The sequence below is a fragment of the Pseudomonas sp. NPDC090233 genome (assembly GCF_044772285.1).
Classification (GTDB): Bacteria; Pseudomonadota; Gammaproteobacteria; order Pseudomonadales; family Pseudomonadaceae; genus Aquipseudomonas.
In genome coordinates this window covers 209669-267339 of the sequence record NZ_JBIVYQ010000001.1, presented here as the reverse complement: position 1 = coordinate 267339, position 57671 = coordinate 209669, and the positions used below count along the sequence as shown (strand labels likewise).

Below are 57671 nucleotides of genomic sequence, written 5' to 3'. Positions count from 1 at the left end.
CCTATCAGGCCATGGCACGTTGCAATAAATGTAGGAGCGGCTTCAGCCGCGATGCGCCGCGCGGGCGGCGCTCGATCTCATAGGCGCTGAAGTCTTTGCGGCGAGCCTCTAAATAGCCTACAACTGCCGATACACCCGAGCAGTATCCTCCTCAAAATGCTTCAACTCCTCCTGCCGCCGTGCCTCCGACCACCCCATCACCGCCGCCGCCCGATATGACAACTGCTCCACCCGCTCGCGCCCCAGGTCCGGGTCCAACCCCCACGGCAAGCGCCGGCGCACCAGGTCCACCAGCCGCACCACATGCTCCCGCGCGATGATCCGGGCAATGTCATCACCCTCGATAGCTTCGCGCTCGATCATGCCTTTCGGCCCTTGGCCACGCTTGCCCAGCCGCGCTTCCACGCCACGGGCGATCACCCGCGCCGCGTGACGGTGCAGCATGATGGTCGAGCCCGTCAGGGTCAGCAGGCCCGGCTTGCCGGCTGCCTCGCTCAACCGCACTGGCAGGTGGCTGTTGCGCCCGTCCAGGGTCGAGGTCGGGCGTACGCCGCACCAACAGTGCTGCACATCGGCACGGGTCAGGCGCAGGTCGGGGAACAGCTGGTTGGCCTCGGCAAGGATATAGTCGATCTCGCCATCCTCCACTCGCACGGTGTCCGGATCGTCAGTGAAGTGCGACTCGGTCGGGCCGATGAAGTGGAATTCGCGCCAGGGGAAGACGTAGTACGGCTCACCCTTGCTGGAAAACGCCTCCAGGCCTTGACCACGGTAGGCTTCGGGCAGGCGCACCATCACGTTGACGCCCTTGATGCCGAGTACTCGCGGCCCGCTGTCGCCAGCACCGGAAATACGATCGACCCACGGCCCAGCCGCATTGATCACCACCTTCGCCGTGACCTGTGCCTGGCCCTGCGCCTCGGGCGCCTGTTCGTCGAGGGTCAGCTGCCACTGGTCTTGCGCGCGCTGCAACTGGCTGACCCGGGTATAGGTACGCAGCGTGGCGCCGCGCCATTGCGCATCCAGCGCCGTATCGACGCAAATGCGTTCGGGCCAGGCGTACATGTACTCCTCGAACACACCTACCCCACGCAGCGGGCCGCCGAGCCCCGCCGCCAGGGCGCTGTCGCCCGCTGCCTGCTGCGCCGACTGGCGCCGATAGGCCAGCGGCACCTTCCAGCCACCCAGCGCCTCGACTAGGCGAAAGCCCATGTCCACCAGCCATGGCGGGTAGCGGTCAGCTTTGCGGAACGGGTAGTGGAAGCGGTGTTTGCTCAGATGGCCGGGCATCTCCTTGACCAGTTCGGCACGGCAACGCATCACCTCGCGGGTGTAGCGCAGGCGCTGCCACATGTCGAACGGGCGCAAGGGGATCTGCCACAACGGGTAGCGCGCCGCCAGGTAGCCCAACCCCGAATAGAGCATGCGGCTGGAGCGTGACGATGTACCGGCACCGATGTCGCCACGGTCCACCAGCAAAGTCCGGAAGTTGCGGGCGGCCAATTGCCGGGCGGCGGCGCAACCGACCGCGCCAGCGCCGATGACCACCACGTCGTAGTGATCGCCGTCGAGGGTTTCCAGGGAGGGGCGGAGCATGCGAAAGGTTCCTTTGTTGTGATTGTTCTGCAGATGGTCGCGCCGCTTCGCTGCCCCGCTCTAGAACGCCCATGACAACTTGCATAAGCCTTCGGCACAGGCGGCCATGGCATCCCATGACCCGTCCCAACCGTTATATGGAGCGGCTCCAGAGCAGTGCAATAGTGCCGCAGCGCCCGTGCGCCAGATAACAACAAGAGGTAAGCCGAATGACCGCTGCAAAACGCTCTGTCGAAGATGCACCGCTAAACGCCTTCCACCGCAAGCTCACCGTTTACTCCGCCGGCGGCCCGTTCCTCGACGGCTACGTGCTGAGCATCATCGGCGTGGCGATGCTGCAAATTACCAACGCCCTGCAACTGTCGGCCTTCTGGGAAGGCCTGATCGCCGCCTCCGCCCTGATCGGCGTGTTCCTGGGTGGTTTTCTCGGTGGCTGGTTCACCGACAAGTACGGGCGCAAGGTGCTTTACCTGGTCGACCTGATCGCCATCGTCGGTTTTTCGGTCGCGCAATTCTGGGTCGAATCGGCCTGGGCACTGTTTGCCTGGCGCTTGCTGATCGGTATCGCGGTGGGCGCCGATTACCCGATCGCCACCTCGCTGCTGGCCGAGTTCCTGCCGCGCAAACAGCGTGGGCCACTGCTCGCCGCAATGGTATTGATGTGGTTCGCCGGTGCCGCCGTGGCTTACCTGGTCGGTGAGCTGTTGCTGCGCGTGGGTGGCGAAGAAGGCTGGCGCTGGGTGCTGGCCAGCGCACTGGTGCCGGGAGCGCTGTTCCTGATTGCCCGCAGCGGCACACCGGAATCGCCGCGCTGGCTGCTGAGCAAGGGCCGGACAGCTGAAGCGGACGCTGTGATCAAGAAGGTCTACGGCCCGGACTACTCCATCGCCGACCTGCCGGAGCCCGCCAATCAGAAACCGGTGTCGGTGTGGTCGCTGTTCCACTCCGGCTACGGCAAGCGCATGGCCTTCGTCACGCTGTTCTGGACCTGCGCCATCGTGCCGCTGTTCGCTATCTATGCATTCGCCCCAAAAGTGCTGCAGGCGCTGAAACTGACCGGCGACTGGGCGGCCTACGGCTCGATCGCCATCACCTTCCTGTTCACCCTCGGCTGCCTGCTGGCGACCAAGCTGATCAACCGCCTGGGCCGGCGCAAAATGCTGATCCACAGCTTCCTCTGGTCGGGCCTGTCGCTGGTGCTGCTCGGCGTGTTCCCCGACGCCTCCCCCACCACTGTGCTGGTGCTGTTCGGCGCCTATGCGGTGCTGATCGGCGGCGCTCAGGTGCTTGAATATGTCTACCCCAACGAGCTGTTCCCAACCGAAATCCGCGCCACGGCCGTCGGCCTGGCCACCTCGCTGTCGCGCATCGGCGCTGCGGTGGGCACCTACCTGGTGCCTATCTCGCTGGCCGCCTATGGCGTTGCCAACACCATGTTCGCCGCTGCGATCATCTCGCTGTTCGGCGCGTTGATTTCCTGGTGGCTGGCGCCGGAAACCAGCCAGCTCGATCTGCAGCAGGCGGCTGCCTTGGGCAACAAGACGCCGGCGCCGTCTACCGAATACAAACCTGTTACCCGCAAAGCCTGAAGGAGCTGATTCATGAGCCAAGTACTGACCGTCGTCCGCAACGCCGCCGCCTCGCCACTGGGTGAGCCGGCCCCCGCTCGCCTGCCGATTGGCGAACCGGTCGCCCTGGCCGCCACTGCCCAGGACCAGACCGATGAGGCCGTGGGCGCCAGCATCGGCGTGTGGGAAAGCAGCCCCGGCACGTTCCGCCGTCACCTGAAGAACCGCGAGTTCAGCCACATCGTCAGCGGCAACTGCACCTTCACCCCCGACGGCGGCGAGCCGGTGGAACTGCGTGCCGGCGATGCGGTGCTGTTCCCGGAAAACTGCGAAGGCGTGTGGGAAATCCGCGAGACCCTGCGCAAGACTTACGTGCTGTTTTGAGGACTGAGCCGATGATCGAACGAATCAACCCCGGCCCACGGGCCAGCCAGATGGTACTGGTGGATGGGCGCATCGAAACTTCGGGGATCGTTGCCCTGGAACCTGGTGATATCGCTTCACAGACCCGCTGCGTGTTAGCTCAACTGGAGCAGTGGCTGGCGCAGATCGGTGCGGGTAAGGGCAACCTCACCCGGATGCAGATCTGGCTGGCCGACATGGGCGAATTTGCGGCGATGAACGCGGTATATGACGCTTGGGTGGGTGACCAGCCACCAGTGCGGGCGTGTGTGGGGGCTGCATTGGCCGCAGCGGAATATCGCATCGAGATTCAGGCGTTCGGGCAACTAGGCTGATGGGTAGTAAATAAGTACCTCGCATTCACGACACGCGCCACTAGCATCCTCACCTCCCTTATGGCCATTCACTGGAGTTGGCGATGACGTTGGCTTATAAAATTGGCAAGTGCACTGTCTTGTACGAAAAAAAACCGGGCAGTCACGATGTCGTGTTTCATGAAGACTTTCTGGGTTTGGGCCTCGCCGCCTTTGAAACCCATGGCACGTCATCCGGCCAACTGATGAACAGCAAAGGTCAGTACAAGAGCGCGATGGAGGTCGCGCTCCACGACATCGCGCCTCGCCTGAAGCTTGCGAACTATCCACCTGGCATGGAATTCATCCTCCTCGCTTGCGAGGGTGGCTCATCAGGCGCAGCGCAGAAGGTGGCAAAGGCCCTCAACCGTCCCGTCGAGGGATTTGACAAAGTCATTTCCGTGCAGCACCCAAGCTTGATGCAGTTGACCAAGTTCAGCCAACTCCATGAAGACACCAACATACCCACGCACAAGATTGGCCTCTGGGAGAGGATGAAAGGTGTCAAAGGGCCGTTCAGCGACAGTAAAAAAATAGATTACGCCACCTCCAGGACCTATTTCCCTTAGCGAATTCCTTAGGATCCCGCTGTACGGGTTACCCAGCGTCACTACAAGTCCGGGTCAAGGCCCACTTTGTCCCCATGCCAGTCAAAGCGCTCCACCTCATGCCGCCGCTTCCTGAAGTTGTAGGGCGTCTCGCCATACTGCTTGCGGAACCACAAGATGAAGTGCGACGCGTCGGAAAATCCGCACGCCAGGGCAATGGTGGTGATGTTCTGGCTGGTGTTCACCAATAGCCTGCGCGCATGGTCCAGGCGCAGCTTGCGCCAGTAGTTGGCTGGAGGCTCCTGGGTATTGGCGACGAACTCACGGTGCAGCTGGCGTGGGTGAGTGCCCACCGCCTCGGCCACTGCCTTGAGGGTCATGGAGGCGTCGAGGTTGGCGCGCATGAAGGCGATCGCCCGCTGCACCCGGTCGTTCTGGTACACGCTGTCGCTGGCGGCCTGCTGGCCCTCGGCTTCGGCGCGTTCTTCCACCAGCAGGTACTCCAGGCCTTTCTGCGCCCGCACCGCGCCGCAGTGGCGGCGGATCAGGTTGGCGGCCAGGTCGATGGCCGTGCCGCCCGGGCAGGTGATGATGCCGCGGTCATCCACGTAGCTCTTGTCGATGACCATGGTCGACTGCGGGAAGCGCTCGCGAAACTCGTCGCGCAAGGTGAAGTGCACCGCACAGCGCCGGCCGTCGAGCAGGCCGGCCTTGCCGAGCACGAACGAGCCTGAACACAAGGCGATGATCGGGATGTTGGCGGCATGCACATCCCGCAGCGCATCGAGCAGCCAGTCCGGCGGGTTGCGGGTTTCGCCCAACAGGCCGCCCGCCAGCACGATGTAGTCGTATTGAGCGAACAGGTTGAGCGGTGTGGTCGGCGAAATCGGCATGCCGCAGCTGGCGCTGATCGGTTGGTCGTCGAGGGTCATCCAGTCCCACTGGCAGTAGACCTGCTGGCTGCGGAACGACTTGTCGGCGGCAAAGCGCAGCGAGTCGACCAGCCCGGCCACCGGCACCAGGGTGAACTGGTTCATCAGCACGAAGCCGACACGCAGTTCGGGCTTGACCTGGGGCGGTAACTGGCGCGCTTGCGGCTGTTGTAATTGTTGTTGGGCAACCATGGACGTCGGCCTCATGACCTGCTGAATAGCGCCATTGTAGGGGGTGCCCGGCGTCCGGCATATCATATGCGGCACGACAAATAGTAAATCCATGACAAAAGGCGTGGCCGTTCTATCAATTGTCATGACTGTAATATCGGCCCCCAGCCAGCGCTGAGCATCATGTAGACACAAAACAACATGCTCAGAGGCACCCCTCATGTACCGTGGATTCTGGTATGCCCAGGCGCTGGACCTGGACAGCGACCTGGCCCCTGCCCTGCAGGACTCGATTCAAGCCGACGTGTGCATCGTCGGCGGTGGCTTCCTTGGCCTGTGGTCGGCCATCCGCCTGAAACAGGCGCACCCGGAAATGACCATCGTCATCGTCGAGCGTGACCGCTGTGGCTCCGGGGCCAGCGGCCGCAACGGCGGCGTGGCCACCAACTGGTGGGGCAAGTACTTGTCGGTGCGCACCATCTGTGGTGACGTTGAGGCGCGGCGCATCTGCGAGGCCGCCGAGTCGGCCATCGATGAGATCGGCAGCTTCTGCCAGGAGCACGGCATCGATGCGCAATACCGCAAGGATGGCTGGCTATGGACGGCCACCAACCAGCGGCAGATGAACTCTTGGCGCGTGCTCACCGACGGGCTGCAGAAGCTCGACGTCAACCCGTTTCAGGAACTGGACCGCCAGACCATCCGCGGTCGCGTCGGCTCGCCACTGGTGTTGGGCGGTATTTTCGACCCTAACGCCGCCACGGTGCAGCCAGCCATGCTGGCCCGCGGCCTTCGTCGAGTGGCGCTGAAACTGGGCGTGCAGATTTTCGAAAAGTCGCCCTTTACCCACTTGGAGCGCGGCAAGCATCCGGTGGTGCACACCGCCAAAGGCCACGTGAAGGCCAACCATGTGGTGCTGGCGCTGAACGCTTGGGGCGCTCAGTTCCCCGAGTTGCGCCGGATGATCGCCATCATGTCCAGCGACATGGTCGCCACAGCGCCGGTCAAAGCCAAGCTCGACGCCATCGGCTTCAGCGGCGGCGAATGCATGACCGACTCGCGCACCGTGCTCAACTACTGGCGCAACACCCCGGATGGCCGGGTGGTGTTCGGCAAGCCGCTGGGGCAGTTCGCCTACGCCGGGCGCATCGGCAACCTGTATGAAAAACCCTCGCCGGCTGCCGACAAAGTCGCCGCCGAGCTGCGCCGCCTGTACCCGCAGCTGCAGGACGTGCCGGTGGTTAGCAGCTGGACGGGGCCGATCGACCGGGCCATGAAAGGTTTGCCGAACTTTGGCTACCTCGACCAGCATCAGACGGTCAGCTACGGCATCGGCTTCTCGGGCAATGGCGTGGCCACCACGGTATTCGCCAGCCGCATCATCAAGTCCCTGGCCACCCATGCCAACGACGAGTGGGCCAACTGCGGCCTGGTCAACCAGAAGATGAAACTGCTGCCCCCTGAGCCGTTCCGCTTCTTCGGGGCGCACCTGGTGCGCGATGCCCTGGTGCGCAAGGAATCGCTCGAAGACCACGACCAGAACGCCGGTTTCATCACCCGCCAGCTGGTCGGCATGGCGCCCGCCGGTTACGTCCCGGCCCAGAAAAAATAAGGACGACAGCGTGAGCGAACAGATCGTATTCCTCGACGACGAAGGCCTCGCCCCTTCCACCCGGCTCAAACGCCCTGACTGCCAACACAGCTGGCAGCAGTTCGCCTATACCCACCCCGACCAGGTGCTGGAACACCTGAAGGACGCCACCGTGGCGTTGACCTGCAGCGTGCCGCTGCGCGAAGAGCACCTGCGCCAGTTGCCGCGCCTGAAGATGATCTCGCTGGCCTTGACCGGCCGCGACATCGTCGACGTCGACTACTGCGACGCGCACGGCATCGAAGTCGCCAGCGTGCCGGGCTATGCCGCCAACACCGTGGCCGAGCACAGCCTGGCGATGATCCTCGAACTGTTCCGCCGCCCGGCCGCCTTCACCCGGCTGATGCGCCAGGTGCATGCCGGCCAGGCCGAGTACAAGAACATCTACTTCGACCACCGCATCCGCGACGTGCGCGGCAAGCAACTGGCGATCATCGGCAGCGGCCCGATTGCCCTGCGCCTGGCGGAACTCGCGCGCGCCTTCGGCATGCAGGTGTGGTTCGAAGACCGCGGCGGCAAGCGCCGCGGCGCCGACTGCAGGCCGCTGAGCGAGTTGCTGCGCAGCTGCGACGTGCTGTCGATCAACTGCCCGCTGACGCCGCACACCCACAACCTGATCGACGCCGCGCAACTGGCGCTGATGAAGCCCGACGCGCTGGTGATCAACACCGGCCGTGGCGGCATCGTCAATGAAGCAGCGCTGATCGACGCCCTGAGCAACGGCCGCCTCGGCGGTGTGGCGCTGGATGTGGTCGAACACGAGCCGCTGCACCCGAGCAACCCTTTGTTCCAGCTGATCGATCGCGACGACTTCCTGCTCAACCCACACATCGCCTGGAGCAGCGAGGACGCGATGCAACAGCTGATGGACAGCGCCGTGGACAACATCACCGATTTCGTCGCCCGCCAGGGTGCCCAGCAAAGGATTCGTAGCGCATGACCCTCGTGACCAAAAACAGTTACGTCGACGGTGCATTCGTCGCCCTGAACAACAGCAGCGATGTACTGGAAAACCGTAACCCGTCCAACCCGGCACAGGTGGTCGAGCGCTTCGAGCGCGCCGACCAGGCCCTGACCGAACGCGCCATTGCCGCCGCTCGCCGGGCGCAGCCGGCGTGGGCGCGCAGCAACCCGCAGCAGCGTGCAGACGCCCTGGACTTCATCGGCAGCGAAATCCTCGCCCGCCGCCAGGAACTGGCCACCCTGCTGGCCCGCGAAGAAGGCAAGATCGTTCGCGAAGCCTTGGGGGAAGTGGACCGCGCTGGTCGCTCGTTCAAGTTCTATGCCCAGGAAGCGCTGCGTGCGGAGGGCGAAAAGTACCAGTCGGTGCGCCAGGACGTCGGCATCGACGTGTTCACCCAGCCACTGGGCGTGGTCGGCATCATCGCGCCGTGGAACTTCCCAATCGCCATCCCGGCATGGAAGATCGCTCCGGCGCTGTGCTTCGGCAACTGCGTGGTGTTCAAACCAGCCGAACTGGTGCCCTCCTCGGCCTGGGCGCTGGCCGAGATCATCTCGCGCGCCGGTTTGCCTGCCGGCGTGTTCAACCTGCTGATCGGGCCGGGGCGCAGTGTCGGCGATACCCTCATCCGCTCGCCGCTGGTCGATGGCATCAGCTTCACCGGCTCGGAAAACACTGGCCGGCAGATTGCCAGGCTGGCGGCTGAAGGCATGAAGAAAGTGCAGCTGGAGATGGGCGGCAAGAATCCGCTCATCGTCCTCGACGACGCCGACCTGGAACAGGCGGTGGACGTGGCACTCAATGGCTCGTTCTTCAGCACCGGCCAACGCTGCACGGCCAGTTCGCGGGTGATCGTCACCGAAGGCATCCACGACGCCTTCGTCGCGCGCCTGGCTGAACGCACCCGCGCGTTGAAGGTAGGCGATGCCTTGCAGGCCAGCACCGACATCGGCCCGGTGGTCGACAGCCGGCAGCTGGATCAGAACCTGTCGTACGTGGCCAGTGGGCGTGAACAGGGGGCAACACTGGTGTGTGGAGGCGAGCGCATCGAAGATGAACTGGGTGGGTACTTCTTCACCCCAGCGCTGTTCACTGAGGTGACCCCCGACATGCGCATCTACCGCGAAGAGATCTTCGGGCCGGTGCTCAGTGTGCTCAAGGTGCGCGACTACGAGCAGGCCTTCGCCGCCGCCGAGGACACCGCGTTCGGCCTGTCTGCCGGCATCGTCACCACCTCGCTGCGCCACGCCGAGCACTTCAAGCGCAACAGCTCGGCGGGGATGGTGATGGTCAACCTGCCGACCGCCGGGGTGGACTATCACGTGCCGTTTGGCGGCAATGGCGCGTCGAGCCTCGGCTCGCGTGAGCAAGGCACGCATGCGCGGCAGTTCTTCACCCGGGTGAAGACCACGTACCAGTTGGCTTGATCACTCCCAAGGGAACTACCACCCCGCGGGCACCCTCTTAAACACTGAGTGGTAATTCCCTTGGGCTTCACGCTACTGGAGATCACGATATGCGCCACCTATTCCTCGCCCCTGCGCTGCTGCTCCTGCTGCCTGCCGGTGCTGCCCTGGCCCGCGTCGATGCGGGCGACGTCGCCACCTCGGCGGGTGTCTCCGCCTCGCTGTATTCGACCTTCAAGGATGACAAACGGATCATCCCCGCCCGTGACGAGCTATCAGCGTTCGTCGCCAGCGGCGGTGCGATTCGTGGCGCCTATGTGGAGTCGGCGCTGGAACAGGCTCGTAAGGACAACCCTGGCCTGCAGGCCAGTGATGAAGAGCTGGCCCGGGCGATACTGTCCCAGGATGACCCAGTGGCCCACCATTGATGCCCGTTGTGGCCCTTGGCGCGGGCCTGCCTACGCCAAGGGCTGCACTGAAACTGCAGGGTTACGTCTGAAGGACTAGGCTCAACGGTTCACCCCTACAAGGAAGAACCAATGCCTTTGCCCCGCCCTCCCCACGCCATTGCCCTGGCGCTATTGATCGCCTGTACCCACGCAACCGCCGCCGAACCCTCTCCTCAGGACCTGCTCAAACAGGCCCAGGGCGAACAAACGGCGTACCTTGAAACCCTCAAGACCTTGGTGTCCGTCGATACCGGCACCGGAACCGAACCTGGCCTGACCCAGGTCAGCGCCGAGCTGGTCAAACGCCTGAAGGCGCTGGGTGCCGAGGTCCAGACCCATCCCGCCAAACCGTCCGTGGGCGACAACATCGTAGGCACGTTCAAGGGTACCGGCAGCAAGGATTTCCTGCTGATGGTGCACTACGACACGGTGTTCGTGCCCGGCATCGTGGCCAAGCGCCCATTCCGTGTCGATGGCCCGCGCGCCTATGGTCCGGGCGTGGCCGATGCCAAGGGTGGCGTGGCGATGATCCTGCATGCGCTCAAGCTGCTGCAGGAACAGGAGTTCAAGGGGTACCGGACGCTCACCGTACTGTTCAACCCGGACGAGGAAATGGGATCGGCTGGCTCGAAGCAGATCATCGCCGAACTGGCCCGCCAGCATGACTACGTGTTCTCCTACGAACCACCGGATAAGGACGCCGTGACGGTCGCCACCAACGGCATCAACCGCCTGAAGCTGGAGGTCAAGGGCCGTGCCTCGCACGCGGGTTCTGCGCCAGAGCAAGGGCGCAATGCACTGACCGAACTGGCCCATCAGTTGCTCCAGCTCAACGAACTGGGCGATGCCAGCAAGGGCACCACGGTGAACTGGACCCTGGCCAAGGCGGGTGAGAAAGCCAATATCATCCCGGCCCTGGCCACGGCCGAAGCGGACATGCGTTATTCAGACTTGGGCGAGACCGACCGGGTGCAGGCCGATGCCCTGCGCATCGTGAAGAAGCAGTTGGTGGCCGATACCCAAGCCACTGTCACGCTCGAAAAAGGCCGGCCACCACTGGCACGCAACGAGGCTTCGGCGAACTTGGCGCAGACCGCGCAGCAGCTGTATGGCGAGGTTGGCCAAAAGATCGAACCGATTGCCATGCGGTTTGGTACAGATGCCGGCTATGCCTATGTGCCAGGGAGCGAAAAGCCGGCGGTGCTGGAGACCTTGGGGGTGGTTGGGGCTGGTTTGCATGGGGATGATGAATACATCGAGCTGAGCAGTGTGGCGCCTCGACTGTATCTGACCGTCGCGATGATCAGGCATCTGGCTAAGTGATATAGCTCCGGTACGAGCAACCCCATAACAACAAAAATTGCCGTTGAGTGAGCCTGATGAACATTCTCTATGACGAACGGGTCGATGGCGCGCTGCCTGCGGTGGACCAGCGCGCCCTGCTGCAGGCCTTGCGCGACGCACTGCCCGACCTCGAAATCCTGCACCGCGCCGAAGACCTCAAACCCTACGAATGTGACGGCCTCTCGGCCTACCGCACAGTGCCGCTACTGGTGGTACTGCCCGAGCGTCTGGAGCAGGTGCAGACACTCCTCACCCTCTGCCATCAACGTGGCGTGCCGGTGGTGGCGCGCGGTGCAGGCACCGGGCTGTCGGGCGGCGCACTGCCGTTGGCCAAGGGCATCCTGCTGGTGATGGCGCGGTTCAACCGCATTCTCGAAGTCAATCCGCAAAGCCGCTTCGCTCGGGTCCAGCCCGGAGTGCGCAACCTAGCCATTTCCCAGGCCGCTGCGCCTCATGGCCTGTACTACGCCCCCGACCCATCCTCGCAAATCGCCTGCTCCATCGGCGGCAATGTCGCCGAAAATGCCGGGGGCGTGCACTGCCTGAAATACGGGCTGACCGTGCACAACCTGCTCAAGGTCGAAATCCTTACCATCGAAGGCGAGCGCCTGACCCTGGGCAGCGATGCCCTCGACAGCCCAGGGTTCGACCTGCTGGCCCTGTTCACCGGTTCCGAAGGCATGCTCGGCATCGTCACCGAAGTCACCGTCAAGCTGCTCCCCAAGCCCCAGGTGGCGCGGGTGCTTCTGGCCAGTTTCGACAGCGTCGAGGACGCCGGCAGAGCCGTGGCTGAAATCATCGCCGCCGGCATCATCCCCGGTGGCCTGGAGATGATGGACAACCCGGCGATCCGCGCCGCCGAAGACTTCATTCACGCGGGTTACCCGGTGGACGCCGCGGCGATCCTGCTGTGTGAGCTGGATGGCGTCGAGGCCGATGTGCAGGACGACTGCGAGCGGGTGGCGGCCGTGTTGCAGCACGCCGGCGCGCGTGAAGTGCGCCTGGCCTGCGACGAGGCCGAGCGCGTGCGTTTCTGGGCCGGGCGCAAGAACGCCTTCCCAGCCGTTGGGCGCATTTCACCGGACTATTACTGCATGGACGGCACCATCCCGCGCCGCGAGCTGCCGCGCGTGCTCAAGGGCATCAGCGCGCTGTCCGAGGAATACGGCCTGCGTGTCGCCAACGTATTCCATGCCGGCGACGGCAACATGCACCCGCTGATCCTGTTCGACGCCAACCTGCCCGGTGAACTGGAGCGCGCCGAAGCGATCGGCGGGCGCATCCTCGAACTGTGTGTGGCGGTGGGCGGCAGCATCACCGGCGAGCACGGTGTCGGCCGGGAGAAGATCAACCATATGTGCGCGCAGTTCAACAGCGACGAAATTACCCTGTTCCATGCGGTCAAGGCAGCGTTCGACCCACAAGGGTTGCTCAACCCCGGCAAGAACATTCCCACCCTGCACCGCTGCGCCGAGTTCGGCGCCCTGCATGTGCTCCACGGGCAGCTGCCCTTCCCCGACCTGGAGCGCTTTTGATGAGCAAGGACCGCGACGCCAGCCAGGACCTGCTGGAGCAAGTCAATCAGGCCTTGAATTTGAACATCCCGCTAAGCATCCGGGGAGGCAACAGCAAGGCCATGCTCGGCCGCCCGGTAGCGGGAGAAGTCGTCGATACCCGCAGCCATCGCGGCATAGTCAGCTACGACCCGACCGAACTGGTGCTCACCGCCCGCGCCGGTACACCGCTGCTGGAAATCGAGGCCGCGTTGTTCGAGGCCGGGCAGATGCTGCCGTGCGAGCCCCCGCACCTTGGCCCCGAAGCCACGCTCGGCGGCATGGTCGCAGCAGGGCTGTCCGGGCCGCGCCGGCCCTGGGCCGGGTCGGTGCGCGACTATGTGCTGGGGACTCGGGTCATTACGGGCCAAGGCAAGCTGCTGCGCTTTGGTGGCGAAGTGATGAAGAACGTTGCCGGCTACGACGTGTCGCGGCTGATGGCCGGCAGCTTCGGCTGCCTGGGGGTGCTCACCGAGGTATCGCTGAAAGTGCTGCCTCGTCCACGTGAATCTTTAAGCCTGCGCCTGCCGATGGACCGCAACCAGGCGCTGGCCGAACTGGCCGAATGGGGTCAACAGCCGCTTCCTATCAGCGCTGCGTGCCATGATGGCGATGCTCTCTATCTACGCCTGGAAGGCGGTGAAGGCTCGGTACAGTCGGCCCGCCAGCGCCTGGGCGGCGAGCTGCTGGACAACCCTTTCTGGAGCGACCTGCGCGAGCAGCGCCTGGCCTTCTTCGAGGGGCCTGAACCGCTGTGGCGAGTGTCTGTGCCAATTGCGGCCGGCGAACTCGACCTGCCAGGCCGCCAACTCATCGACTGGGGCGGCGCCCAGCGCTGGCTGAAGTCGACCGCCCCCGCACGGCAGATCCGCGAGCAGGCGTCCAAGGCTGGCGGCCATGTCACCGGATATGCCCTGGGCGATGACAGTACCGCCCCGCTGCCCGCCGCGCTGATGCGCTACCACCGCGCCCTCAAGCAGCAACTCGACCCCCAGGGTGTGTTCAACCCTGGCCGCCTGTACCCGGACCTTTGAGGCCACGCCATGCAAACCAACCTGAGCGACAGCGCCAAACGCCTGGCCCGCGCCGAAGAGGCCGAAAGCATCTTGCGTTCGTGCGTGCATTGCGGCTTCTGCACCGCCACCTGCCCTACCTACCAACTGCTCGGCGATGAACTGGACGGCCCGCGCGGGCGTATCTATCTAATCAAGCAGGTGCTGGAGGGCGAACCGGTCACCGCCAGCACCCAGTTGCACCTGGACCGCTGCCTGACCTGCCGCAACTGCGAAACCACCTGCCCGTCCGGGGTGAAATACCATGACCTGCTGGACATTGGCCGCGCCGTGGTCGAGCAGCAGGTGCCCCGCCCGCTTGGCCAGCGCCTGTTGCGCCTGAGCCTGCGCGCAGTGGTGCCGCGCCCGACGCTGTTCAAGGCGCTGAGCCGCACTGGCCAGGTCCTGCGCCCGGTGCTGCCGGCCACGCTCAAGAGCAAGCTGCCCGCCCAGGTCGCCTCCCCTGGCGAGCGCCCCCCGCTGCGCCACGCCCGCCGAGTGCTGCTGCTTGAAGGTTGCGTGCAGCCGGCGCTGTCGCCCAATACCAACGCCGCCGCCGCGCGCCTGCTCGACCGCCTGGGCATCAGCGTGCAGCCGGCGTTCGAGGCCGGCTGCTGCGGCGCAGTCGACTATCACCTCAATGCTCAAGCGCGTGGACTGGAGCGCGCCCGGCGCAACATCGATGCCTGGTGGCCGGCCATCGAGGCGGGCGCCGAAGCCATCGTGCAAACCGCCAGCGGCTGCGGCGCCTTCGTCCGTGAGTACGGCCACTTGCTGGAAAAGGATCCGCTTTACGCCGCCAAGGCCGCCCGGGTCAGCGCGCTGTCGCGTGATCTGGTGGAAGTGCTGCGCGACGAACCGGTCGAGCAACTGGGCCTGTGCGCCGAACAGCGTCTGGCGTTTCATTGCCCGTGCACCCTGCAGCACGCGCTCAAGCTCGGTGGCCAGGTCGAGCTGCTGCTGACGCGCCTAGGCTTTACCCTGACCCCGGTAGCGGACGGCCATTTGTGCTGCGGTTCGGCCGGGACCTATTCGCTGACCCAGCCCGGGCTGTCGCGGCAACTGCGCGACAACCGCCTCAACGCGCTGGAGAGCGGCAAACCGCAACTCATCGCCACCGCCAACATCGGTTGCCAGACCCACCTCGACAGTGCCGGGCGCACACCAGTGCGACACTGGATCGAAATCGTCGAAGCTGCCCTTAAGCAACGGAGCCATTCTGCATAACGGCCATTTCGTATTTTCAGAAACTTCCTACTTATATGTTCGGAATCGCCTTACTTGTCGTGACCGACTAACGAAAACATGATCGGCATTCGTGATTCAGAGGACGCTGCTCATGCAACCACACACCCGCACCACTGCCGAACTGCGCAGTACATTGCGTGAACTGTTGACCCATGAAGTCTGTAATCCGGACGAAGATCCACACCTGTCCGGGGTACTGTTTTTTTGCGCCACGGACGAACGCACCCGGCAGTTGGTGGAGCGTATCGAGCTGCTGGCCAGCGAGGTGTTCTTCGACCCGTGCGGGCGCGCCATCGCCCAACGCATGCGTGCGGTTGCAGTCGATGGCGTGTGTATCAAGGAGAAGCGCAAGGCACCGGCTGATGAGACGGTTATACGCATTGCGCTGGCTGACAAGGGATATATCACGGTGAGTACGGCGCGGTTCTAAGGGGGCCGGGTGCTCGTCTTGACTCTTTTGGTGCTATAGAGACCGAGCGCCGCGCGGGCGGCGCTCGATTTCATGGGCGCCATCAACCCGACGACTAGCCCGGCAACACCCTCAATGCCCCGCCGACGCCGGCCCGGCCTTGGCGGTGAACGGCGGTTTGGCCAGCCAAACCAACAGAATCAACCCGGCAAACACCCAACCCATCAGGGTAAAGTAGTCGACCGTCGACATCATGTAGGCCTGAGCATTGACGATCTGCTCCAGCTGGGCATAGCTGTGTTGGCTCGCCCCACCCAGTTGCTCCAGGGTATGCCGGGTCGCCGGGTCGAACGGGCTGATGTGCTCGCTCAGGTACGCATGGTGCTGCTCAGCCCGGCGAATCCAGATCCACGTGGTCAGCGACGCCGCGAAGCTGCCGCCCAAGGTCCGCAGGAAGGTCGCAAGCCCCGAACCATCGGCAATCTGCTGCGGCGGCAAGTCAGACAGCAGGATGCTCAAGGTCGGCATGAAGAACAGCGCCACGCCAATGCCCATGAACAGCTGCACCAGGGCGATGTGCTGGAAGTCCACCTCGTTGGTGAAGCCCGCCCGCATGAAGCAACTGGTGCCGATCGCCAGAAACGCCAGCCCCGCCAGTACGCGCAAGTCGAAGCGATGCGCGTACTTGCCCACGAACGGCGACATGATCACCGGCAGCAGGCCGATTGGCGCCACCGCCAGGCCCGCCCAGGTGGCGGTGTAGCCCATTTGCGTCTGCAACCACTGCGGCAGGATCAGGTTGATGCCGAAAAATCCGGCATACCCGCCCACCAACACGATCGTGCCGATGCGGAAATTGCGGTGCGCGAACAGCCGCAGGTTGACCACCGGATGGCGGTCGGTCAGCTCCCAGATGATGAAGATCGCCAGGAACACCACCGAAATCAGGCTGCCGATGATGATGAACGACGACTCGAACCAGTCCAGGTCATTGCCCTTGTCGAGCACCACCTGCAACGCACCGACACCCACAATCAAGGTCAACAGGCCGATGTAGTCCATCGGCTGGCGGCTGGTGACCACGGGCCGTGCGCGCATCTGCTGGCGCACCACGGCAGCAGCGAACAGGCCGATCGGCACGTTGATGAAGAAAATCCACGGCCAGCTGTAACTGTCGGTGATCCAACCACCTAGGATCGGCCCGGCAATCGGCGCCACCACCGTGACCATCGCCAGCAAGGCCAGCGCCATCCCCCGTTTGGCCGGGGGGTAAACTGCAATCAGCAAGGTCTGGGTCATCGGGTACAACGGCCCGGCCACCACGCCCTGCAGGATGCGGAAACCGACCAGCTCGGGCATCGACTGGGCGATGCCGCACAGGAACGACGCCAGCACGAACAGCAGCGTGGCCCAGATGAACAGCTTGACCTCACCGAAACGCCGGCTCAACCAGCCAGTCAGCGGCAAGGCGATGGCGTTGCTCACCGCGAACGAGGTGATTACCCAGGTGCCCTGCTCGTAGCTCACCCCCAGGTTGCCGGAGATGGTCGGCAGTGCCACGTTGGCGATGGTGGTGTCGAGCACCTGCATGAAGGTCGCCAGCGACAGGCCGATGGTGGTCAGCAGCAGGCTCGGCGGGGTGAATTGCGCCGCAGCGTTGTTGCTCATCGTTGCGCCGTCTTGCCAGTGGCGCTGTTCTGGTGGATCAGCCGCGCGATCAGGTCGTCAGCCTCGACCAGCTGGCGGTCGTATACCTGGGTGGTGTAGCTGGCCTGTTGCGGCGGCTGCTGGGCCAGGGCCGGGCCGCTCTGGTCGTGCAGGTCGACCTCGACCACGGTGGACAGGCCGATGCGCAGCGGGTGGTCCTTGAGCTGGTCGGCGCTGAGGTGGATACGCACCGGTACGCGCTGGACGATCTTGATCCAGTTGCCGGTGGCATTCTGCGCCGGCAGCAAGGCGAACGCGCTGCCGGTACCGGCGCCAAGGCTGTCGACCGTGCCGCTGTACTTGACCTCGCTGCCATACAGGTCGGCGCTGATGTCCACCGGCTGGCCGATGCGCATGTCGCGCAGCTGGGTTTCCTTGAAGTTGGCATCGATCCACACCTCGTCCAGCGGGATCACCGCCATGGTCGCGGTGCCTGGCTGCAGGCGCTGGCCGAGCTGCACAGTACGCTTGGCGACGTAACCAGTGACCGGCGCCACCAGGGTGGTACGGGCGTGGTCGAGGTAGGCCTGGCGCAGGTCGGCGGCAGCGGCCATGACTTCGGGGTGCGACGAGACCACGGTGTCGTCGACCAGCGCGCTGCTGGTGTTGAGCTGCTGGCGGGCGCTGTTGACGGCGGCCTGGGCCACGGTCAGGTCATCGCGGGCATGGGAAATTTCCTCTGCGGCAATCGCGCCGCTGTCGGCCAGTACCTTGCGCCGGTTGTAGTTCTGCTGGGCTTTCTGCAGCTCGGCCTGGCGCGTCTGCAACTGAGCCTTGAGCGAGTCGACGTTGCTGTATAGCCCGCGCACCTGGCGCACGGTCCTGGCAAGCTTGGCTTCGGCGGCCTGCAAGGCCACCTCGCTGTCGGCCGGGTCGAACTGCAGCAACACCTGGCCGGCGTGCACCAGGTCGCCATCGTCGGCACCGATGCTGGTGACGGTGCCGGTGACCAGCGGCGTGATCTCCACCACGTTGCCGTTGACATAGGCATCGTCAGTGCTTTCATGCCAGCGCCCGATCAGGTTGTACCAGGCCCACGCGCCAGCACCGGCGAGCAGGACCAGCAGCAGCAGGCCGAGCAGCCAGACCTTGCGCTTGCGCGACGGCTGCTGTGCTTCGGAGGGAGTTGTGGTGTCTGCGGGAGTGGCCATGACAATACCTTGGAAAATGCGTAACAGGGTTCAACGATCGCCGAAGCGGCGGATCGTCAGGGGGTCGCCGGCACCGAGCAGGACTTTGGCCAGCAGGCCTTCGAGGGTCTTCAACTCGTCGGGTTGGAGCACGCCGACCAATTCGTTCATCGCCGCCGCGCCGATCTCTGGCAAACGGTCGGCCAGGCGCTGGCCATCGGCGGTCAGCGCCAGGCGTACCTGGCGGCGGTCATCGGCGCAGCGGTTGCGCAAGATCAAGCCCTTCTGCTCGAGGCGGTCGAGCATGCGGGTCATCGAACCACTGTCCAGGCCCAGGTAGCGGCACAGTTCGGCCGGGGTATCCACCTGATACTGGGTGACGATGATCAGCACCTTGAACTGCGCGGCGGTGACGCCCTCCGACTCCAGGTGCCAGTCGAGAATGCGGTCCTTGAGAATCGCTGCGCGGCCCAACAGCATGCCGATAGCGCAGGACTGGAAATTCTCCGGGGTGAAATGGGACATCGGCAGCAACTCAGGCAATTGTTTAAAAATATTACTGCCTAGGCAGTGAATGTCAAAGCTTTAATTAGGTACCTACGCAAATTTTCATGGAGAATTGAGCGCGCGAAAGGTTCTCAAACACGGAAAATCCGTTGCGTAACCGACGAAAAAGCTACATAACTGATAGTCATTCGCCATTACCTCGGTTCTCGGGAACCCCTAGCAAAGGGTAGAATGCGCAAAACCCGGAGCCGCAATGAATCAAGACCGCCTCAACCCCAACCCAGACGATGCCATTACCGAAGCCGCTGCGCATTGGTGCATGCGCCTGCACGCCGACGATTGCACGGTGGCAGAGCATGAGGCGTTCGCCCGTTGGCTGGCTGCGGACAAGCGACATGGCGACGAGTACCAGGCGATGCTGGAAATCTGGCAAACCGCCGACCTGCTGCCACGTAACGCCACGGTCATTGAATTCAACCCACCGGCGCGCCCGGCCGCTCGGCGCTGGCACTGGCGGCCAATGGCCTCGGCTGCGGCCCTTGCCTTGCTGGCATTGCCCTTGGCGGGCTGGATTGGTTGGGAGCAGGGTTGGCTGCCCAACCACTATCAGCACTTTGAAGCGAGTGACCGGGTGCAGACCGTGCAGTTGAGCGATGGCAGCTCGGTGGAGCTCAACCTCAATACCGAACTGACCTACCTCAATTACAAGGATCAACGCCAGGTCAGGCTCAAGCGTGGCGAAGCGTTTTTCAAGGTCCAGCACGACAGCGAGCACCCGTTCATCGTTCGCGCGGGCCACGGCCAGGTCCGCGTCACCGGCACCCAGTTCAACGTGTGGAAGTACCAGGACCAGGTCAAAGTCACCCTGGTGCAAGGTTCAGTACTGGTCAGCAGCGATGGCAACAGTGGCGGTTATCGCCTCGGCCCAGGCATGCAGGCCAGTTATCGCCTGGGCGACTTCGAGCCGCACCTGGCCGAAAGCGACGATTACGCCAACAGCCTGGCCTGGCGCAGTGGCAAGCTGGTGCTCGACAACCTAAGCCTCGACCAGGCCCTGCCGGTGATCAACCGCTACCTCGATGCCCCCCTGCTGCTGGCTGATGCCAGCACCGGGCGCATTCGCATTAGTGGCATCTACAACACCCGCGAGGTCGCGCGCCTGGTGGACAACCTGCCCAAGGTACTGCCGCTCTACCTGACCCGAAGTAAGGACGGCAGCACCGTCCTCAACCGCATTTCGCCGCCGCCCATCAAGGACTGACGCCTTACAGCGTCATCGCCGCCAGCCAGCCGAACGCCAGCAACGGCAGGTTGTAGTGGATGAAGGTCGGCACCACGGTGTCCCAAATGTGGTGGTGCTGGCCGTCGACGTTGAGCCCCGAAGTAGGCCCCAGGGTCGAGTCCGATGCTGGCGACCCCGCGTCGCCCAAGGCGCCGGCGGTTCCGACGATGCACACGGTCGCCAGCGGGTCGAAGCCCAGTTGCACGCACAGCGGCACGAAGATCGCCGCCAGGATCGGCACCGTCGAGAATGACGAGCCGATGCCCATGGTCACCAGCAAACCCACCAACAGCATCAGCAAGGCACCAATGCCCTTGCTGTGGTCGATCCATTGCGCCGACGTTTCCACCAGGCTCTGAACCTCACCAGTGGCCTTCATCACATCAGCAAAGCCCGAGGCGGCGATCATGATGAAGCCGATCATGGCCATCATCTTCATGCCTTCGGTGAACAGGTCGTCGGTGTCTTTCCAGCGCACGATGCCCGACAGCGAGAAGATCAGGAAACCGACCATCGCGCCGATGATCATCGAATCCAGCCACAGCTGGACGATGAATGCCGAGGCAATCGCCAGCCCCGCCACCAGCAGGGTCAGCGGGTTGTACTGCACGCTCACCTGCTCGACCTGTTCGATGCGTGCCAGGTCGTAGTCACGCTTCTTGCGATAGCTGACGAACACCGCCAGCAGCAGCCCGACCAACATGCCCGCAGCCGGAATGGCCATGGCGTGGGTGACATTGACACCACTGATGTCGACGCCCGCGCGGGCGACGTTGGCCAGCAGGATCTCGTTGAGGAAGATGTTGCCAAAGCCCACCGGCAGGAACATGTACGGCGTGATCAGGCCAAAGGTGATCACGCAGGCGATCAGCCGCCGGTCGATGCGCAGGCGGGTCAGCACGTACAGCAGCGGCGGCACCAGCAGCGGAATGAAGGCGATGTGGATGGGCAGGATGTTCTGCGACGACACCGCCACCACCAGCATCAGGCCGATTAGCAGCCATTTGACCTTGCCGCCATTGGCGTGGCCCTGGCGATCGATCATGGCCAGTGCGCGGTCGGCCAACGCGTGAGCCAGGCCAGATTTGGCGATGGCCACGGCGAAAGCGCCCAACAACGCATAAGACAACGCCACCGTGGCGCCGCCACCCAGGCCGCCGTTGAACGCTTTGAGCGTGCCTTCGATGCCCAAGCCACCGACCAGGCCCCCGACCAGGGCACCGATGATCAGGGCGATGACCACGTGCACCCGCGACAGGCTGAGTATCAGCATGATGCCGACAGCGGCAATCACTGCATTCATGGTTTGGCTTACCTCTAGTAGCTGCGGACAAAAACCGCGCACTCTGCAGCAGTCGCGGGCAGATGTCAAAAACGCCAGGGTGCGGCGGATTACGCGGACAAAAAAATTTAAATTGAATGTTTGAATAAAGAAAAAAATGCGCAGGCCGATACAGCTCCAAAGCCAAACCCTTACTGCCAGAAAAAGGGATCCCCCCTCATGCCTTTGCGACAACTCTCCATCCAGTGGAAGATCACCCTGCTCGCCGGTTTGTGCCTGGCCGGCATTGTCAGCCTGCTCGTCGGCCTTTCGCTGTACCGCATGGACCATAGCTCGGACCTGGTCAAGGCCAGCAGCATGCAGATGCTCAGCGAGGCCGCGCAGGCGCGCATCGAGTCGCAAGGCGAGGTTCAGGCGCTGAACATCCGCCGTCAGTTCATGGATGCCTATCAATACGGCGCAGGCTTTGCCCGCCAGGTGCTGTTCCTGCGCGAGCAGGCGGAAAAACGCTACCTGGACGCGTTCGACCTGCGTGAAGACATGACCCGCCAGGTCCGCGCGGCGTTGCAGGCCAACCCCGACCTGCTGGGCCTGTCGCTGGTGTTCGAGCCCAATGCACTGGACAGCAAGGACAGCCTGTTCACCGGCCAGGCAGAACTGGGCAGCAACGAAACCGGGCGCTTCGCCCTGTACTGGTCGCAACCCCGCGCCGGCCAGCTGACCGCCATGGCCCTGCCCGAGCACGACATGGCCAACACCGAGATCGGCCCCAGCGGCCAGCCCGCCAACACCTGGTGGGTGTGCCCGCGCAGCAGCGGCAAAGTCTGCGTGGTGGAGCCGTACTTCTATGACATCGACGGCCAGCGCGTGCTGATGACCAGCATCGTGTTCCCGCTGGCGGTCAACGGCAAAATCATCGCCACGCTGTCCATCGACATCAACCTCAACAGCCTGCAGGCCCTGAGTCAGGATGCCAGCCGCAGCCTGTACGAAGGCCGCACCACGGTCGGCATCCTCAGCCCCGTGGGCCTGCTGGCCGGTTACAGCGCCGACGCCAGCAAACTGGCCCAGCGCTTCGATCAGGTCGACCCGTCAAAGGGCGCCGAACTGGTGCGCACGCTGGCCGAAGGCAAGTTGACCGTCCATCACGACCAGCAACGCCTCAAAGTGCTCGCCGCCTTCCAGCCGATTCCCGGCGCGCAACCCTGGGGCGTGCTGCTGGACGTGCCGGAAAACGCCCTGACCGGGCCGGCCGAGGCACTGAAACAGGAGCTGGATGCCCTCAACACCAGCGGTACCCTGCTGGAGCTGGGCCTGGGCCTGGCTGCGGCCATCGTCGGCCTATTGCTGGTGTGGCTGATGGCACGTGGCGTGACCCGGCCAATCCTCGGCGTGGCAGCGATGCTCAAGGACATCGCCAGCGGCGAAGGTGACCTGACCCGCCGCCTGACCTACGACAAACGCGACGAACTCGGCGAACTGGCCGGCTGGTTCAACCGCTTCCTGGACAAACTGCAACCGACCATCGCCGAGGTCAAACGCTCGGTACAGGCCGCACGCGGCACCGCCGATCAGTCTTCGGCGATTGCCACGCAAACCAGCGCCGGCATGGAGCAGCAGTACCGCCAGGTCGACCAGGTGGCCACCGCCTCCCACGAAATGAGCGCCACCGCCCAGGACGTTGCCCGCAGCGCCTCCCAGGCTGCCCAGGCCGCACGCGACGCCGACCAGGCCACCCGCGAAGGCCTCGCGGTGATCGACCGCACCACCCGCAGCATCGACGCCCTGGCCGCCGACATGAGCAGCGCCATGGCCGAAGTCGAAGGCCTGGCGCAGAACAGCGAGAAAATCGGCTCGGTGCTGGAGGTGATCCGCTCGATTGCCGAGCAGACCAACCTGCTGGCGCTCAACGCCGCCATCGAAGCGGCCCGTGCCGGTGAGGCCGGCCGTGGTTTCGCCGTGGTCGCCGACGAAGTGCGCAACCTGGCTCAACGCACCCAGGAGTCGGTGGAAGAAACCCGCCAGGTGATCGAAGCGCTGCAGGCCGGTACCCGCGAAGTGGTCGGCGCCATGGACAACAGCCATCGCCAGGCCCAGGGCGGCGTGGACCAGGTCGGCCAGGCGGTCACCGCACTGCAGCGCATCGGCCAGGCCGTGACCGTGATCTCCGACATGAACCTGCAGATCGCCTCGGCCGCCGAGGAACAGAGCGCGGTGGCCGAGGAAATCAACAGCAATGTCGCGACCATCCGCGATGTGACCGAGTCGCTGTCGGGGCAGGCCAACGAGTCAGCGCGGGTCAGCCAGTCGCTGAACAGCCTGGCCAACCAGCAGCAGGCACTGATGGACCAGTTCCGGGTTTAGCCCTGCGGCGCACACTCGTCACCGCAGAAACCATCGTCCGGCAGGTGGAAGCGACCTGCCTGAAGGATCTTGTCGAGCAACATCAGGGCGCCCAGAACGTTTGGTCGGGCGCCCATCGGCAACTTGTCGGTCTGTGGCAACGTTGCATCCTTGTAACCCGACTGCATCACCAGCAAGTGCATCTGGTCGCTGTTCAAGTACAGGTGATGCTGCTCCATTGCATACGCCTGGATCAGCGCCAGGGCGCCGGCAACCAGCGGCGTCGCACTGGAGGTTCCCGCATAGCTGTCGCGGTAGTCACGATCCGAGCCGCGCTTGTCCTGCAGCATACCTTTACCCAACGTTGCCACGCTGTCCCCCCAAGCGTTGAGCATGCGGTGGCGATAGTTAAAGTTGGAGTACGCGTGCGGCTTGCCGTCCCAGGAATGGCAGGCGCCCGCCAGAATCGCACCGGCATCGCCATGATCGTTGAAATAGCGCCACTCACCCAGGTCGACACCAAAGCCTTTGACGGTGCCCGCATTGGCGTCATCCTGGTAGGTGCCATTGCAGGCTGCGTTGATCACCACAGCGCCACGCTCGGCCAGATAACGGCAGACATCCCACCAAGGCTTGTCATGCAAGGATGGCAAAAATGTCCCTAATGCATTGATATTGGCCGTCTGGCGGTTGATGGCGACAATATCGCCTGCTCGCGCATACGCCAGCAGCTTTTTCAGCGTTTGTGAATAACCCTGCGCATCCTTTGCACGGTTGTCATACAAAAACAGCTCTGCCGCATGACAAACTCCGGTCATGCCAAGCCCGTTGTCACGTGCCAACAGCACCCCAACCGATGCGGTGCCGTGATCGGGGTCGTCGTCCACCACTGGAGGGATGATTTTCAGTTTAGAGTTGCCACGCAGGTCTTCGTGATCTACATGCAACCCGCCATCAGAGAAATGCACCCGCGCGCCCTTGCCCTTGACGTCGGCCTCCCAGGCCTTGCGGATGTTCAAGCCTTTGTCCCTGGCGCCGGGTGCGTTCAGATAACGTTGCAGCGCTTCAAAGTCGGGGGTGGGCTGGGCTTCTTCATTGGCATCGGTGCCTAGGACGTAGGCTGTACCGGTCAGCAGTGTCGCAATGATCGCCGCCCCGGCCAGCAACACATTGCCCTGTTCCAGTTGCGGCGGAACGAAGGACGTGGCTTCTACGTAATCAAGCGCCTCCAGAGTCTGGATCAAGCTGACGAAGGTCTCGTTGAGCATGCTGTGAGGCTGCTCGATCCAGTAGTGGTTGGCGAGCACTTTGAAGCGCTGATCCTCTCGCTCTTGCGGGTCCAGAAACGGTTGCGGATCGATGACTTTTCGAAGGTCAGGCCAGTACTTTGCCAACGTCGACCCGGAATCCGGCTGCAGATCGGCCATGAATCGCGCGCTCCCCCCTTCGCCGAACACCACGACCAACGCCGGGTATCGCTGGCCTTCTGGCCGATACGGGAAAGCGTTCGCAGCCTGAACAGAGCGCTTGCGTCGCGTGTTGACCGAAGGCAGCGGCACGCTGTCGAGCAGCCGACGGGTCAACTCCACCTGGCTGACTACGATCAGCAGCGGCTCGGGACGGAAGGTCGCGTCCGCGTCTAGGGGCAGGTTCAACTTGAGGACTTCGCTGTCCAACAGCGTGACTTGCGGCCTGATCCTGTAGCTGCCCGCCAGTGCGTCGCAGCTCAAGGTAGCCGGGCAACCGTGGTTGGCGACCCTGCCGCTACTGACCTGCGAAGGTACCGTGAGGCCGTCAAGGTGGACAACGTCCTCGGCGTCCGTGCGCTCCAACAGATAGTGAATGGACTTGACCTTGTGCAGGTCGTCACCGCTGCAGCGCACATGAAAGTGCCCATCAAAGGTGAAGTTCCGGTAGTACACGAAATCCAGTTTCAAATTCATCTTCCAGTCCTGTCATTACGCTTGGCCCGGCAATGCGAGCGGGGTGCGAAGCCTTGCAGCCCATGTGTACCCTGTGCAGACAGAAGCGGTTCCTGCGCTGTGGACTACACTTGCGCAGCACTTGGAAATGACAACCTTCGAGGTCCCGATGAAGAAAATTCCAACGTTGCTGGCCGGCCTGCTGCTTACCGTGTGCTTGGCCAGCACCGACAGTGCGGCATCGGCAGAAGCCCGCGCCCCCATTCACTTCGGCGCCCTCACCTGGGAAAGCGGATCCCTGACCACCGAGATCCTGCGCCGGATCGTCGAAAAAGGTTTCGGTTACCCCACCGACACACTCCCCGGCAGCACCGTAGGCCTGGAAGTGGCGCTGGCGCGCAATGACCTGCAAGTGGTCGCCGAGGAATGGGCTGGGCGCAGCCCCGCCTGGGTCAAGGCCGAACAGGCGGGCGAGGTGTTTGCCTTGGGCGACACGGTGAAGAACGCTGAAGAAGGCTGGTGGGTGCCCGCTTACGTGGTAAAAGGCGAAAAAGGCGACAAAGCGCCAGCACCTGACCTGCGCAGTGTCGAAGACCTCAAACGCTATGCTTCGGTATTCAAGGACCCTGAAGAGCCGGCCAAGGGGCGCTTCCTCAATAGCCCGAGCGGCTGGACTTCGGAAATCGTCAACAGCCAGAAGCTCAAAGCCTACGGTCTGGATGGACTGTACACCAACTTCCGCACCGGCTCAGGCGCCGCGCTGGATGCTGAAATCGACTCGGCCATCCGCCGCAAGAAACCCGTGCTGTTCTACTACTGGAGCCCTACCCCGCTGATCGGTCGCCATGAGCTCGTACGGCTGCAGGAGCCCCCGTTCGACGCCCAGGCGTGGGCCACGCTGACCGACCCGAGTAACAAGGATCCCAAGGGAAGCCAGTCATTGCCAGCCAAGTTGTCGATTGGTGTATCCAAGCAGTTCAAGAACGACTATCCGGAACTGGTGGCCGTGTTCGAGAAGGTCGACCTGCCGATTGGACTGCTGAACAAGGCCCTGGCCAATATGAACAAGGAACGTCAGGACCCTGGTGCAGCCGCCGAGGCATTCATGCGCAGCAACCCAGATGTATGGAAAGCCTGGCTACCTGCCGATGTCGCGGCGAAGGTCGAGGCCAGCCTGTAACAAAATAACAATTATGGAATAAGAATATGAATTCATATTCCTTTTTAAAGGAGCAATTCACCTTTATAACGGAACCCACTGTACAGCCGCCAACACCTGGCCAACTGTCTGCAGCGCAACACATGATCAACATTCAACGCCCACAAGGCAACACCGGTCGCCGCCAAAAAATATCGGCAACCTGTTGATCCAAAACGAAATTTAAAAACGGCACGACGATTGCTCCAGCAAAGTCCCGCTTAACCAACCGGAGACTTGCCATGAGCGCCCCCCTGAACGTCGTTGCCTTGTCCGGCGGCACCGCCCGCCCTTCGCGCACCCTCGCCCTGACCGAGGCGATACTCGCCGAGCTGAGCCAACACCTGAACATCCGCTCGCACCTGATCGAGCTGGGTGACATCGCCCGCCCATTGGGTGGCGCCTTATGGCGCAGCGAACTGCCCGACAGCGTCGAACAACAGCTGCGTCTGGTGGAGAAGGCCGATCTGCTGGTGGTGGCCACGCCGGTCTACCGCGGCAGCTTTCCAGGTCACTTCAAGCACCTGTTCGACCTGATCGGCCAGGACGCGCTGGTCGACACTCCTGTGCTGCTGGCCGCTACCGGTGGCAGCGAACGCCATGCGCTGGTGCTCGATCACCAGTTACGCCCTCTGTTCAGCTTCCTCCAGGCCCTAACTCTGCCGATAGGCGTGTACGCCAGCCAAGCGGAACTCGCCGACTACCAGGTCTCCAGCGACGCCCTGAGCGCGCGCATCCGCCTGGCCGCCGAACGCGCCGTGCCCCTGTTCGGCGCCCACCACGCGCTCCGCAAAAGCGCCTGAGGAGCGGCCATGAATGCATCCGTTACCCCCATCCAACGCCCTGCCCTGGCCATCGCCCGCGAACTGGCCGGGCAGTTCGCCCAGACCGCTGTCGAACGTGACGAGCGCGGCGGCAGCCCCAAGGCCGAGCGCGATGCGCTGCGCGCCAGCGGCCTGCTGTCGCTGGCGATCCCGCAGACCTTCGGCGGCCAGGGCGCCAGTTGGCACGACACCTTCGAGGTGGTGCGCGAATTCGCTCGGGTCGACAGCTCCATCGCTCACGTGTTCGGCTTCCATCACCTGATGCTGGCCACCGTGCGCCTGTTTTCGCGCCCCGATCAGTGGCAGCCGTGGTTCGAACAGACCGCGCGCAAGCACTGGTTCTGGGGCAATGCGCTCAACCCGCTGGACACCCGCACGCTGGTCAAGCACTTCGATGGCTGGTGCGAGTTCTCCGGCAAGAAGAGTTTCTGCTCCGGCGCCAGCGACTCGGAAATGCTGATTGCCTCGGCGCTGGACGAACGCGCTGGCGGCAAGCTGCTGATCGCCGCGATCCCCAGCGGGCGCACCGGCATCACCCTGCACAACGACTGGAACAACATCGGCCAGCGCCAGACCGACAGCGGCAGCGCCACCTTCGAGCGGGTGCGGGTCGAGCATGACGAGCTGCTGCTCGACCCCGGCCCACTGAGCACCCCGTTCGCGGCCCTGCGCCCACTGATCGCCCAGCTGCATTTCGCCAACTTGTTCCTCGGCATCGCCGAAGGCGCCTTCGACGAAGCGCGCCAGTACACCCGCAAGGAGAGCCGGCCGTGGTTTCGTTCCAGCGCCACCACCACCGCCGAGGACCCTTACGTGCTGCGCCATTACGGCGAGTTCTGGGTTGGCCTGGAAAGCGTGCGGCTGTTGATCGAGCGCGCCGCCCACCAACTCGACAGCGCCTGGGCCAAGGAGCATGCGCTGACGGCCGAAGAACGCGGTGACCTGGCCCTCGCCATCGGGACCGCCAAGGTTGCGGCCACCCGCCACGGCCTGGACATCTGCAACCGCCTGTTCGAGGTGACCGGCGCCCGCGCCACCCACGCCTCGCTGCGCTTCGATCGCCACTGGCGCAACCTGAGGACACAGACCCTGCACGACCCGGTGGACTACCGCATCCACGAGCTCGGCGAGTGGGCCCTCAGCGGCAAGCGCCCTGCCCCATCCTTCTATTCCTAAGGATCGCCCATGCAACTGCTGACCCTCCCCCCGTCACCGACACTGGCTACCTCGATCAGGGCGACCGCACAGGTCTTCGAAGACCCCAGATCGCAGGCGCTGCTCGCCCACTTGCAACAGGTCGCCCCCAGTGAGGCCAGCGTCCTGATCATCGGCGAAACCGGCACGGGCAAGGAGCTGGTCGCACGCCATATCCACAACCTCAGCGGCCGGCGCAACGGCCCGTTTATCGCGGTCAACTGCGGCGCGTTTTCCGAATCGCTGGTCGAGGCCGAGCTGTTCGGCCATGAAAAAGGCGCCTTTACCGGCGCCCTGGCGGCCAAGGCTGGCTGGTTCGAGGAGGCCAACGGCGGCACGCTGTTCCTCGACGAAATCGGCGACTTGCCGCTGCCGATCCAGGTCAAGCTGCTGCGCGTGCTGCAGGAGCGCGAGGTGGTACGCCTGGGCTCGCGCAAAAGCATCCCGATCAACGTGAGGGTGCTGGCAGCGACCAACGTGCAGTTGGAGAAGGCCATCAATGCCGGGCACTTTCGCGAAGACCTGTACTACCGCCTGAATGTGGTGACCCTGCAATTGCACCCGCTGCGTGATCGGCCTGGCGACATCCTGCCCCTGACCCGGCACTTCATCCGCACCTACAGCGAGCGCCTGGGCTACGGGCCAGTGGAGCTGAGCCCCAAGGCGCAGGCCAAGCTGGTCGATTACAGTTGGCCGGGCAACATTCGCGAGCTGGAGAACGTGATTCACCACAGCTTGCTGACCTGCGGCGACGGGCTGGTGCAGGCCCAGGACCTGCGCCTGTCCAACCTGCGCCTGGAGCGCCAGGAAGAAGAACCAACAAGCAATGCCGTGGAAGATCTGCTGCAGCAGGCGTTCAGCAGGCTGTACGAGGAACAGCCTGGGAACTTGTACGAGAAGGTCGAGAACGCGCTACTGCGCTCGGCGTATCACTTCTGCCATTACAACCAGGTGCATACCGCGCAGTTGCTGGGGTTGTCGCGCAACGTCACGCGTACGCGGTTGATTGCGATTGGTGAGCTGGTGGTGAACAAGCGACGGGGGCAGGAGCCGCAGGTGGTGGACAACCGGCTGGTGCGGTTGTCGATCTGAGATTCGCGGCTAAAGCCGCTCCCACTGGGCTCACCGCCATCTCAGTAGGAGCGGCTTTAGCCGCGAACTCGGGCGAAGCCCGTGCCGGCCTGGGCGGTCAAAACAATCCCGAGACAGGCGGCCGGGTGCCTTTGAGTTGCCACGCGCCGACCACCGCCGCCTTCCACTGGCGCGGGTTGTGGTTGGCCACCGTGCGGGCATTGCGCCAGTGCCGGTCGAGGTTGTGCTGGCGGCCGGTGGTGGAGGCGCCACCGACATCGAACAGTGTTTCGGCGGCCTTGAGCGCCAGCTCGGCAACCAGGTACTGCGCCTGCGCCACTTCGATGGCCGCCTGCTCCACGGCAGCCTCGTCCAACTGCGCGGCCCAGGCCTTGTCGATAGTAGCGGCCGCCTTGAGTACCAGTGCTTCGGCACCATAGGCACGGGCGGCGATATCGCCTACCGAAAGCTCCACATACGGGTCATCCACCGACCGGCTGGCCGTGCTGTGCTTGATCGGGCGGGCGTGCTCACGGGCGAACTGGCTGGCATCGTTCAGGGCATTGCGGGCAATGCCGGCCAGCACGGTGCCAAGGAACAGCTGCAGGAACGGCGTGACCAGCGTGCGCTTGCCCTCCTCCACGGTGCGCGTGCGGATGTCGCTGGCCTCGACCTTCACATTGCGCAGGTGCGTGGTGCCGCTGGCGGTCAGGCGCTGGCCCATGGCGTCGAAGTCGTCGACCAGCTCCAGGCCCTCGCGATCACGCGGCAGGATGAACGACACCGGCTGTTCGTCCTCGTCCAGGGCCACTGCACTGACGTAGTCGGCAAACAGCGCGCCGGTGCTGTAGAACTTGCTGCCGTTGGCGCGATAGTGCGCGCCCTCGCGCACCAGTCGCGCCGCAATGGCGCCGTTGGCGCCGCCCAGTTCCCAACCGGCGTTGCCGATCACCACGCCGTCCAGGTAGCGGGCGAACCAGCGCTCGCGCTCTTGCTCGGCCCCTTCGGCGCGCGACACCAACAACCCTTCGACAAAGGCAAAACCGGGGCGCAAGGCCTGGGCGACGTTGGAGTCGGCGGCGGCCACCTGCAGCAGCAGCTCGATCACATCGCTGACCGTGCCACCGGGGCCACCGTATTGGGCAGGGATGCGCACGGTGTAAAGGCCAGCGGCGGCCAGTTGGGCGATGGCTTCAAAGGGCAACTGGCGGTCGCGTTCGCGCTGGGCGGCGCCGGCGGCGATGGCGGGTAGCAGGGCCACTATGCGCGTTTTGAGGGTTGCGATATCGCCGGCAGGTGCCTGGGTTTGAAAGCGTTGGAAAGTCGTCATGGTTCAGTCCTTTTTTTAAGTTCTGCGCGGCCCCCTGTAGAAGCGGCTTCAGCCGCGAACACCGGCGAAGCCGGTGCCAGCCACCGCGTCGCTTGCATCGCGGCTAAAGCCGCTCCTACAGGGAAGGTGCAACGCTTGAGAATCAGGTCACACCGCAATTTTCCAGAGCCGTGATTCGTCGAACAGGTCGAAGGCTTCGTGCTCCAGGTCCAGTGGTGGCACCACCAGCTCGCTGCCGCTGCCGGGCAATCGCGGTACCGCGCCCAGCAACTGTCGGGTGTATTCATGGGCCGGGTGTTCGAACAACTGCTCGACCGGTGCGTACTCCACCACCTGGCCGTGGCGCATCACCAGCACGTCATCGCTGACATGGCGGATCACCCCGAGGTCGTGGGAAATGAACAGGTAGGCCAGGCCCAGCTCGTCCTGCAGGTCGGCGAGCAGGTCGAGCACCTGGGCCTGCACCGACACGTCCAGGGCCGAGACCGGCTCGTCGCAGATGATCAGCTTCGGTTCGCTGGCAATCGCCCGGGCGATGGCGACTCGCTGACGCTGGCCACCGGACAACTGCAGCGGCCGGCGCTGGGCGAGGTCTGCCGGCAGGCGCACTTGGTTGAGCAACACGGCGATACGCGCGGGCCGCTCCGCAGCGTGAATGCCCGCGACCTGCAAGGCGTCGTCGAGGATCTGCGCCACGCTCCAGCGCGGGTCGAACGAACCCAGCGGGTCTTGATAGATCACGCTGATGTCTCGGCGCAATGGCCTGCGCAGCGCTTCGGCCACGGCGTTGCCCGGGCGATTCCAGGGTTGGCCGCGATACAGCACTTCACCTTCGTCGGGCTGTAGCAGGCCCAGGGCGATACGTGCCACGGTGGTCTTGCCCGAACCCGACTCGCCGACGATGCCCAGCGTGCGCCCGGCGCGCAGGGTAAAATCGACGCCCGTCACCACTTGCCGCAGCAGGCCGTCCGGGCCCAGGTAGCGCTTGCCCAGCCCGCGCCCTTCCAGCAACACGTCGCTTTTCAGCCGAGGCTTCGGCTCACGCTTCACACCCGCACGCTCCGGCGACAGCCGGCTACCGCGCGGGTGCTCGGCCGGCACTGCCGCCAGCAGCGCCTGGGTGTAGGGATGTTGCGGCTGGCGCAACACATGCTGCATCGGGCCTTGCTCCACCACCTCGCCGTGGCGCAGCACCACCACCTCATCGGCCAGCTGCGCGACCACCGCCAGGTCGTGGCTGATGATCAGCAGCGACGCGCCACGGGCCTTGATCTGCTGGAACACCTCGAGAATCTGCGCCTGCACCGTTGCATCCAGCGCAGTGGTCGGCTCGTCGGCGATCACCAGTGCAGGGTCCAGTGCCAACGCACTGGCAATCAACGCGCGCTGGCGCAGGCCACCGGACAACTGCCCCGGGCGCTGTCGGGCGCGCAAGGCAACGTCCGGCACGCCTACGCGTTCCAGCAACTCATGCACCCGCGCCGCGCGCGTTTGCCGGTCGCCGTACTGGTGGGTCTGCAGCACTTCGAGAATCTCCTTGCCCACCGACCGCAGCGGGTCGAGCGACACCAGCGCATCCTGCAGCACGAAGCCTATGTCCTTGCCACGTACCGCGCGCCACTGGCGCTCATTCAGGTCGAGCAGATCATGCCCGCCGAAGCTCAGCTGGCGGGCACTCACCTGCGCACGTGGCCCGGCCAGACCGACCAGGCTGCGGGCACTGACGCTCTTGCCCGAGCCCGACTCACCCACCAGCGCCACGCAGCGCCCCGGTTGCAAGGTGAAAGACAAATCGCGCACCACGTTAAGGCCGTCGAATGCCACATTCAGCCCCTCGACGATCAAGGTCTTGTCGCTCATGGCAGACGGCCCTCCAGGCGTTGTTGGATATAGCGTCCGGTCACCGTGGTGGCCAGCGTGGTGAGGACAATGAACAGCCCGGGGAAGAAGGTCAGCCACCAGGCATTGGCGATGAAGTCGCGGCCCATCGACAGCATGGTCCCCCACTCCGGGGCAGGCGGCCGTGCACCCAGGCCGAGGAAGCTCAGCGCCGAAGCCCAGACAATGGCCTGGCCGACGCCCATGGTCAGCGTTACCACCAACGGGCGCATGGCATTGGGCAACAACTGGCGCAGGACGATGCGCGAAGTCGGGTGCCCCAGTGCCCGCGCCGCTTCGATGTAGCCGGCGTTGCGCACCGCCAGCACCTGGCCGCGCACCATGCGTGCGTAGCCCGGTGCGCCGCCCAGCCCGGTGGCGACGATCAGCGGGCCGACGCCGCTGCCGAACACCGCCACGAACAGCAATGCCAGCACCAGACTGGGAAATGCGAACAGCACCTCCAGCAGCCAGCCCACGGCCCGGTCAAGACGCGCACCGCCCAGGCCGCTCAGCAGCCCGAGGGTGATGGCGATGGCCATCGAGATGGCCGTGGCGGCCACGCCGATCAGCAGGCTCTGGCGCGCGCCGTGGATGATCCGCGCAAAGATGTCACGCCCCGACTGGTCGGTGCCCAACCAATGCGCCCAGCTCGGCGGCTGGAACGCCTCGCGCGGGACGATAGCCAGCGGGTCGATCCGGGTATACAAGCCTGGTGCCAAGGCCGCCAACAGCAGCGCGAACAGGAACAGGATCGCCAGGCTGGCGCCCAGCGGTGGCAGACTCAGGCGTCGCTGCCTGCGCACGGGCACCAAGGTTTGGTCCAGGGTCAGGTCAGTCATGCTGCGGCCTCCTGTTGCCGAGGGTCGATCCACTGGTACAGCAGGTCGACCAGAATATTCGCCAGCACGTAGCCGGCCGCTACCACCAGGCTGATGCCGATCACCAGCGGCAGGTCCTGCAGCTGCACGGCCTGGTACAGCTGGCGGCCAATGCCCTTGCGGGAAAAGATCACCTCGCACACCACCGCGCCGCTGATCAGCGCGCCGATGGCCCAACCCGACAGCGCCACGCCCGGCAACAACGCGTGGCGCAGGGCGTGTCTGAAGCGCACCGCCAGGTCACTCAGCCCGCGGGTGCGGGCGGTGAGCACGAAGGGTTGTTCCAGGGTCAGCTCCAGCGATTCGCGGGTCACCTGGGCGATGAAACCTGCCAACGGAATGGCCAGGGAAAACGCCGGCAGCACCAGGCTGGCGAAGCTGTCACTGCCTGCCGGCGGGAACCAGCGCAGGCCGAAGGCGAACACCGCCAGCAGCACCACGCCGAGCCAGAAGTGCGGCAACGATGCGCTGAGCGTTTCCAGCAACGAGGCCACACCACCGACCAATCGGCCACGGCCGGCGGTGACCACGGTCAGCAACAACACCAACAGCCAGGCCAGCACCAACGCCGCCACGGTCAGCTCGAAGGTGGCGCCGCCCTGCTCCGCCAGCACCCGCGTAACCGGCAGGTGCTGCGAGTAGGACATGCCCAGATCGCCTTGCAGCAGGCGCCCGAGGTAGAGCAGGTATTGCACCGCCAGCGGCTTGTCAAGGCCGAACTCCTGGCGTGCGGCCTCGATGGCCTCCGGGGAAGGGTTGCCGCTGGCGCCGCCGAGAATGGCCAGCACCGGGTCGCCCGGCATCAGGCGCAGGGCGAAGAAGGTCAGCGTCGCCACCGCCCACAGCACCAGCGCGCCACCGGCCAGACGGATGGCGGCGCGGCGGCCGAGGGCGGCCAGCCGTTCGCGACGGGGGTCGGTCACGGCGAGGGTTGTCAGGCTCATTTGTTCACCCATGCGTCATAGAGGTAGGTCACCGCCAGCGAAGGCTCCAGGCGCACGCCGTGGGCGGTCTTGTAGATGCCGAGGCGCGTGCTTTGCGGGTAGGTGGTGAGTTGCAGGTACTGCGCCGCCGCCTGTTGTTGCGCCTGGAAGTAGTGTTCCCGGCGCTGCTCGGCGTTCTGGGTCGCCAAGGCGCTGTCTAGCAAGGCATCGAAGCCTGGGTCGGCATAGCCGGACGAGTTCTGGTGATAACCGCCGACCCCCGCCGGCTGCACGAACGCGCTGCTAAAGATGATGCGCAACACGTCGGGGGTGTTGGTGTTCCAATAGCCGATGCGGATGTCGTAGTCCCAGGCGGCCTGGCGGCTGGTGACCTGGGCATCGCTCATCTGGTCGAGCACCAGCTCGATGCCGACCTGGCGCGTGGTGGCTTGCACCTGTTCCCACAGGGTCAGTTCCGATGGCGGCGTGCGCGCGCCGATCAGCACCACCGCGCGCAGGCGTTGGCCGGCCTTGGTCCGGTAGCCCTCGCTGTCGCGGCCGGTCCAGCCGGCATCGTCGAGCAGTTGTGCGGCACGCGTCGGGTCGTAGTCCTGACTGCGCTCGAAGTCGCCGCTATAGAAAGGCGTGGCCGCGCTGAGCGGCCCGCCGGCACGGGGGAACTCGCCGAAGTACACGCTCTTGAGCGCGCCATCGACATCGGCGCTGCGCACCAGCGCCTCGCGCACGCGGATGTCGTCGAACGGCGCGCGGCGCAGGTTGAAGGTGCCATTGGTGGGGTTGCCGGGGCGTTGGGCGATGATCAGGTCGACATCCGGGTTGTGCCGCGCCGCTTCATGCGACTCCGGCGGCAACGCTTCGATCACATCGACTTCGCCGGCCTGCAAGGAAGCGAAGCGCACCGACGGTTCCTGGATGAACTTCCAGACGATGCGGTCGAGGTACGCCGGCCCCTGATGTTGCGCCGTCGGCGGTGCCCAGTTGTAGTCCGGGTTGCGCACCAGTTCAACCTGGTTCTGCCGGTCCCAACGCACGACCTTGAACGGCCCGCTGCCGACCGGGCTTTCGCAGTTTTCATCGCGGCTGCGGGCCAGCGCCGTCGGCGATTGGACGCCGAGAAACCCTTGGGCCAACACTTCGAGGAAAGCGGCATAAGGCGTCGCCAGGGTGACCTCAGCGGTGTAGGCGTCGAGCACCTGGGTGCCGCGGTATTGGCGAATATAGCCGCCAGCGGTGCTGGACTGGGTCTTGGGGTTGGCCATGTGGTCGAGGTTGGCCTTGACCGCCTCGGCATTGAACGGCGTGCCATCGGTGAAGTGCACGTCGCGGCGCAGGTGGAAGGTGTAGCGCAGGCCGTCGGCGGAGACTTCCCAGCTGGAGGCCAGCCACGGACCGATCTGGCCATTGCTGTCCATCGACACCAGCGAGTCGAGGTACTGCTGGGCGACGAACACCTGCGGCATGTCGCCGGCCACATGCGGGTCGAGGCAGGTGGGTTCGCGGTCGGTGGCGTAGACCAGGGTGCCGCCGTGGAGGGGCTGGGTGGATTGCGCCGTCTGTTGCTCGGTGCGTTCGCAGCCGAGCAGGGCCAGCGCGGCGCAGAGCGGGATCAGGGGGAGGATGGGTCGGTTCAAGGGCGCTCCTGCGGGGGACTGGGCTTTGAGAGGGGTGTTGCAGGAGTTGTGCCGGGTTTAATGGGTTGATTTTGCTGGGGTTTGGCGGGTGGGTGGTGCTGGTGGGAGGGCAAAGTGTGGGGAGGGTGTTGGGAGGTGAACAGTTGTAAGGGGATTGCACAGGTTGAGAATGAAGTACACCGGTCATTTCAGGACTTTTTGTGTCGGCTGTTCGGCCTCTTCGCGGGGCAAGCCCGCTCCCACAGGTTCACTGCAATACCTGTGGGAGCGGGCTTGCCCCGCGAACAAGGGCGAAGCCCTTGCCATTCAACTCACGGCGATGGGTTGGGAATGCGGCGGTGCACGGCCTGGATTTTGGCCAGCACTTCGTCGCTGAGCTTCACCTCAAGCGCACTGAGGTTTTCTTGCAACTGCGCCAACGTGGTCTGCCCGGTGATCGCGCTGGCCACGAACGGCTTGCGGATGACGAAGGCCAGAGCCAGTTGTGCCGGGGTCAGCCCGTGCTCGCGGGCAATCTGCACATAACTGGCGATGGCGCTGTTGGCTTCATCGCTGTCATAGCGGTTGAAGGTGCGGTACACCGACGACAGCCGTGAGCCTTCGGGCAGCGCGCCGTTCAGGTACTTGCCGGTCAGCGTGCCGAAGGCCAGCGGCGAGTAGGCCAGCAGGCTGATGCCTTCGCGGTGGCTGAACTCCGACAGGCCATGTTCGTACTGGCGGTTGAGCAGGCTGTAGGGGTTCTGAATGCTGGCGATGCGAGCCAGCCCTTTGTCTTCGCTGTGACGCAGGAAGCGCCCCACGCCCCACGGCGTTTCGTTGGACACGCCGATGTGGCGAACCTTGCCGGCCTTGACCTGCTCGTCGAGCACGGCGAGGGTTTCTTCAATGGCGGCGGTTTGCGCGTGGTCGTCGACATAGGGGTATTCGCGCAGGCCGAAGAAGTTGCTGCTGCGGTCCGGCCAGTGCAGCTGGTAGAGGTCCAGGTAGTCGGTCTGCAGGCGGCGCAGGCTGCCTTCCAGGGCGGCGACGATGTTCTTGCGGTCGTGGTGTGACAGGCCATCGCGGATGTGCGCCTGGGCGCCGGGCTCGCGGGCGGGGCCTGATATCTTGCTGGCCAGCACCAGCTTGTCGCGCTGGCCACGGGCTCTGATCCAGTTACCGAGGTAGCGCTCGGTGGTGGTCCAGGTTTCGGCGTTGGTGGGGGTGGGGTACATCTCGGCGGTGTCGATGAAGTTGACGCCGGCAGCGATGGCGGCGTCCAGTTGCTGGTGGGCGTCCTGTTCGCGGTTCTGGTGGCCCCAGGTCATGGTGCCGAGGCTGAGCAGGCTGACTTGCAGATCGGTGTGGCCTAGTTGGCGGTAGCGCATGGTGTGCGTCCTTGAGTCATGGGTTGAGATGCAAACTGATTCACTGCCTTGGGCAACCCCAGGTGTTCGCGCAACGTCGTGCCGCTGTATTCGGTGCGGAACAAACCGCGTTTCTGCAGCAACGGCACTACTTCTTCGACAAACACCCGCGCTCCCGACGGGAACATGTCGGGCATGATGTTGAAGCCATCACCGGCGCCGGCCAGGAACCATTCTGCGAGAGTATCGGCCACCTGCTCCGGCGTACCCACTGCCAACCGGTGCCCTACCAGAATCCGCCGCGACAGCTGGCGAATGGTCAGGTTTTCGCTGCGCGCAAGGTTCAACTGGGCTTCCAGGAAGCCGTGCGATCCGCGCTCGAAATCTGCCACCGCGCCAATCTTTGCCCAGGGCAATGGCGCGTCCGGGTCCAGCTGATTGGCATCGATACCGATGCGCCCTGCCACTTGCTGCAATAGGCCATGCTCACCGTGCCAGGCATTGAGTTCATCGAAGCGCGCATGCGCTTCGGCTTCGGTACTGCCGATCACCGTCGACAGGCCAGGCATGATCTTCAAGTGCTGCGGGTTGCGCCCCCAGGCCTTGGCCCGCGCTTTCATCTCCTGATAGAACGCCAGCCCGTCGGCCAGGGTGGTCTGGGTGGTGAAGATCGCATCGGCGTAGCGCGAGCCCAGCGACTTGCCGCCCTCGGACGAGCCCGCCTGCACCAGCACCGGCCGGCCCTGGGGCGAGCGCGGCAGGTTGAGCGGCCCTTTGACCTGAAAATGCTTGCCCTGGAAGTCCAGGGTATGAACCTTGTGCGGGTCGGCAAAGCGACCACCGGCACGGTCACCGATCACCGCGTCGTCCTCCCAGCTGTCCCACAGTTTCAGGGTCACATCGACGAACTCTTCGGCACGGCCGTAGCGGTCCACATGCAGCGGCGCACCCGCTAGGCCGAAGTTCTGCGCGGCGGCGTCGCCAGCGTTGGTTACCACGTTCCAGGCCGCGCGGCCTCCGCTGATGTGGTCGAGCGAGGCGATGCGCCGGGCCAGGTTGAACGGCTCGTTGTAGGTGCTGGAACAGGTGGCGATCACGCCGATGTATTCGGTGGCTGCGGCCACCGCAGTCAGCAGCACGGTCGGTTCCAGGCGCCCGCCAGGCTGGCTTGAAACATCCGGCGGCAGCGCCGGGCCATCGGCGAGGAAGATCGCATCCAGGCAACCACGCTCGGACAACCGGGCAATGTCGCGGTAGTAGTTGACGTCGATATAGGCATCGATCGCCGCTTCGCCCTGGCGCCAGGCGCCGGCATGCGAGCCGAAGCCGAGGATGTTCATGCCCAGGCTCATCTGGTTGGGTTTACTGCTCATGGTCATGCTCCTGTTCAGACCGCGCTGGCTTCGTCGCCACTGCCCTGCCCTGCGCTGGCTGCAGACTGGCGGGCGCGCCAGGCCTGGGCCGGGCTGATGCCGTTGAGGTAGTAGTTGCCCAACGCCTGTTCGCGGTAGATCGCCGGGTTGTGCGAGGCCAGGGTGCGGGCGTTGCGCCAGTGGCGGTCGAGGCGACGGGCAGTGCTGGTGGCCGAGGCGCCGCCGACTTCGAACAGCAAGGTGCTGGCCTCAAGTACCTGTGGCAGCACAATCTGCTGGGCCTGGAAGGCGTGAACTTCTGCGTCGGTGTACAGCTGCTCGGGCACCTCGCCGGCCTGCTCGGCTTCGAATACAGCCTGCAGGCTTTGCCCCACCGCAGTGACCTGCGCCTCGGCGGCGAAGGCCAGGCTTGCCAGGCGGCCGACCACTGCTTGCACCAGTGGGTCCTCGGCCGGCTGCGATTGACCCGGCACGCCGAATGCACGCGTGCGGCCCTGAACGAAAGCCACGGCATCAGCCAGCACCGCGCGGCCGATGCCGGCCAAGGTGGCCAGGTGCACCGCCTGGTAGAACGCCGTGAGGTACGACTCGGCGCGCAGTTCACCCTTGGCGAAGCGGCGCAGCAGGTGTTGCGGCTGTACCGCCACCTGGGTGAAGCGCGTGGTACCGCTGCCAGTCAGGCGCTGGCCGAAGCCGTCCCAGTCGTCGATGCGCTCCACCCCGGCTGCACGGGTGGACACCGCAAGGCTGACGAAGTCATCGCCGTGGTTAGCCACCGCCGCTACCCAATCAGCGTACAGCGTGCCCGTGCAGTAGTACTTTTCGCCGTCCAGGCGATAGCCGTCTTCAGCGTCGCTCAGTTGCACGGTGTTGCCGGTGCTGTCGGAACGTTCGGCCATGGCCGCGCCCCACAGCTCTCCAGCCACCACACGGGCGAACCAGTAGTCCTGGGAGGCCGCGTCGTTGGACGCCAGCCGCCCTTCGACGAAGCCAAAGTGGGCACGGAAGATCTGCGGCAGGTTGGAATCGGCCTGGCCCAGGCGCACCAATTGGCGCAACAGTTGCGGCAGGCTGGCGCCAAGGCCGCCGTGGCTGCGTGGCACGCGCAACGCGCCGAGGCCTGCCTCGCGCAGCCAGGCCACCGGCTCGAAGGCCAGGGTGCGCTGCTGTTCGCGTTCTACCGCGCCCTCGGCGATGCGGCGATATAGGAGCTCGAAACGCGCATCCAGCTCGGTGTCGGTAATCGGGAGTTGGCTCATGGTGGTTTCCTTTCTGGCCCATCTAGGCGATGAAAGGGTATTGCAGTTGTCATGCCACGCCTTTAACCGCCTATTTACGTGGCATTTCCCTTATTCCAAGTTGCCAGACAACGCAAAGTGTTCACCTTGTGTTGCCGTGACAACAACGGGTGCTTGCCGACAGATTTTCAGCGGCTATCAAAACGGGCCCTTCGCCACCTGGCACAGAAACTGCTCTTACTCCCTTCGACAGGCCTGACTATTCCCATAGAACGCCGAGGACCTACGATGACTTCCAAGGAATACGACGATGCGTGCGAGCCAACCCCATCCACTGCCCCTGGCGATCCGCCAGGCCGCCCTGGCCACCGTGGCCACGGCCCTGCTGGCCCCGGTCACGGCACTGGCGGCTGACCAGGCCCTTGGCACGGTCACCGTGCAAGGCAACAAGCAAACCGAAGTGCAGCAAGCGGCCAGCGCCCTGGCCGAAGTACCCGGCGGCACCAGCGTGGTCGACAGCGAAGAAGTCGCCAAGGGCCGCACTGCTACCCTGCAGGACACCCTCGCCTACCAGCCCGGCGTGTTCGTGCAGTCCACCGGTGGCAACGATGCAGCGAAGATCTCGATCCGCGGCTCCGGCGCCAACACCTCGCCGGGCTATTTTCGCGAGGGCATCAAGTTCCTCTTCGACGGCTTGCCGCTGACCGGCCCCGGCGGCACGCCCTATGAGTTCCTCAACACCAGCGGCGTCAACTACACCGAGATCCTGCGCGGCGCCAACGCCTTCCAGTACGGTGCGCTGACCCTCGGCGGCGCGGTCAACTTCGTCAACCACAGCGGCTACAGCGCCCCGGGCCTGCGCGTGCGCGCCGAGGTCGGCAGCTACCACTACCAGAAGCAGAGCATCAGCTACGGCGGAGTCGAAGGCGACCTGGACTACTACCTGCAAGCCGACAATTACCGCAACGAAGGTTACCGCGACTACAGCCTGTCGAAGAGTTCCGGCATCGTCGCCAACGCCGGCTACCGCTTCAGCCCGAAACTGGAAACCCGCCTGCTGCTGCGCTACCGCGACGAAACCCACAACGACCCCAGCGCCACTACCCTCAATGGCGCCCTGCACCACAGCCGCCGCGCCAGCGCCACCGCCGAAAGCAGCGGTGCCGGTGCGCGCCGCCCGGGCAGCATCTGGCTGGGCAGCAAGACCACCTACACCTTCGACGACGACGCGCGCCTGACCGTCGGCCTGTCGTATCACGACTACCGCCACACCAACAGCCCGCGCAGCCCGAGCAACCCCAGTTACTGGGACTGGCACGACCTCGGCCTGCTGCTGGGCTACGACCGCATCGACTACCTGTTCGGCCATGAAAGCCGCAGCAACATCGCCTTCACCTCCACCCAGCACCTGCGCGGCGGGGTGAATTCGGCCAACGACGACAAGGTGTCGCTGAAGAAGGTCGACTACAAGGACTCGTTCGACCGGGTGATCGCCCTGGGCAACGACATCAACCTGATCGACAACCTGTGGCTCACCAGCGGCGTGTCGTTCATCAACGTGCGGCGCAAGGTCGATATCGACCACGCGGTGAATGCCAATACCACCGACTTTCCGCAACACGTGGACTACGACAACTGGAGCACCGCCCCACGCATCGGCCTGCGCTACGAGTTCAGCCCCAACCTACAGCTGTTCACCAACTTCAGCCGCAGCATCGACCCGCCTGCTTCGTGGGAATACTCAGGGTCCGGCCCCGCCCTGCCCTACATCCGGCCGCTGGTGGAACAGAAAGCCAACACCTTCGAAGTCGGCATCAAGGGTTCGCACGGCATCTTCGATGGCAGCCTGGCCCTATACCGCTCGTGGATCCACGACGAGCTGCTGAACGTGCAACTGATCCCCGCCACCTCCACGGCGGCAGCGGTTACTGGCGCTTTCAACGCCTCGCCGACCATCCACCAGGGCGTCGAGGCTGGCCTCAACACCCGCCTGTGGGAGAACGCACAGGGCGACTTGGTGCGCTGGCGCCAGATGTACACCTACAACGACTTCTACTACCGGCATGACGACGCCTTCGGTGACAACCAGCTGCCGGGCGTTCCCAAACACATCTACCAGGGTGAATTGCAGTATCAGGACCACAGTGGCTGGTACACCGGTGTCAACGTGCAGTCAGCATCGCGCACGGCGGTGGACTATGCCAACACGCTGTACGCGCCTTCATACACCATTTGGGGCGCGAACCTGGGCTATGAAGCGCCAAAGGGCAACTGGAAGGTTTCGCTGGACCTGAAGAACCTGGCCAACAAGGCCTACGTCACGGCGATCACCCCGGTGTACAACGCCAACGGCCAGGACACCGCAGCATTCTGGCCCGGCGACGGGGTGGGTGCGTACGTTGGGGTGGAGGTGCGTTACTAGCGATAGGGGCGCAATGGCAAGCCCTGGTCAAAATCCAACGGTCGCCGACAATAGCCAAGTCCGGGGCGTAGACAAGGTCAGCCCCGGTTCGCTGTCATCCGACGCCCCGGCCGAAGCCCAGTAACGCTCATTCAGCACGTTCTCGACACTGGCGCGCAACGTGACCTTGGTGGCATCGAGATTGAAGGCATAGCGAGCGCCAAGGTCGAAGCGCTCCCAACCATCGATCTGCTTGCTGTTGTCCTGATCCAGGTATTGCGAGCTGGAGTGAATACCCCGCGCCGTCAAGGTCAGCCCGCCCAACCCGGGCACATCCCATTCAGCGCCGAGGTTCACGTTGTACTCCGGCGTTGCCGGGGCGCGGTTGCCATCGAAGGTGCCGCCTACGGTATCGGTCAGTTTACTGTCGATGTACATCACCCCACCCAACAGGCGAACGCCGGTGAGCGGCTCGCCGAACACGCTGAGCTCGATCCCTCGGTTGTCACGCTTGCCGTTGGGGCCGAACACGCGTGACCGGGCGTTGGTTTCATAGGCCGGCTGGCGAATGCGAAACGCGCTGGCGGTAAAGGCGACGCGACCCAGGTCGTACTTGGCCCCGACCTCGACCTGGCGGCTGGTGAACGGCGGGAAGATCTGGTCTTCGTTGACCGACGTCGAGGGTGCAATCTTGCCCTGGCTCAGGCCTTCCATGTAGTTGGCGTAGAGCGAGATCTGATCGGTGACCTTGAGCAGCACGCCGCCCGAGGGTGACACCTTTTCCTCGTCATAGGCCGTGTCGCCCTTGATGCCATTGCTCCAGTCATCCACCTGCACCCGCTGCCAGCGGGCACCGAGTGTCAGCAGCAGGCGGTCGTGGAAGAACCCCAGGGTGTCGGCCAGCGCCAGCCCGGTGAAGCGGTTTTCCGTGTAGACCTTGGGGTCGATCCGCGTCGGGGTGCCGGGCGTTGGTGTCGCGACGGGGTTGTAGAGGTTGCTGGGCGCCGAGGCATAGCGCGCGCCGCCGTTTTCGAAGTCCATGTAGAAGTACGTGGCGGCCAGGTTCAGCTCATGGCTGACCGGCCCGGTATGGAACCAGTTGCGCAGCCCCGCCATTGCGGTGCGTACGCTTTCATCGCGGGTGAAGTCGCGCGGCTGGACGGTGAAATCGCCGGCATCGTTGATGATCGAAACGTTGTGTCGCAGAAAGTCATGGTTGCTCTTGCGCGCCCCGACCGCGCCGTAGGCCAGCAGCGAATCGCTGATGTCGTACTCGGCGTTCAGCGCGCCGAAGATGTCGTTGGTGCGTGCCTGGCTCCAGGCCTGGGCGTAGTTGCGGCGTACGTCGTCGGCGTTCGGTACCTTGGCGTTGGCACCGACCAACACCCGCTCCTGCGGGGCGTCGGTGTCGCGCTCGGTGTGGCCGAGGTCGGCCGAAAGCCGCAGGCGCTCGCCGCGAAAATCCAGGCCCAGCACGGCCATCTCGCGCTCGACGCGCTGGTGATCCCATTCGGTGTCGCCGGATTGCTTCACACCGTTGAAGCGCACCCCGAACTGGTCGCCCTCGCCAAAGCGCCGACCAACATCCACCGCACCGCCCACCTGGCTATTCGAAGCGTAGCTGCCGGTAAATTCGGTGATGGGCTTGTCACCCGCGCGCTTGGGCACCACATTGATGCCGCCGCCCACGCTGCCACGCGGCGAGATGCCGTTGATCAGCTGGCTTGGCCCTTTGATGATGTCGACCCGGTCGGCCATTTCCATGTCGATGGAATAGGTGGGCAGGATGCCGTACAGGCCGTTGTAGGCAACGTCGCTGTTGAACAGGCTGAAACCGCGAATGGTGAACTGCTCGAAGCGCCCACCCGCCGGATTGGTCGCACGCACCGAGGGGTCGCTGGCGATCAGGTCGCCCAAGGTGCGAGCCTGCTGGTTCTTGACCAGGTCGCTGGTGTAGGTGGTCATGCTGAAGGGCGTGTCCATGAAGTCACGTGAACCCAGCAAACCTTGCGAACCCTGGCGCGCGACCTGACCGCCGGCGTAGGGCTGTGCTTCGCTGCCCAGCGCCTGGGTGCCAATGATGCTGGTCGGGGCGATTTCCAGCGCAGCGGCGCCCTGTGGCGCTGGCACCAGGGTGTAGGTCCCCTCGCCTACCTGCTGCAACTGCAGGCCACTGCCCTGCAGTAACTGCATGAAGCCCTCCGCTACGCTGAAGCTGCCGGACAAGCCAGCACTTTGCCGGCCATTGAGCAGTGCCGGGTCTAGCGAAAGGCTGACGCCGGCCTGGTCGGCAAACCGGGTAAGCACGGCGCCCAGGGTGCCGGCGGGCACCTGATAGGCACGCCGGGCCAGGTCATCGGCCCAGGCGGGTGAACTCATCAGCAGGCTCAAGGTGAACCCCAGGTGCATCCAGGGGCGTGGGCGGCAAGGCAGTACTGCAGGCATCGAACAAGGCTCCCGTTATTTTTTCCTACTGCTAATGACCGGCGAGTGGAAAAAAGGGGACAGCCTCACGCGCGATTTTCTCGCGCAGCCAACGTGACCCAGTAACGGGTGCGCGCATGCACCTCCAACGGCAGGCTGGCTGCCAGCAGCGATAGCACGCGGTCCGTGTCGTCGAGGCGGAAGGTGCCGGTGACACGTAGGGTTTCCAGGGCCGGCTCCCAGCGCAAAAGCCCGGCTCGGTACCTGCGCAACTCTCTCAACAGGTCGCCCAGTGGCCGATCGTCGAGCCTCAGCACCCCGTCGCGCCACCCCAGCAGCCCATCATCCGAAGCAGTGACCGGGCCAATGCCTGCGGCCTGCAGGTTGGCCTGCTGCCCCGCCGCCAGCGCCAAGGTAGAACCTCGCAGCGGTTTCAGGGTAGCCATGCCGTTGAGCACCGACACCTGGCAAGCCTGATCGAACAGACGCACGCAGACCTCGGCAGCGCTGACCGTGACCTGACCGAAAGGCACCTGCACGGAAATGTCCAAGCCGTTGGGGACGGTGACGGCCACCTCGCCGCGTACCAGCGTCAGCCGTCGCGCAGCCAGATCGATGTTGACTGCACTGTCGGTGTTCAACTGCAAGGCCGTGCCGTCGCTCAATTGCAGTCGCCTGCGCTCACCCACAGCGGTGTGCAGGTCGGCGGTCCACACATCCAATGGCATCTGCCGGCCAATTAACCAGGTGGCGGGGACCAAAGCCGCCACACCCAGCGCTTGCTTGAGCAGTGCACGACGGCCGACATCCGGGCGGTCCAGCGTGGCCATGGCCAGCCCGCCCGGCAACTGGGCAAAACGCTGGCGCAGCAACAGCGCCTTTTGCCAGGCACTTTCGTGCTGGCTGCTGCTGGCGCGCCACTGCTGCAAACGCTGCAGCTCGCCTTCGCTGGCCGTGCCAGAATCGAGCAGCGCCAGCCAGCGCGCTGCCGCGCGCACCACTTCGCGCGCATCAGGGGAATGCGCTGGCATTACAGATCCGCCAACAGGCAGTGCTCGTACGCCTGCGCCATGTAGCGTTTGACGGTGCGCTCGGAGACATTGAGACGTTTGGCGATTTCGCAGTAGCCCAGGCCTTCCAGCTGGCTCCAGAGAAACGCCTTGCGCACTGGGGCTTTCAAGCCGTCGAGTAATTCGTCGAGTGCTTGCAGGGTTTCCAGCAGAATCCAACGCTGCTCCGGGGACGGCAGGCTTTGTTCAGGCAATTGTGCCAAGGCGTCCAGATAGGCCTGCTCCAGGCTGCGGCGTTTGTGGAAATTGCTCAGCAGTCGCTTGCCGACGGTCAACAGATAGGCACGCGGCTCGCGGATTTCAGCCAGTGGCTGGGCACTGGCCAGCACTTTGAGGAAGGTGTCCTGGCTCAGGTCGGCCGCATCCCAGGCATTGCCCATGCGCCGGCGCAACCAGGCCTCCAGCCAGCCACGGTGCTCGCGATACAGGGTAGGCAGGCTGTGCTCCGGGGGTGTGGCGGCTTCGATCATGGGAAAGCCCTGAAGTGGCGCAAATAGAAGTGATTCTAATTTACGCCGCAGCCCAGGTCCAAGCGGTTTGTGCAGCAGGCGTCAAGTCACTGCGACAGACTGCGACTCAACGCATGCACCTGCGGCCGTGTACGCCAAATCACGGTCATCAACAGCCCAACCCCCGCCATCATCGCCCCGGCCAGCGAAATCGCCGAGTAGCCCAGGCCTGCATTTATCACCGCGCCACCCAGTGCAGCGCCGATGGCGTTGCCGAGGTTGAACGCGCCAATGTTCACTGCTGACGCCAGGTTGGGTGCATCTTTGGCAGTCTCCATCACCCGCATCTGCAGCGGCGGTACCAGGGCGAAACTGGCCGCGCCCCAGACCAGAATGGCCACGGCAGTCGGCAGCGGCCAGTCCAGTACCAGTGGGAACACCAGCAACACCGCGATCAGCATCGCCAGCGAGACCATCAACGTACGGTCGACCGAGCGATCCGCCGCTTTGCCACCCCACACGTTACCCAAGGTCAGGCCGACACCGAATAGCACCAACATGGCGGTGATGAACGTAGTGGAGGCCCCCGATTCACTGCGCAGGATCGGCGCGATGTAGGTGAATACGGTGAACATCGCACTGGAGCCGACCACCGTCAGCGCCAGCGCCGACAGCACCGGCCCGCGCGTCAGGACGCGGATCTCGGCCAGCGCGCCATTGCTCGCAGGCAGCTTCAGCTCAGGCAAGGCGAACCACAGTGCGACCATTGTCAGCAGGCCAAGGCCGGCAATGCCCCAGAATGCCGTGCGCCAACCCATCAGTTCACCGAACCAGGTGGCCAACGGCACGCCGCCGATGGTGGCGATTGTCAGCCCCATGAACATCGCCGCCACGGCACCCGCGCGTTTTTCCGGGGGCACCACGCTGGCCGCTACGATCGAGCCGACACCAAAGAATGCGCCGTGGTTGAGCGAGGTCACCACCCGGGCGATGAGCAGGCTCTGGTAATCGGTGGCCAGCGCCGACATCAGGTTGCCCAGGGTGAAAATCGCCATCAGCCCGATCAACAGGTAACGCCGCGGAATCTTGCCGGTGGCCAAGGTCATCAACGGTGCACCGATCAGCACGCCGATCGCGTAAGCACTGACCAACAGCCCGGCGGCGGGAATCGACACACCGAGATCGGCGGCGATACTGGGCAACATGCCCATGGGCGCGAACTCGGTGACGCCGATGCCAAAGGCACCGACTGCGAGTGCGACGAGAGGTGGATTGATACGCATGGGGAAGCTCCTAATCTGTGCCCGGAATGCTACGATTCGAGCCTTCGAAGCACTAGATGGCGTTTCTGGAAACCACCTTTGCGCAAGAGGCACAAATGGAATACAACGGCCGGTCCGGTGAGATGGAGGTTTTTGCCAAGGTGGTGGACGAAGGCAGCCTGTCGGCCGCAGCCCGAGCGCTGGGTCTGACCCCTTCGGCCGTCAGCCGGATCATCGCGCGCACCGAACAGCGCCTGGGCACCCGCCTGCTGTTGCGCACCACCCGGGCGATCACCCTCACGGCCGAGGGCGACGCGTATTTGCGCGGCGCCCGACGCATCCTGGCGGACATGCTCGAAGTCGAAGAAGCCATCACCGATCAGGGCGTACCGAGGGGACGGCTGAGGGTGAGCGCCGCCCTAGGCCACGGCCGCCAGACGGTGGTGCCGCTGGTGGCTGCGTTCAGTGCGCGGTATCCGCAGGTGCTGGTCGACCTGACGCTGAGTGATGAAGTCACCGACATCCTCGGCGGCCAGGCAGATGTCGCCTTGCGTTTCGGCCACCTGCCCGACAGCTCCCTGAGTGCGCGCTTCATCGGCGACACTGGCGAAGTGATCGTTGCCTCGCCGGCGTACCTTGAGCGTTGCGGTACACCCGAGCAACCGGAAGACCTCGCACGGCACAACTGCCTGCGCTTCAACTTCCGCCGTGCGGTGTCCGAGTGGCCGTTTCTTCGCAACGGGCAGGCCTTTTCACTGAAGGTGGCCGGCACTATCGAATGCAGCAGCGGTGAGGCCCTGGCGCAACTGGCCAAGATTGGGGCCGGTATTGCGCGCATCGGCACCTTCACGGTTGCCGATGAACTTGAAAGCGGCGAGCTGATACCGCTGCTGGAGGCCTACAATCCGGGTGACAGGGAGCCAATCCATGCCGTGTTCGTGGGCGGCCCGGCGATGCCGGCGCGGGTGCGGGTATTCGTGGACTTTCTGGTGCAGCACCATCAGGGCTGGCCCTTTGGCGCCAATCATCCATAGTGAACGTCTGAAGCCGCACGACCTCCCAGTAATGCAGGGCGAACGGCACACTGCTCATTCATACTTCTGTCCGGATAGCGGTTTCACGATGACGCTGATCGCCAATCTGCAGCACCCGGCAAATGTACTCGTCTGTGGCGCCAGCCAAGGCATCGGTCTGGCCCTCTGCGAAGCACTATTGGCACGCGATGATGTGGCAACGGTCTGGGCCGTGTCGCGCCAAGCCAGCGCTAGCGTTGCCTTGGCCACACTCGCTGCAGCCCATGGAGGACGTCTGGTAGCGTTCGATTGCGATGCCCGGCGCGAACAATCGCTTGCCGAACTCGCCCGCGAGGTCGGCCACCAGTGTGCAAACCTTCATTTGGTGATCAGCACCTTGGGCATTCTGCAGCAGGACGGCGCCAAGGCCGAAAAGGCCTTGGCGCAACTCGACCTGGAACGCATGCAGGCCACTTTTTCCACCAATGCATTCGCGCCGATCCTGTTGCTCAAACACCTGTTGCCGTTGTTACGCAAGCAACCCTGCACCTTCGCTGCACTGTCGGCGAGAGTGGGCTCCATCGGCGACAACCGCTTGGGCGGCTGGTACAGCTATCGCGCAAGCAAGGCAGCCTTGAACCAGTTGATGCGTACCGCCAGCATCGAGCTCAAACGTCTCAACCCTGCTTCCACGGTGCTATTGCTGCACCCTGGCACTACCGATACTCGGCTTTCAGCGCCATTTCAGGCAAACGTGCCGGTCGAGCAATTGTTCCAACCTGCCTATGCCGCGCAGTGCATGCTTGAGCAGGTCGCTCGTCATGGCGCGGCGGATAGCGGTAACTTCTGGGCATGGGACGGTCAGCCGATCCCTTGGTAACCATGCAGCCCTCCTTCTGCGCTTAAGCTGTTACAGATCACATCAACCAACGCCTGCACTTTTGGCAGCGACTGCCGGCTGGTGAGCCAGGCGACGTGGATGGGCAACCCGCGCGTGGTGAGGCCTGGCAGGATAGGCACCAGCGTGCCAGCGTCGAGCTGCTCCTGAACCAGCCAGGTCGGCAGTTGGGCGATGCCCAAGCCTGCGAGCACCATCGCCAGTTGCCCCTCGGCATTGCCAATGGCTATGCGGCCCGCCACCACACGTTGCTCGCTGCCCTCGGCCTGCGCGCCGGGAAAGTGCAACGGGTAGACACCACCGTCTGTTCTGCCGTAGAGCACGCAGCCGTGCTCGTGCAGCTCACGCTCCGAACGGGGCTCGCCGTGCCGCTTCAGGTAGTCGGGCGTGGCGCAGAATATCTGCCGCTGCACACCGATCAGCCGGCGCTCCACGCCATTGGGCCAAATATCCGGGCCACCGATACGCACCAGAATGTCGATATCGTCCTCGACCTGATCGACGAAGCGGTCTGTAAGGGTGATGTGCGGCAACAGCAGCGTGTGCTCAGCAATGAAGTCGATCAGCAGCGGAAGGACGCGGAGCTTGCCATACGAGGCGGGTAGATCGATGCGCAGGCGGCCGCGCGGTTCGGTCTGGTCACTGTGCATCTCCATCTCGGCTTCGTCGAGGTCGGCCATGATGCCCTTGCAGGTTCGGTAGTAGTTGCGTCCGGCGTCGGTCAACGCAAGGCGGCGTGTGCTGCGCTCGAACAGCCTGGCCTGCAACCGCTGCTCCAGCCGCGCGACGCTCTTGCTGATGGCGGAGGTGGTCAAGTGCATGCGTTCGGCAGCCGCCGTAAAGCTGCCCGCCTCTGCCACGCAAATGAAAACCGCCAGCCCTTTCAGGCGTTGTTCGTTATGCACCCTGCACACCCATTATGGAATTTTATTCCTGGCAATTATTGCCTAAATGCCGCAGATGATCATTTTATTCCAAGGTACTCTCGCGTCCTTATTTCAATGTTTGGAGTACACCCTCATGCAGGCCACCACTGCGCCCTCGTCGGGTACGGCAGATGCCCAGGCAGGCAGCAGCATTCTGATCCTCACGATCGCTGCATTCGCTGTGCTGACTACCGAATTCATCATTCTCGGCATCTTGCCGGGGCTCGCGCGTGAGTTGGATATCAGCATCGCCAAAGCCGGCCAACTGGTGACTGTGTTTGCCTTCACCGTGATGCTGGTGGGGCCATTCCTTACCGCCGCGATCTCGCATTGGGATCGCAAGAAACTGTTTTTGGCCATCGTGCTGATCTTTGCCGTTTCCAATGGCCTGTCTGCTGTGGCCACGAACTTCTGGACAATGGCGTTCTCGCGCATTCTGGCAGCGGCCTTGCTCCCCGTGTTCTGGGGCACGGCCAGTGAATCAGCCGCTCAGTTGGCGGGTAAAGGCAATGAAGGCAAGGCGGTGGCCCAGGTGTACATGGGCATCACGGCGGCCTTCGTGTTCGGCATTCCCCTTGGCACACTGGCGGCCACCACAGTCGGCTGGCGAGCCACGTTCATGCTGATCGCTGGGCTGTGCCTGGTCATTGCCTTGCTGATGTGGATGTTCATGCCGTCGCTGCCGAGTGCCCCGAAACGGGCTGCAGGGGAGCGCCAGTCCGTCATTCTGCAAGACCCGAAATTCCTCCTGCACGTGCTGCTGTCGGTCGTGGTGTTCACGGCAATGTTCAGCGCCTACACCTACCTGGCCGACATTCTGGAGCGCCTCGCTCACGTTCCGAGCGCGCAGGTGGGCTGGTGGTTGATGGGCTTTGGCGCAGTCGGCATGCTGGGCAATGCCCTCGGCGGCCGACTGGTTGACCGCAGCCCGCTTGGGGCGACCGTGCTGCTGTTGGCGTTACTGGGTGCCGGGATGGCCTGCGTAGCACCGGCAATCGATACTCTGTGGTTGCTGTTGGTGGCGCTTGGGGCATGGGGTATCGCCTATACCGCGTTGTTCCCGGTGTGCCAAGTGCGGGTGATGAGCGCAGGCAGCAAGGCCCAGGCGCTGGCTGGGACGCTGAATGTATCGGCGGCCAACGGCGGAATTGGTATCGGTGCTGCGATTGGTGGGACGACCATCGAGCATATGGGCCTTGCATCGCTCGGCGGGGTAGGCGCAGTGATTGCGGCGCTGGCGACGGTACTTGCGTTGGTGCTGATGGTTTGCAAGTGACTTGAGCGACCGTGGACGCGACTCAGGCGACGCGTTAGGTGGCACCGGTTTCGCCGGTGCCACCGGCGGTATTGCGTTCACACGTCAGTCGGCAAAATTGATCACCATCCGGCCTTTGATCTTCCCTTCCAGCATTTCTTCAAAAATGTCGTTGATATCTTCGATCGGCCGCAGCGTCACCTTCGGCACCACCTTGCCTTGCGCGGCAAACTCGAAAGCTTCAGCGAGATCCTGCCGGGTACCGACCAACGAACCGATCACTTCGATGCCGTCGAGCACCAACCGGGGAATGTCCAGGCTCATGGCTTCCGGTGGCAGGCCGACAGCAACCAGCCGCCCACCGGCACGCAGTGCATCCACCGCAGAATTGAAGGCGCTCTTCGACACTGCCGTGACCACTGCCGCGTGTGCACCTCCGGTCTTGGCCTGGATGACCTTGGCCACCTCTTCACTGCGCGCATTGACCACCAGGTCGGCCCCCATCTCACGGGCGAAAGCCAGTTGCTCATCATTGACATCAATGGCGATGACCCGTGCATTGAAGACATTCTTCGCATACTGCAGCGCCAGATTCCCCAGCCCGCCCAAACCATAGATGGCGATCCACTGCCCGGGGCGGATGTTGGACGACTTGATCGCCTTGTACGTCGTCACCCCCGCGCAGGTAATGCTGCTGGCAGCCGCGGAATCGAGCCCGTCCGGCACTTTTACCGCGTAGTCCGCTACCACGATGCACTCTTCGGCCATGCCGCCGTCCACCGTGTAACCGGAGTTCTTCACCTCGCGGCACAGCGTCTCGTTCCCGCTGTTGCAGTACTCGCAGTGCCCACAGCCCTGGAAGAACCACGCCACGCTGGCCCGGTCGCCCGGTTTGAGCGAGGTAACACCCGGCCCGACTTCCACCACCACACCAATGCCTTCGTGGCCGAGGGTCACGCCGGTCTTGTCACCGAAATCGCCATTCTTGACGTGCAGGTCGGTGTGGCAGACGCCACAGCACTGCATCTTCAGCAACGCTTCACCGTGGGCTAGTGGGCGCAGGGTCTTGTCCACCACGTCCACGCGACGCCCTTTGGCAACAACAGCAGCTTTCATGGGATGCCTCCTTGTTTACCTGAGTGAGGTGAGTCGAAGGCTTCAGCATAGCGGCGGATGTGCGCGAGGGATTGCTTCAGGTCAGGGCAAATCAAGGTACACTGCCCGCCGTCAAGGAAGCCGACAGGACAAGGAATGCCCTCCCCCTCTTCTACCCCGCGACCCGCCACACGCCAGACGCTGGTGCGCTGGCTGCAGGCCGCAGCGCTTACCCATCTGCTGGTTGCCCTGTGCCTGACCTGGGCCGGCCATAGCCCACTGCTGGGCAGCTATCAATTGAGTGTCGAGCAGGCCTTCTGGGGCCAGGCGGCGCCAGCGGCCGCCCGCGAGCAACAGGTCTGGTGGTTGGCGCTGTTTGGCGCCACCTTGCAAAGCTACTCGCTGTACATGCTCGGCCTGATCCACCTGGGTGACCGGCTACGCAGCCACAACGCCTGGGCATGGCTGGCGTTCGGCATCGTGCTGTGGGCACCGCAGGACATGCTGCTGTCGCTGCAGGCGGGCATGTGGTCGCACCTGGTCATCGACGGCCTGGCGTTGCTCGCCCTGTTGCCACCGCTACTGTGGCTGTACCGCCACGACCGCCCCACCTCCACTTTGAAAGGACTCGAACGTGGCTGAACTGCCGATCCTGACCTGGGCCCTCAACCTGCTGCTGATTCAAGGGTTGCTTGGCGCGCTGGACACCCTCTACCACCATGAACTGACGGTAGCCCTGCCTCGGCGCCATGGCGCACGGCTGGAACTGGCGATTCACGCCGTGCGCTCGTGCTGCTACGGCGTGCTGTTTTTGGGCATCGCCCATGTGGCCTTCCAGGGCGTCTGGGCGATTATCGTGGCGGTGGTATTCACCCTGGAAATCGGCCTGACGCTGTGGGACTTCGTGGTCGAGGACCGCAGCCGCAAGCTGCCGGCGATCGAGCGCATCATGCACACTGTGCTGGCGATCAACGCCGGGGCCTTCTTCGCCTTGTACGGCCTGCAGCTGCTGCAATGGGCGAGCCTGCCCAGCGGCCTGGTCGCCATCGACCTCGGCTGGCGCGGCTGGTTGCTGACGCTGTTCGCGCTGGGCGTGACTGCGTCCGGTATCCGCGATGCGCTGGCCAGCCTGCGCCTGCAACGCCAGGGGCAGCCGGTCAATCCGTTTGCCGGTGGCGCCTATAAGCAGGTGCTGGTCACCGGCGGCACCGGTTTTATCGGCGAGACGCTGGTCAACCAACTGCTCGACGCCGGCCACAGCGTCAGCGTACTGGCCCGCGATCCACTGCGCGCCGCCTACCTGTTCGACGGCCGCGCGCGCTGCCTGCGCAGCCTCGACAAGCTCGGCCATGACGAACGCTTCGACGTGGTGATTAACCTGGCCGGCGCCCCGGTTGCAGGGCCGCGCTGGACTGCGCGCCGCCAGGCCCAATTGCTGGCCAGCCGGGTGGGCACCACCGAAGCGCTGCTGCGCTGGATGACCCAGGCTCGGCACAAACCGGCATTGTGGATCCAGGCCTCGGCCATCGGCTATTACGGCGTGCGTGACAGCAGCCTGCAACTGGATGAAAGCGCCAGCAAGGGTGAGGGTTTCATGGCCGAACTGTGCGCACGCTGGGAGGCGGCGGCCAGCCCGGCGAGTACGCTCGGCGCGCGCCAGGTGGTGCTGCGCCTGGGCGTGGTGTTCGGCCCTGGCGGTGCGCTGACCCCACTGTTGATGCCGTTCCGCCTGGGCCTGGGTGGTCGTATGGGTGACGGCCAGCAGGTCATGAGCTGGGTGCACCGTGACGATGTGCTGGCCGTGATGGCGCGTGCCATCGCCGACAGAGACATGCGCGGCACCTACAATCTGGTCGCCCCCGAGCCGGTCAGCCAGGGCACCTTCGCGCAAACCGCTGGCCAACTGCTCAAGCGCCCTGTGTGGCTGCACGTGCCAGCCGCTCCAGTGCGTGCCCTGGCTGGCGAAATGGCCGAGTTGTTTTTTGAAGGACAACGGGTAATACCGAGCCGGCTGCAACAGGCAGGCTACCGCTTCCGCTACCCAACCCTGGACAGCGCGCTGCGCGACCTGGCCTGAGGAACAACGATGAGCAAGCCGTTGTTATACCTGCTGGCCGGCAATGGCAGCGCCGCCGACTGGTGGGACGATGCGCTGCCGCACTTCAGGCATTACCAGGTGCGGACGCTGGAACTGCCCGGCTTCGGCGACAACCCGCTGCCGCCCTGCGACAGCCTGGATGAGTACGCGCAGGCCCTGCTGAGCATGACCGGGCGTGGCCACGCGATCATGGCCGTGGGCGTCAGCGCATTGATCGTGCTGCATGCGTTGCAACGCCGACCCGGGCATTTCAGCCGCAGCGTACTGCTGGCGCCGGTCGGTGCTTTTCTCTGGCAACGCCGGCTGCCGGCACTGATGTCGCCGCTGCCGTTGCGCAAGACCATCCATTGGCTGCTCAGTCATCGTCCACAGTGGTTCGCCCGCAAATTTTCCAGCCAGCGCTGGACACCCGCCCAATACCAGCGCATGGGTGCGGGCTACGCCCGCTGCCGAGCGTTCGTACCCTCCTGGGAACAGCTGCGCGCCGACACCGCACTGCCACTGCTGGAGTGGGTCACTGACCCGGTCGAGCTGGTATGGGGTGACCAGGATCGAATGCTGGGCATCGCCCAGGCTGCCGCGTGGTCGGCGATCCTCGCCCGCGCCGACCTGCGCATCAACTTGCGACCCGGCTGGGGACACTACCCCTGGATCGATGCGCCAGCCGATTTCGCCACTTGGCTGGAATCGGGCGCACAGGGTTTCGTCGCCCATACCAAAGGCGGCCGCCTGCAGCTCGCGGCACTGGCCGGCCAACCGGTACCCGAAGCCCTGAACCTGAGCGACAGCAGCGACACACGCCTCCCCCTGCTGCTGGCCTCGGCGCCGGATACCCTGTGGGCCGTGCGCTCCTCCAGCTACGCCGAAGACCAGGCCGATGCCGCCAATGCCGGCCTCAGCACCACGTACCTGCGCGTGCCCAGCGACGCCGTCGTCGACCGCGTCAACGCGCTGCGTGCGTCCGGTGTCGAAGAAGTGGTGGTGCAGCGCTTCATCAAGCCGACGGTGTCCGGCATCGCCTTCGTACGCCACCTTTGCGTGGAACTGGAATGGATCGAAGGCCACCTGGAAGCCCTGGCTGACGGCCAGGCCACCCCGCACCGCGCGACGCTTTCACGCCTGGGCACAGCCTGGCAAAACGGCCAGTTTGCCGACTTGCATGGCCTGACAGCCACTGCCGTGTGGGACTTCCTGCAAGCGGTGCTGAAGGTCTTCCACTACGTCCCCGGCGATATCGAATGGGCCTGGGACGGTCAGCAACTTTGGCTGCTGCAATACCGCCCGATCAGCGAGCATGGCTGGCGTCGGCATCTAACCTCGGCCAACATCGCCGAAATCCTGCCGCCTCAGCCCAGCCGCTTCGTCGAGTACGCCCAGCGCCGCGCCGCCGCCAGCATCCCGGCAATCATGGCGCGCTGGGACAGCCGCGTACTGCAGGACAACGAACCCTTCACCGCCGTGTTCGGCGGCGCCTCCTACATCAACAACGACCTGTTCCTCGCGCGCCTGGCCGACTGGGGCATTTCGGCCGCCAGCTATGCCGGCGAAGTCGGCGGCGCCACGCCTACCCTGCCCTGGCGCCCGTTGCGCCTGCTGCGCTCGTTGCCGCGTCTATGGCGCATGCAGCGGGCCGCCCGCAGTCACCTGCAGGCCCTGGCCCCTGGCCTGCAACGTTTTGATGAAGAACTGGCGCAACTGCAAGCCGCGGGTGCCGATGGCCAGCAACTGGCCGATTGGTTCAGCCGTTTCTATGTCTTCGTGGTGCAGGGCAACCTGTGCATCGCCACAGCGCTAGCCAGCAGTGGTGGAGCATGGCTGGGCCGGCCCGCGACTGCGTACGACGACCTGGAGCACTGCCCACACCGCTTGCCTTGGGAGACCGACCCCGGCACCGAGCGTCCGGCACCGACAGAGTTGCCTCTGCAAACACTGCCGGCATGGCCGCGCCACGTCAGCCTAGCGCACCGCTTCGGCCTGCCAGGCCTGCGCGGTTACTACCTGCAGGTACGCGAGTGGTACCGCGATAACCTGATGCGGATTTTCTTCCGCGTCCACC

Annotated in this window: 47 protein-coding genes (1 of these 47 cut by a window edge); 26 read left to right on the top strand and 21 right to left on the bottom strand. The window is 64.4% G+C overall.

The genetic code is table 11. The features are described 5' to 3' along the window. Positions 1-117: 117 nt before the first annotated feature. Positions 118-1596, bottom strand: a complete 1479-nt coding sequence (locus tag ACIQUF_RS01470; protein ID WP_403127277.1) for an FAD-dependent oxidoreductase — start codon at positions 1594-1596, stop codon at positions 118-120. A gap of 209 nt (positions 1597-1805) precedes the next feature. Between ACIQUF_RS01470 and ACIQUF_RS01465 the strand changes: the two genes are divergently transcribed. The 4 genes from ACIQUF_RS01465 to ACIQUF_RS01450 all read left to right on the top strand — a co-directional run bounded on the left by ACIQUF_RS01465 (position 1806) and on the right by ACIQUF_RS01450 (position 4488). After that, entirely contained in the window at positions 1806-3185 is a 1380-nt protein-coding gene (locus ACIQUF_RS01465) for an MFS transporter (RefSeq protein ID WP_403127274.1), read from the top strand. A 12-nt stretch (positions 3186-3197) separates the two neighbouring features. Next, positions 3198-3548 carry a cupin domain-containing protein gene (locus ACIQUF_RS01460; protein ID WP_403127271.1) on the top strand — a complete coding sequence of 117 codons (351 nt, stop codon included), beginning with the start codon at positions 3198-3200 and terminating at the stop codon, positions 3546-3548. 11 nt (positions 3549-3559) lie between these two features. Further along, entirely contained in the window at positions 3560-3901 is a 342-nt protein-coding gene (locus tag ACIQUF_RS01455; RefSeq protein WP_403127268.1) for a RidA family protein, read from the top strand. A gap of 83 nt (positions 3902-3984) precedes the next feature. Then, positions 3985-4488, top strand: coding sequence for a hypothetical protein (locus tag ACIQUF_RS01450; RefSeq protein ID WP_403127265.1), 504 nt, complete (start codon positions 3985-3987; stop codon positions 4486-4488). Between the two features lie 41 nt (positions 4489-4529). Here the strand turns inward: ACIQUF_RS01450 and ACIQUF_RS01445 are convergent, their stop codons facing one another. Continuing rightward, a complete protein-coding gene (locus ACIQUF_RS01445) occupies positions 4530-5591 on the bottom strand; it encodes a GlxA family transcriptional regulator (protein WP_403127262.1) in 1062 nt (353 codons plus the stop codon). Positions 5592-5790: 199 nt separating this feature from the next. Here ACIQUF_RS01445 and ACIQUF_RS01440 point away from each other — a divergent pair, with 199 nt between their 5' ends. The 9 genes from ACIQUF_RS01440 (at position 5791) to ACIQUF_RS01400 (ending at position 15664) form a co-directional block, all read left to right on the top strand. Beyond that, the gene (locus ACIQUF_RS01440) at positions 5791-7182 is read left to right on the top strand and encodes an NAD(P)/FAD-dependent oxidoreductase (protein WP_403127259.1); all 1392 of its coding nucleotides are present in this window, start codon (positions 5791-5793) and stop codon (positions 7180-7182) included. Positions 7183-7192: 10 nt separating this feature from the next. Then, complete coding sequence (locus tag ACIQUF_RS01435; protein ID WP_403127256.1) at positions 7193-8161, top strand: NAD(P)-dependent oxidoreductase; 969 nt, start codon at positions 7193-7195, stop codon at positions 8159-8161. Beyond that, entirely contained in the window at positions 8158-9609 is a 1452-nt protein-coding gene (locus ACIQUF_RS01430) for an aldehyde dehydrogenase family protein (RefSeq protein ID WP_403127253.1), read from the top strand. The genes ACIQUF_RS01435 and ACIQUF_RS01430 overlap by 4 nt, the downstream gene beginning before the upstream one ends. A gap of 89 nt (positions 9610-9698) precedes the next feature. Next, entirely contained in the window at positions 9699-10016 is a 318-nt protein-coding gene (locus tag ACIQUF_RS01425; RefSeq protein ID WP_346613007.1) for a DUF2388 domain-containing protein, read from the top strand. 111 nt (positions 10017-10127) lie between these two features. Beyond that, positions 10128-11360 carry a M20/M25/M40 family metallo-hydrolase gene (locus ACIQUF_RS01420; RefSeq protein ID WP_403127249.1) on the top strand — a complete coding sequence of 411 codons (1233 nt, stop codon included), beginning with the start codon at positions 10128-10130 and terminating at the stop codon, positions 11358-11360. Between the two features lie 56 nt (positions 11361-11416). Beyond that, entirely contained in the window at positions 11417-12916 is a 1500-nt protein-coding gene (gene glcD, locus ACIQUF_RS01415; RefSeq protein WP_403127244.1) for a glycolate oxidase subunit GlcD, read from the top strand. After that, on the top strand, positions 12916-13968 hold the full coding sequence (gene glcE / locus ACIQUF_RS01410) for a glycolate oxidase subunit GlcE (protein ID WP_403127241.1): 1053 nt from the start codon (positions 12916-12918) through the stop codon (positions 13966-13968). The genes glcD and glcE overlap by 1 nt, the downstream gene beginning before the upstream one ends. 9 nt (positions 13969-13977) lie before the next feature. Beyond that, complete coding sequence (gene glcF / locus ACIQUF_RS01405; RefSeq protein WP_403127238.1) at positions 13978-15213, top strand: glycolate oxidase subunit GlcF; 1236 nt, start codon at positions 13978-13980, stop codon at positions 15211-15213. A 112-nt stretch (positions 15214-15325) separates the two neighbouring features. Next, positions 15326-15664 carry a hypothetical protein gene (locus ACIQUF_RS01400; protein WP_403127236.1) on the top strand — a complete coding sequence of 113 codons (339 nt, stop codon included), beginning with the start codon at positions 15326-15328 and terminating at the stop codon, positions 15662-15664. Between the two features lie 111 nt (positions 15665-15775). Here ACIQUF_RS01400 and ACIQUF_RS01395 read toward each other — a convergent pair whose 3' ends face one another. Genes ACIQUF_RS01395 through ACIQUF_RS01385 form a run of 3 tightly spaced genes read right to left on the bottom strand, consistent with a single transcriptional unit; the run spans position 15776 to position 19005 of the window. Next, positions 15776-17311 carry a DHA2 family efflux MFS transporter permease subunit gene (locus ACIQUF_RS01395; RefSeq protein ID WP_403127233.1) on the bottom strand — a complete coding sequence of 512 codons (1536 nt, stop codon included), beginning with the start codon at positions 17309-17311 and terminating at the stop codon, positions 15776-15778. After that, positions 17308-18501 (bottom strand): HlyD family efflux transporter periplasmic adaptor subunit, encoded by a 1194-nt coding sequence (locus tag ACIQUF_RS01390; RefSeq protein ID WP_403127231.1) that lies wholly within the window; start codon positions 18499-18501, stop codon positions 17308-17310. Before ACIQUF_RS01390 ends, ACIQUF_RS01395 begins: the two co-directional genes overlap by 4 nt. Positions 18502-18531: 30 nt before the next feature. Beyond that, positions 18532-19005 (bottom strand): MarR family winged helix-turn-helix transcriptional regulator, encoded by a 474-nt coding sequence (locus ACIQUF_RS01385; protein ID WP_403127228.1) that lies wholly within the window; start codon positions 19003-19005, stop codon positions 18532-18534. 235 nt (positions 19006-19240) lie between these two features. Here ACIQUF_RS01385 and ACIQUF_RS01380 point away from each other — a divergent pair, with 235 nt between their 5' ends. Next, positions 19241-20248: a FecR family protein gene (locus ACIQUF_RS01380; protein ID WP_403127225.1), complete on the top strand. Its 1008-nt coding sequence runs from the start codon at positions 19241-19243 to the stop codon at positions 20246-20248. Positions 20249-20252: 4 nt separating this feature from the next. Here ACIQUF_RS01380 and ACIQUF_RS01375 read toward each other — a convergent pair whose 3' ends face one another. After that, positions 20253-21572: a Na+/H+ antiporter family protein gene (locus tag ACIQUF_RS01375; RefSeq protein WP_403127222.1), complete on the bottom strand. Its 1320-nt coding sequence runs from the start codon at positions 21570-21572 to the stop codon at positions 20253-20255. A 198-nt stretch (positions 21573-21770) separates the two neighbouring features. Between ACIQUF_RS01375 and ACIQUF_RS01370 the strand changes: the two genes are divergently transcribed. After that, on the top strand, positions 21771-23915 hold the full coding sequence (locus ACIQUF_RS01370) for a methyl-accepting chemotaxis protein (protein WP_403127219.1): 2145 nt from the start codon (positions 21771-21773) through the stop codon (positions 23913-23915). On the opposite strand, the gene ACIQUF_RS01365 is transcribed toward ACIQUF_RS01370, so the two are convergent. Beyond that, the gene (locus ACIQUF_RS01365; protein WP_403127216.1) at positions 23912-25837 is read right to left on the bottom strand and encodes a S8 family serine peptidase; all 1926 of its coding nucleotides are present in this window, start codon (positions 25835-25837) and stop codon (positions 23912-23914) included. The genes ACIQUF_RS01370 and ACIQUF_RS01365 overlap by 4 nt on opposite strands. Before the next feature lie 148 nt (positions 25838-25985). On the opposite strand from ACIQUF_RS01365, the gene ACIQUF_RS01360 reads away from it, so the two are divergent. From ACIQUF_RS01360 to sfnR, 4 genes are all read left to right on the top strand, one after another. Then, complete coding sequence (locus ACIQUF_RS01360; protein ID WP_403127213.1) at positions 25986-26996, top strand: ABC transporter substrate-binding protein; 1011 nt, start codon at positions 25986-25988, stop codon at positions 26994-26996. Positions 26997-27256: 260 nt separating this feature from the next. Next, a complete protein-coding gene (gene msuE / locus ACIQUF_RS01355; protein WP_403127211.1) occupies positions 27257-27817 on the top strand; it encodes an FMN reductase in 561 nt (186 codons plus the stop codon). Between the two features lie 9 nt (positions 27818-27826). Continuing rightward, positions 27827-29014, top strand: coding sequence for an acyl-CoA dehydrogenase family protein (locus ACIQUF_RS01350; protein WP_403127208.1), 1188 nt, complete (start codon positions 27827-27829; stop codon positions 29012-29014). Positions 29015-29023: 9 nt separating this feature from the next. Beyond that, complete coding sequence (sfnR, locus tag ACIQUF_RS01345; protein WP_403127206.1) at positions 29024-30124, top strand: sigma54-dependent transcriptional activator SfnR; 1101 nt, start codon at positions 29024-29026, stop codon at positions 30122-30124. Between the two features lie 97 nt (positions 30125-30221). On the opposite strand, the gene ACIQUF_RS01340 is transcribed toward sfnR, so the two are convergent. The 8 genes from ACIQUF_RS01340 to ACIQUF_RS01305 form a co-directional block, all read right to left on the bottom strand. Continuing rightward, positions 30222-31433, bottom strand: coding sequence for an acyl-CoA dehydrogenase family protein (locus ACIQUF_RS01340; protein WP_403127203.1), 1212 nt, complete (start codon positions 31431-31433; stop codon positions 30222-30224). Positions 31434-31580: 147 nt separating this feature from the next. Continuing rightward, entirely contained in the window at positions 31581-33293 is a 1713-nt protein-coding gene (locus ACIQUF_RS01335) for a dipeptide ABC transporter ATP-binding protein (protein ID WP_403127200.1), read from the bottom strand. Next, positions 33290-34153, bottom strand: a complete 864-nt coding sequence (locus ACIQUF_RS01330) for an ABC transporter permease (protein WP_403127197.1) — start codon at positions 34151-34153, stop codon at positions 33290-33292. Before ACIQUF_RS01330 ends, ACIQUF_RS01335 begins: the two co-directional genes overlap by 4 nt. After that, positions 34150-35136 (bottom strand): ABC transporter permease, encoded by a 987-nt coding sequence (locus ACIQUF_RS01325; RefSeq protein ID WP_403127194.1) that lies wholly within the window; start codon positions 35134-35136, stop codon positions 34150-34152. Before ACIQUF_RS01325 ends, ACIQUF_RS01330 begins: the two co-directional genes overlap by 4 nt. Beyond that, on the bottom strand, positions 35133-36767 hold the full coding sequence (locus ACIQUF_RS01320; RefSeq protein WP_403127191.1) for an ABC transporter substrate-binding protein: 1635 nt from the start codon (positions 36765-36767) through the stop codon (positions 35133-35135). Before ACIQUF_RS01320 ends, ACIQUF_RS01325 begins: the two co-directional genes overlap by 4 nt. Before the next feature lie 311 nt (positions 36768-37078). Further along, positions 37079-38134 (bottom strand): NADP(H)-dependent aldo-keto reductase, encoded by a 1056-nt coding sequence (locus ACIQUF_RS01315; protein ID WP_403127188.1) that lies wholly within the window; start codon positions 38132-38134, stop codon positions 37079-37081. Further along, positions 38116-39486 (bottom strand): LLM class flavin-dependent oxidoreductase, encoded by a 1371-nt coding sequence (locus tag ACIQUF_RS01310; protein WP_403127184.1) that lies wholly within the window; start codon positions 39484-39486, stop codon positions 38116-38118. Before ACIQUF_RS01310 ends, ACIQUF_RS01315 begins: the two co-directional genes overlap by 19 nt. 14 nt (positions 39487-39500) lie before the next feature. After that, the gene (locus ACIQUF_RS01305) at positions 39501-40745 is read right to left on the bottom strand and encodes an acyl-CoA dehydrogenase (RefSeq protein WP_403127181.1); all 1245 of its coding nucleotides are present in this window, start codon (positions 40743-40745) and stop codon (positions 39501-39503) included. A 289-nt stretch (positions 40746-41034) separates the two neighbouring features. Between ACIQUF_RS01305 and ACIQUF_RS01300 the strand changes: the two genes are divergently transcribed. After that, entirely contained in the window at positions 41035-43146 is a 2112-nt protein-coding gene (locus tag ACIQUF_RS01300; RefSeq protein WP_403127178.1) for a TonB-dependent receptor family protein, read from the top strand. Between the two features lie 27 nt (positions 43147-43173). On the opposite strand, the gene ACIQUF_RS01295 is transcribed toward ACIQUF_RS01300, so the two are convergent. The 4 genes from ACIQUF_RS01295 to ACIQUF_RS01280 all read right to left on the bottom strand — a co-directional run bounded on the left by ACIQUF_RS01295 (position 43174) and on the right by ACIQUF_RS01280 (position 48351). Beyond that, entirely contained in the window at positions 43174-45570 is a 2397-nt protein-coding gene (locus ACIQUF_RS01295) for a TonB-dependent siderophore receptor (protein WP_403127175.1), read from the bottom strand. A gap of 65 nt (positions 45571-45635) precedes the next feature. Continuing rightward, the gene (locus ACIQUF_RS01290) at positions 45636-46580 is read right to left on the bottom strand and encodes a FecR domain-containing protein (protein ID WP_403127173.1); all 945 of its coding nucleotides are present in this window, start codon (positions 46578-46580) and stop codon (positions 45636-45638) included. Next, positions 46580-47089, bottom strand: a complete 510-nt coding sequence (locus ACIQUF_RS01285; RefSeq protein ID WP_403127170.1) for a sigma-70 family RNA polymerase sigma factor — start codon at positions 47087-47089, stop codon at positions 46580-46582. Before ACIQUF_RS01285 ends, ACIQUF_RS01290 begins: the two co-directional genes overlap by 1 nt. Positions 47090-47175: 86 nt before the next feature. After that, entirely contained in the window at positions 47176-48351 is a 1176-nt protein-coding gene (locus ACIQUF_RS01280; protein ID WP_403127167.1) for an MFS transporter, read from the bottom strand. 95 nt (positions 48352-48446) lie between these two features. Here ACIQUF_RS01280 and ACIQUF_RS01275 point away from each other — a divergent pair, with 95 nt between their 5' ends. Beyond that, on the top strand, positions 48447-49364 hold the full coding sequence (locus ACIQUF_RS01275; protein ID WP_403127164.1) for a LysR family transcriptional regulator: 918 nt from the start codon (positions 48447-48449) through the stop codon (positions 49362-49364). An 88-nt stretch (positions 49365-49452) separates the two neighbouring features. Further along, complete coding sequence (locus ACIQUF_RS01270; protein WP_403127161.1) at positions 49453-50223, top strand: SDR family NAD(P)-dependent oxidoreductase; 771 nt, start codon at positions 49453-49455, stop codon at positions 50221-50223. Here the strand turns inward: ACIQUF_RS01270 and ACIQUF_RS01265 are convergent. Further along, complete coding sequence (locus ACIQUF_RS01265) at positions 50205-51146, bottom strand: LysR family transcriptional regulator (RefSeq protein WP_403127156.1); 942 nt, start codon at positions 51144-51146, stop codon at positions 50205-50207. The two genes, ACIQUF_RS01270 and ACIQUF_RS01265, sit on opposite strands and share 19 nt — an antisense overlap. A 115-nt stretch (positions 51147-51261) precedes the next feature. Here ACIQUF_RS01265 and ACIQUF_RS01260 point away from each other — a divergent pair, with 115 nt between their 5' ends. After that, the gene (locus ACIQUF_RS01260; protein WP_403127153.1) at positions 51262-52443 is read left to right on the top strand and encodes an MFS transporter; all 1182 of its coding nucleotides are present in this window, start codon (positions 51262-51264) and stop codon (positions 52441-52443) included. An 84-nt stretch (positions 52444-52527) separates the two neighbouring features. Here ACIQUF_RS01260 and adhP read toward each other — a convergent pair whose 3' ends face one another. Continuing rightward, a complete protein-coding gene (adhP, locus tag ACIQUF_RS01255) occupies positions 52528-53538 on the bottom strand; it encodes an alcohol dehydrogenase AdhP (RefSeq protein WP_403127150.1) in 1011 nt (336 codons plus the stop codon). A gap of 135 nt (positions 53539-53673) precedes the next feature. Here adhP and ACIQUF_RS01250 point away from each other — a divergent pair, with 135 nt between their 5' ends. The 3 genes in view from ACIQUF_RS01250 to ACIQUF_RS01240 are tightly spaced (at most 9 nt apart) and all read left to right on the top strand, a layout consistent with a single transcriptional unit that may run on beyond the window. Beyond that, the gene (locus tag ACIQUF_RS01250; RefSeq protein ID WP_403127147.1) at positions 53674-54159 is read left to right on the top strand and encodes a cell division protein; all 486 of its coding nucleotides are present in this window, start codon (positions 53674-53676) and stop codon (positions 54157-54159) included. Beyond that, positions 54152-55594, top strand: coding sequence for a TIGR01777 family oxidoreductase (locus tag ACIQUF_RS01245; protein WP_403127144.1), 1443 nt, complete (start codon positions 54152-54154; stop codon positions 55592-55594). Before ACIQUF_RS01250 ends, ACIQUF_RS01245 begins: the two co-directional genes overlap by 8 nt. A 9-nt stretch (positions 55595-55603) precedes the next feature. After that, on the top strand, positions 55604-57671 hold the 5' portion of the coding sequence (locus ACIQUF_RS01240; RefSeq protein ID WP_403127142.1) for an alpha/beta hydrolase. 377 nt of this gene lie beyond the right edge of the window; 2068 of the gene's 2445 nt are visible here — the first part of the coding sequence; it begins with the start codon at positions 55604-55606; its stop codon lies beyond the right edge, outside the window.

Coding starts and splice junctions, on each gene's coding strand:
- ACIQUF_RS01470 (WP_403127277.1), bottom strand. CDS start 1,596: ATGCTCCGCCCCTCCCTGGAAACCCTCGACGGCGATCACTACGACGTG.
- ACIQUF_RS01465 (WP_403127274.1), top strand. CDS start 1,806: ATGACCGCTGCAAAACGCTCTGTCGAAGATGCACCGCTAAACGCCTTC.
- ACIQUF_RS01460 (WP_403127271.1), top strand. CDS start 3,198: ATGAGCCAAGTACTGACCGTCGTCCGCAACGCCGCCGCCTCGCCACTG.
- ACIQUF_RS01455 (WP_403127268.1), top strand. CDS start 3,560: ATGATCGAACGAATCAACCCCGGCCCACGGGCCAGCCAGATGGTACTG.
- ACIQUF_RS01450 (WP_403127265.1), top strand. CDS start 3,985: ATGACGTTGGCTTATAAAATTGGCAAGTGCACTGTCTTGTACGAAAAA.
- ACIQUF_RS01445 (WP_403127262.1), bottom strand. CDS start 5,591: ATGGTTGCCCAACAACAATTACAACAGCCGCAAGCGCGCCAGTTACCG.
- ACIQUF_RS01440 (WP_403127259.1), top strand. CDS start 5,791: ATGTACCGTGGATTCTGGTATGCCCAGGCGCTGGACCTGGACAGCGAC.
- ACIQUF_RS01430 (WP_403127253.1), top strand. CDS start 8,158: ATGACCCTCGTGACCAAAAACAGTTACGTCGACGGTGCATTCGTCGCC.
- ACIQUF_RS01425 (WP_346613007.1), top strand. CDS start 9,699: ATGCGCCACCTATTCCTCGCCCCTGCGCTGCTGCTCCTGCTGCCTGCC.
- ACIQUF_RS01420 (WP_403127249.1), top strand. CDS start 10,128: ATGCCTTTGCCCCGCCCTCCCCACGCCATTGCCCTGGCGCTATTGATC.
- glcD (WP_403127244.1), top strand. CDS start 11,417: ATGAACATTCTCTATGACGAACGGGTCGATGGCGCGCTGCCTGCGGTG.
- glcE (WP_403127241.1), top strand. CDS start 12,916: ATGAGCAAGGACCGCGACGCCAGCCAGGACCTGCTGGAGCAAGTCAAT.
- glcF (WP_403127238.1), top strand. CDS start 13,978: ATGCAAACCAACCTGAGCGACAGCGCCAAACGCCTGGCCCGCGCCGAA.
- ACIQUF_RS01400 (WP_403127236.1), top strand. CDS start 15,326: ATGCAACCACACACCCGCACCACTGCCGAACTGCGCAGTACATTGCGT.
- ACIQUF_RS01395 (WP_403127233.1), bottom strand. CDS start 17,311: ATGAGCAACAACGCTGCGGCGCAATTCACCCCGCCGAGCCTGCTGCTG.
- ACIQUF_RS01390 (WP_403127231.1), bottom strand. CDS start 18,501: ATGGCCACTCCCGCAGACACCACAACTCCCTCCGAAGCACAGCAGCCG.
- ACIQUF_RS01385 (WP_403127228.1), bottom strand. CDS start 19,005: ATGTCCCATTTCACCCCGGAGAATTTCCAGTCCTGCGCTATCGGCATG.
- ACIQUF_RS01380 (WP_403127225.1), top strand. CDS start 19,241: ATGAATCAAGACCGCCTCAACCCCAACCCAGACGATGCCATTACCGAA.
- ACIQUF_RS01375 (WP_403127222.1), bottom strand. CDS start 21,572: ATGAATGCAGTGATTGCCGCTGTCGGCATCATGCTGATACTCAGCCTG.
- ACIQUF_RS01370 (WP_403127219.1), top strand. CDS start 21,771: ATGCCTTTGCGACAACTCTCCATCCAGTGGAAGATCACCCTGCTCGCC.
- ACIQUF_RS01365 (WP_403127216.1), bottom strand. CDS start 25,837: ATGAATTTGAAACTGGATTTCGTGTACTACCGGAACTTCACCTTTGAT.
- ACIQUF_RS01360 (WP_403127213.1), top strand. CDS start 25,986: ATGAAGAAAATTCCAACGTTGCTGGCCGGCCTGCTGCTTACCGTGTGC.
- msuE (WP_403127211.1), top strand. CDS start 27,257: ATGAGCGCCCCCCTGAACGTCGTTGCCTTGTCCGGCGGCACCGCCCGC.
- ACIQUF_RS01350 (WP_403127208.1), top strand. CDS start 27,827: ATGAATGCATCCGTTACCCCCATCCAACGCCCTGCCCTGGCCATCGCC.
- sfnR (WP_403127206.1), top strand. CDS start 29,024: ATGCAACTGCTGACCCTCCCCCCGTCACCGACACTGGCTACCTCGATC.
- ACIQUF_RS01340 (WP_403127203.1), bottom strand. CDS start 31,433: ATGACGACTTTCCAACGCTTTCAAACCCAGGCACCTGCCGGCGATATC.
- ACIQUF_RS01335 (WP_403127200.1), bottom strand. CDS start 33,293: ATGAGCGACAAGACCTTGATCGTCGAGGGGCTGAATGTGGCATTCGAC.
- ACIQUF_RS01330 (WP_403127197.1), bottom strand. CDS start 34,153: ATGACTGACCTGACCCTGGACCAAACCTTGGTGCCCGTGCGCAGGCAG.
- ACIQUF_RS01325 (WP_403127194.1), bottom strand. CDS start 35,136: ATGAGCCTGACAACCCTCGCCGTGACCGACCCCCGTCGCGAACGGCTG.
- ACIQUF_RS01315 (WP_403127188.1), bottom strand. CDS start 38,134: ATGCGCTACCGCCAACTAGGCCACACCGATCTGCAAGTCAGCCTGCTC.
- ACIQUF_RS01310 (WP_403127184.1), bottom strand. CDS start 39,486: ATGAGCAGTAAACCCAACCAGATGAGCCTGGGCATGAACATCCTCGGC.
- ACIQUF_RS01305 (WP_403127181.1), bottom strand. CDS start 40,745: ATGAGCCAACTCCCGATTACCGACACCGAGCTGGATGCGCGTTTCGAG.
- ACIQUF_RS01300 (WP_403127178.1), top strand. CDS start 41,035: ATGCGTGCGAGCCAACCCCATCCACTGCCCCTGGCGATCCGCCAGGCC.
- ACIQUF_RS01295 (WP_403127175.1), bottom strand. CDS start 45,570: ATGCCTGCAGTACTGCCTTGCCGCCCACGCCCCTGGATGCACCTGGGG.
- ACIQUF_RS01290 (WP_403127173.1), bottom strand. CDS start 46,580: ATGCCAGCGCATTCCCCTGATGCGCGCGAAGTGGTGCGCGCGGCAGCG.
- ACIQUF_RS01285 (WP_403127170.1), bottom strand. CDS start 47,089: ATGATCGAAGCCGCCACACCCCCGGAGCACAGCCTGCCTACCCTGTAT.
- ACIQUF_RS01280 (WP_403127167.1), bottom strand. CDS start 48,351: ATGCGTATCAATCCACCTCTCGTCGCACTCGCAGTCGGTGCCTTTGGC.
- ACIQUF_RS01275 (WP_403127164.1), top strand. CDS start 48,447: ATGGAATACAACGGCCGGTCCGGTGAGATGGAGGTTTTTGCCAAGGTG.
- ACIQUF_RS01270 (WP_403127161.1), top strand. CDS start 49,453: ATGACGCTGATCGCCAATCTGCAGCACCCGGCAAATGTACTCGTCTGT.
- ACIQUF_RS01260 (WP_403127153.1), top strand. CDS start 51,262: ATGCAGGCCACCACTGCGCCCTCGTCGGGTACGGCAGATGCCCAGGCA.
- adhP (WP_403127150.1), bottom strand. CDS start 53,538: ATGAAAGCTGCTGTTGTTGCCAAAGGGCGTCGCGTGGACGTGGTGGAC.
- ACIQUF_RS01250 (WP_403127147.1), top strand. CDS start 53,674: ATGCCCTCCCCCTCTTCTACCCCGCGACCCGCCACACGCCAGACGCTG.